We start from the raw sequence: 56877 nt of genomic DNA, 5'->3' as shown, positions 1-56877 counted from the left end.
ACCTTCACTGAAATCCCCTCCTGTGAATCCAGTGGCTGGGTGCCGCGAGCCAGGATGGACATCAGGCTGCTCGCGCCCCCACCCGAAAGGCTCCATGGGTAGGATGAAAAGTTCACGCGATGGGAATCGGTTGAGCTAATCCATTCGGATTCACTGCCGGGTGCGCCAACCTGTTTGACGATCGCGACCCATACAAATCCCTTCTCGGCAACTTTAGGTTGGGCCGGCTCCCCTCGGACCCCCAGCACTGCCCGAACAGGCTCCTCCGGCCGCGGTACATGGTTCCGCCCCACCAGAATCACCGTCGGCGTGCCGTGCCCCGGAATATATGCCCCCGACGTGTCGATGACATGCGTCAGATGGACCTTGAGCCGGAAGAACTCCTCGATCAGTTTCTTGCCGAACTCCCGCTTCATGAAGGAGTTCGCCGTGATTTGCCCGACATATCCCGCGTCACGCTCTGACCCCGACGTTCGCACCGCCAGCTGGAACAGTCGCTCCGCGAACGGCACCGACAGGGCGTACTTACCTGAACAGGACTCATACACCCGGTAGTTGTGGTTTTCCTGCTTGTCCTTGACCGTGATGTACGGCGGGTTCCCCACGACCACGTGATAAGAGTCGCGCGTCAACAGATCGCAGCGTTCCGCGTACTTGTCGATGTCCTCAGGTCGGTAGAGGAAGGTCCCCAGAGTCTCGCCCAAAATGGAGAACATGGTCTCCGACTCGCGCTTTGGCGCACCGCGGCCATGGATCAGGGAATCCCCCACCGTTACGTTGACCGGGAACCCAGGGGCTGCATCGAGCCGCTTCGTGTCCGCAGCCTTCAGCGCGGCGATCATCAGCCGGAATCGGGAGATCGATACCGCGAACGGGTTCTTGTCGCAGCCGTGCACTGAATCCAGCGCACGCCGAATCAACGTCCAGTCGTCCGCTGCTTTGTCCACGGCCCGCCACTTCGCCAGCAGCCGCTCGAACAACCCCAGCAGAAAGTGCCCCGACCCACACGCCGGGTCGATGGTCCGTAACCTTGCTGGGAGTTCGCGAACACCACCGTGCCCGTCGCGGATCTCGACAATCGGCTCCAACCCGAATTCAGCCACCGCCGGCTCCAGTGTCAGATCGAGGATGAACTCCTCCACGAACACCGGGGTCTGGAGCAGCGCGTAGGTCTTCCGGGCGTGTTCGCTCAGGTCCTGGTACAGGTCGCCCAGGAAGCGCGTGTTCAGGGTCGGGTCTACGAAGGAGTGCACGATCTCTCCGTCCGCTCCCACCCGCCGCCAGAACTTCAACAGCCCCGTCGCCGCCTCGTACGACGGCTCGATCTCCCACAGCGGGTTGTGCGTCTGGTCGAAGAGGTCCGCGACCGTCGGGTTGGTGCCGGCCAGGTGATCGAACGCCTCGATGATCCAGTCGCGGTCGTTCTTCGCCGGGTTCGCGGCGAAGAATGCCGCGTCGTGGTCCTCAGCGTCCTTGAGACGCTCGCCGACACCTGCTAACCACGGGCGCGCGATCAGCCCGTTGTCCTCGCAGAAACGTACGAAGACGCACCCCAGCACCCACGCCACCGCGACCTGCGTGACCCGCTCGTCCCGCCAAGCCTCGTACGTGGCCGCCGTACGCCTGGCCTCGTAGGCTCTCTCGTACTCGGCGCCCAGCCGCTCCCGGTACAACTCCACCGAGTCGCTGCGCGCCCGTAAGTCATCCTCCAGGAGTGAGACCTGCTTGCGGAGGTCCTTCAGTAGACCGTCCTTGCCACTGCCACGCGCGCCGCCTGCGGGGAGAGGGTCAGGTTCTCGGCCAGCAGGCCCCGGCGGAAGTCCAGCAGCGCCCGGCCCGGCGCCCCCGGCGGGACCAGCGCCGCCGCCCGGCCCAGCGCGGCCCGCGCCTCGTCCGCCCGGTCCCGGACCGTGTGCAGCGTGGCCGCGTAGGCAAGTTGCCCGCGTTCACAAGCGGCCGCGCCCCGCTCCTCGTCGGTGTGGGCCAGCGCCTCGGCCGTACGCAGCCCGTCCTCGGCCTCCTCCCAGCCCTGCTCGGTGTACAGACACCGTTCGACCAGCAGCGCGGCCCGCTGCAACGCGGACGCCGGGGTGTCGGGCCGGAGCAGGGCCGCCGCGTCCGCCCAGCACGCGCGGGAGCGCAGCCGCCATACCGCGGTCTGGAGGGGATCGTCACCAGGGGTCGTTCCGAAACCAGACATGGCGGTATGCGCCACATTGCCCTCCCCGAGCGCGCCGTCGAGCTATGAGTGGTGGCGGCATCTCAGCACGAATCGTCGCCCCTGGCCAAGAGGGAGTGTGAAAGTTTTCACTTGCGCTGACTCGCGCGGCCGGTCCGATCGCCTCAACTCATCCGCAACGCCAGGAAGAAATCGAGCTTGTCCTCCAGGCGTGACAGGTCACGGCTCGTCAATTGCTCGATTCTGCCGACGCGGTAGCGCAGCGTGTTGACGTGCAGGTGGAGGCGGTTGGCGCAGCGTGTCCAGGAGCCGTCGCAGTCGAGGAACGCCTCCAGGGTGGGGATCAGTTCGGCGCGGTGCCGGCGGTCGTAGTCCCGGAGGGGGTCGAGGAGCCGGGCCGTGAACGCGCGCCGGACGTCGTCCGGGACGAAGGGCAGCAGCAGGACGTGCGAGGCCAGCTCCTGGTGGCCGGCCGCGCACACCCGGCCGGGCCGGGCCGCCGCCACCCGCCGAGCGTGCCGCGCCTCCTCCAGCGCCCCGCGCAGCCCCTCCGCCGAGTGCACGGCCGCGCTGACGCCGAGCGTGACCCGCCCGTCCTCGTCAAGACCGGCCGTCAGGGGATCCCGTACGGACTCCAGGAGCGCTTCGGCGTGGATCCCCGACTCGGAGCCGTCGTGCTCGGTCGACACCGCCGGGAGGGGTACGAGGGCGATCGCCTCGTCGCCGGTGTGGGCGACGGCGATCCGGTCGGAGGGCTCCGGTCCCGTCGCCAGCGGGTCGACGAGGATCTCCTCAAGGAGCGACTGGGCGACCGGCCCGCCCTCGATGTCCCCGCCGTCCCACTCGACGCGGGCCACGACCACCTGCCAGTGCGGTGCCGCGCCGAGCCCGGGCAGCAGCACCGGGGCGGCCACCCGCAGCCGGGCGGCGATCTCGGCGGGCGCGGCACCGGTCTGCACCAGCTCCAGCACCTCCTGAGCGAGCCGCCTGCGCACCGTACGGGCGGCGTCCCGCCGGTCCCGCTCGACCGCGATCAGCTGGGTGACGCCCTGGAGCAGGTCGAGCCGTTCCTCGGGCCAGTCCCCGGCGTCCGCCGCGACGGCCAGCAGCCAGTCCGACAGCACCGTCTCCCGTACGTCCCGGGCGCCCTGCGGGGAGCGCCCGCTGCTGCGGATCGGGAAGAGGGCGTACGGCGCGGTGCCCAGCGTCACCCGGTGCGGGCCCCGCCGTCCGGTGCGGGCGGCCGCCAGATGCTCGGCTGCCAATCGCGCGCACAGGTCGGCGGGCAGCTCCGGCCCGCCCACCTTCGGGCCCGCGATGAGCCGCCCGGTCGGCGACAGCACCCAGGCGCTCAGATCGAGGTCGGAGCCGAGGAGGTCGAGGACCACGTCCGGACCGCCGCCCGCGGGGCCCGAGGTCATCATCCGCCGGTGCCGGTCGACCACCGCCGCGAGGTCCCCGGCGCGCTCGCCCGAGACCTGCCGTACGACATGCTCGGTGATCGTCGCGAACGCCACCGACTCGTGCACCGCGAACAGCGGCAGCCGGTGCTTGGCGCAGGCGACCACCAGATCGTCCGGGACGTCCCCGAGTTCGGCCTCACCGGCGGCGAGCGCGGCCACGCCGGCCGCCACCAGGATCCGTACGAACGGCTCGGAGTCCTCGGCGTCCCGGCGCCAGGCCAGGCCCGTGAGCACCAGCTCCCCGCCCGAGAGGTAGCGGCTGGGGTCCCTGAGGTCGGTGGTCATCACGCCGCGGACGGTGCGGTCCAGCTCGTCCTCGCCGCCGAGCAGCCTGAGGCCCAGCGCGTCGGTGTCCAGCAGTGCGCGCAGCCGCATTCTCGTCGCCGCCGTTCTTTGTCTCGAAATCTACGATGAATCTTGATGGGTCATGGTGGCCGCGGCCAGATCGGCGGGCCGGTGAGCGCCGCTGTACGCGGTGCTCGCCTGCTTCCGGAGGTGTCCCAGGTCACAAGGGCTGTGACTGACGTTTCCACGGAAAAACGAGGAGGTTACCGGTGACCTCCATTCATACGAATCTACAAGATGACCTCGCTGGCCAGCCAACTCCTTCATGGTTTCCGTGACTGACCGATGGGGCGCACCGCGCTGTGTACTGACGTCAATCCGCGTTAACAGAACATGAACGAGCCAGTCCCACCGCACCCGATCTGGCTTGATCAGTACGACCCACGAGACGAAGAAGAGAGCCGGTCATGGACTTCCTTCGCCCCGCCAGCTGGGAGGAGGCGCTCGCCGCGAAGGCCGAGCACCCCACCGCTGTGCCGATTGCGGGTGGCACCGATGTGATGGTCGAGATCAACTTCGACCACCGCCGGCCCGAGTACCTGCTCGACCTGAACCGCATCGGCGACCTCTCCGAGTGGGAGGCCGGCGAGGACACCGTGCGGCTCGGCGCCTCCGTCCCGTACGCCAAGATCATGGAGCACCTGCGTCCCGAGCTGCCGGGCCTGGCCCTCGCCTCGCACACGGTCGCCTCCCCGCAGATCCGCAACCGCGGCGGCGTCGGCGGCAACCTCGGCACCGCCTCCCCGGCCGGCGACGCCCACCCCGCCCTCCTCGCGGCCGGCGCCGAGGTCGAGGTCGAGTCGGTGCGCGGCTCCCGTCTCATCCCGATCGACGAGTTCTACACCGGCGTGAAGCGCAACGCGCTCGCCGCCGACGAGCTGATCAGGGCCGTACACATCAAGAAGGCCGACGGGCCGCAGCAGTACTCCAAGGTCGGCACCCGCAACGCCATGGTGATCGCGGTGTGCGCCTTCGGTCTCGCGCTGCACCCCGAGACGCGGACCGTCCGCACCGGCATCGGCTCGGCCGCCCCCACCCCGGTCCGCGCGAAGGCCGCGGAGGAGTTCCTGAACGCGGCGCTCGAAGAGGGCGGCTTCTGGGACAACGGCAAGATCATCACCCCGTCGGTCGCCAAGCAGTTCGCGGAGCTGTGCTCGGGCGCCTGCAACCCGATCGACGACGTCCGGGGCACCGCGAGCTACCGCCGGCACGCGGTCGGCGTCATGGCCCGCCGCACGCTGACCTGGACCTGGGAGTCGTACCGCGGCGCCCGCCGCATCACCGAGGGAGCTGCGTAATGCGTGTGAACTTCACTGTCAACGGCCGTCCCCAGGAAGCCGACGACGTGTGGGAGGGCGAGTCCCTGCTGTACGTGCTGCGTGAGCGGCTCGGTCTGCCGGGTTCGAAGAACGCCTGCGAACAGGGCGAGTGCGGTTCGTGCACGGTCCGCCTCGACGGCGTGCCGGTGTGCTCGTGCCTGGTCGCCGCCGGTCAGGTGGAGGGCCGCGAGGTCGTCACGGTCGAGGGCCTGGCGGACTACGCCAAGCAGCGCTCCTGCGGCGACACGTGTGGCACCTCGCTCGACGAGGCCAAGGGCTGGCAGGCCAAGGGCACCGACTCGCAGACCGGCGAGGGCACGGAACTCTCCCCGATCCAGCAGGCGTTCATCGACGCCGGCGCCGTCCAGTGCGGCTTCTGCACGCCGGGTCTGCTGGTCGCCGCCGACGAGATGCTGGAGAGCAACCCGAACCCGACCGACGCGGACATCCGCGAGGCGCTGTCGGGCAACCTGTGCCGCTGCACCGGGTACGAGAAGATCATGGACGCGGTCCGGCTGGCAGCCGCCCGGCAGGGAGAGGCGGTCTAGCACCATGCCCACCAACGGCGCCCCCATCGGCGCTCCCACCAAGGTCACCCAGGGCTCCCAGACCAAGGGCGGCATCGGCGAGTCCACCCTCCGCCCGGACGGCACCCTCAAGGTTACCGGCGAGTTCGCGTACTCGTCCGACATGTGGCACGAGGACATGCTCTGGGGCCAGATCCTGCGCTCCACGGTCGCGCACGCCGAGATCGTGTCCATCGACACGGGCGAGGCCCTCGCGACGCCGGGCGTGTACGCCGTCATGACGTACGACGACCTGCCGACCGACGTGAAGAACTACGGCCTGGAGATCCAGGACACCCCGGTCCTCGCCCACGGCAAGGTCCGCCACCACGGCGAGCCCGTCGCGATCGTCGCCGCCGACCACCCGGAGACCGCGCGCCGCGCCGCCGCCAAGATCAAGGTGGAGTACCGGGAGCTGCCGGTCATCACCGACGAGGCCTCCGCGACCGCGCCGGACGCGATCCTCGTCCACGAGGGCCGCGACGACCACCACTTCGGCCATGTCCCGCACTCGAACATCGTGCACCGCCAGCCGATCGTACGAGGGGACGTCTCCGCCGCTCGTGAGCGTGCCGACGTCGTCGTCGAGGGCGAGTACACCTTCGGCATGCAGGACCAGGCCTTCCTCGGCCCCGAGTCGGGCCTCGCGGTCCCGGACGAGGACGGCGGCGTCCACCTCTACATCGCCACCCAGTGGCTGCACAGCGACCTGCGGCAGATCGCCCCGGTCCTCGGCCTGCCCGAGAGCAAGGTCCGTATGACGCTGTCCGGCGTCGGCGGCGCGTTCGGTGGCCGTGAGGACCTGTCGATGCAGATCCACGCCTGTCTGCTCGCCCTGCGCACCGGCAAGCCCGTCAAGATCGTCTACAATCGCTTCGAGTCCTTCTTCGGACACGTCCACCGCCACCCCGCGAAGCTGTACTACGAGCACGGCGCCACCAAGGACGGCAAGCTCACCCACCTGAAGTGCCGGATCGTCCTGGACGGCGGCGCCTACGCGTCGGCCTCCCCGGCGGTCGTCGGCAACGCCGCGTCGCTGAGCGTCGGCCCGTACGTGGTCGACGACGTGGACATCGAGGCGATCGCCCTCTACACCAACAACCCGCCCTGCGGCGCCATGCGCGGCTTCGGCGCGGTCCAGGCGTGCTTCGCCTACGAGGCGCAGATGGACAAGCTGGCGGCGAAGCTCGGCATGGACCCGGTGGAGTTCCGCCGGCTCAACGCCATGGAGCAGGGCACGATCATGCCGACCGGCCAGCCGGTCGACTCCCCGGCCCCGGTCGCCGAACTCCTGCGCCGCGTCAAGGCCATGCCGATGCCGCCGGAGCGCCAGTGGGAGAGCAGCGAGGGCGCGGACGTACGGCAGCTGCCCGGCGGTCTGTCCAACACCACGCACGGTGAAGGCGTCGTACGCGGAGTCGGCTACGCCGTCGGCATCAAGAACGTCGGCTTCTCCGAAGGCTTCGACGACTACTCGACCGCTCGCGTGCGGATGGAGGTCGTCGGTGGAGAGCCGGTGGCCACCGTGCACACCGCGATGGCGGAGGTCGGCCAGGGCGGCGTCACCGTCCACGCGCAGATCGCCCGCACCGAGCTGGGCGTCACGCAGGTGACCATCCGTCCGGCGGACACGCAGGTCGGCTCGGCGGGTTCGACGTCGGCCTCGCGCCAGACGTATGTCACGGGCGGCGCGGTGAAGAACGCGTGCGAGCTGGTCCGGGAGACGGTGCTGGAGATCGGCCGCCGCAAGTTCGGTACGTACCACCCGGCTTGGGCGACGGCCGAGCTGCTCCTGGAGGGCGGCAAGGTCGTCACCGACGGCGGCGAGGTACTGGCCGACCTGGTGGACGTCCTCGAAGACGAGGCCGTCGAGATCGAGGAGGAGTGGCGGCACCGGCCCACCGAGGCCTTCGACCTGCGCACCGGCCAGGGCAACGGCCACGTCCAGTACAGCTTCGCCGCGCACCGCGCCGTCGTCGAGGTCGACACCGAGCTGGGCCTGGTCAAGGTCATCGAGCTGGCCTGCGCCCAGGACGTCGGCAAGGCACTCAACCCGCTGTCCGTCATCGGCCAGATCCAGGGCGGCACGGTACAGGGCCTGGGCGTCGCGGTGATGGAAGAGATCATCGTCGACCCCAAGACGGCCAAGGTCAGGAACCCCTCCTTCACGGACTACCTGATCCCCACCATCCTCGACACCCCGACCATCCCGGTCGACGTCCTCGAACTCGCCGACAACCACGCCCCCTACGGCCTCCGCGGCGTCGGCGAAGCCCCAACCCTGTCCTCAACTCCAGCCGTCCTCGCAGCAATCCGCAACGCGACGGGCCTGGAGCTGAACAGAACGCCGGTACGCCCGGAACACCTGACGGGCACGGCGTAAGCGGCGCGTCACAACGCCGCCGCCGCGCCTCACCGGGCGCGTGCGGCAACGGCAACGTCTCAACGTCCGCCGCCGCTGCGGGCATGCGTGCCGCCTGGGGCGGCACGGGTGGGCGCAGCGGCACCCCGACGCCGGGCAACAGCCAAACCCACGGCAACCCCGACGCCGGTCAAGTCCAGTACCACGCACACGCATCGTTCGTCTCGGGCCGTCCCCCGGGTCGTGCGGCCGCAGCACCTTCCCAAATCCCGTAGCCGCCACCCCGGCGGTTCCCCATACGGGTGTCCCTATGAACCTTGGGAGCAGGCCCACATGACCCAGCAGTCACTTGAGCCGAGGACCACAGCCGAAGACGCGGGCGAAGGCACCCGCATCCCGGCCGGCAGGTCCTGGCTCGACCGGTACTTCCACATATCCAAGCGAGGATCCACCGTCGCAACGGAGGTCCGCGGCGGCGTCACCACCTTCATGGCGATGGCGTACATCCTCCTCCTCAACCCCCTGATCCTGTCCGGCAAGGACGCCGCAGGGAACACGCTCGCCCAGCAGGCCCTCATCACCGCAACCGCGTTCGCCGCGGCCCTCACCACCCTGCTGATGGGCTTCTTCGGCAAGGTGCCGCTCGCCCTCGCCGCCGGCCTCTCCGTCTCCGGCGTCCTCGCCTCACAGGTCGCCCCGCAGATGACCTGGCCGCAGGCCATGGGCATGTGCGTGATGTACGGCGTGGTCATCATGCTGCTGGTCGTCACCGGCCTCCGCGAGATGATCATGAACGCGATCCCGCTGGCGCTGAAGCACGCGATCACCATGGGCATCGGCCTGTTCGTCGCCCTGATCGGCTTCTTCAAGGCCGGTTTCGTGCACCAGGGCGAGGGGACCCCGGTCACCCTCGGCCCGGCCGGCGAACTGGCGGGCTGGCCCGTCCTGCTCTTCGCGGTGACCCTCCTCGCGATCTTCATGCTCCAGGCGCGCGGCATCCCCGGCGCGATCCTGATCGGCATCGTCGGCGGCACCCTCATCGCGGTCGTCCTCAACGCCCTCGACGTCATCGACCCCAAGCAGTGGGCGAGCGGCGCACCCGAACTGCACGGCAGCGCGGTCTCCATGCCCGACTTCTCGATCTTCGGCAATGTCGAGTTCGGCGGGTGGGGGCAGGTCGGCGCGATGACGGTCGGCATGATCGTGTTCACGCTCGTGCTCGCCGGGTTCTTCGACGCGATGGCGACGATCATCGGCGTCGGCACCGAGGCCAAGCTGGCCGACGACAAGGGCCGGATGCCGGGCCTGTCCAAGGCGCTGTTCATCGACGGCGCGGGCGGCGCGATCGGCGGCGTGTCCGGCGCCTCGGGCCAGACCGTGTTCGTGGAGTCGGCGACGGGCGTCGGCGAGGGAGCCCGTACGGGCCTGTCCTCGGTCGTCACCGGCCTGTTCTTCGCGGCCTGCCTGTTCTTCACGCCGCTCACGGCGATCGTGCCGGGCGAGGTCGCGGCGGCGGCCCTGGTGGTCATCGGCGCCATGATGATGATGAACGCGCGGCATGTGGACTGGGCGGACCGGGCCACCGCGATCCCGGTCTTCCTGACCGTCGTCATCATGCCGTTCACGTACTCGATCACGGCCGGTGTCGCCGCCGGTGTCATCTCGTACGTCGCCATCAAGATCGCTCAGGGCAAGGCGAGGGAGATCGGGGCGTTCATGTGGGCGCTGACAGGCATCTTCCTGGTCTTCTTCGCCCTCAATCCCATAGAGAGCTGGATGGGCGTGCACTAGGCACGTCTCCACACAACCGCTGTAAGGAGACCGAGAGATGCTGGACATCGCCGAAGAGCTGCACCGGTGGGTCGAGCAGGGACGCGACTTCGCCGTGGCCACCGTGGTGGCCGTCGGCGGCAGCGCGCCCCGCCAGCCCGGCGCCGCCCTCGCGGTGGACGCCGACGGCACGGCGATCGGCTCGGTCTCCGGCGGCTGTGTGGAGGGCGCCGTGTACGAACTGTGCCAACAGGCCCTCCAGGACGGGGAGTCGGTCCTGGAACGCTTCGGCTACAGCGACGAGGACGCCTTCGCCGTAGGCCTGACCTGCGGCGGCATCATCGACATCCTCGTCACCCCGGTCCGGGTGGGCGACCCCGTCCGCCCGGTGCTCGCGTCCGCGCTCACCGCCGCCGCGCGCGGGGAGGCGGCGGCGGTGGCCCGGATCGTCTCCGGCCCGCCGGAGCTGATGGGCCGGGCCCTGCTGGTCCACCCCGAGGGCCCGTACGACGGTGGCTTCGGCGCCCACCCCGAACTGGACCGCACGGTCGCCGAGGAGGCCCGCGCCTTCCTGGACGCGGGCCGCACCGGCACCCTGGAGATCGGCGAGCGGGGTTCGCGCTGCGGGGCCCCGCTCACGGTCCTGGTGGAGTCCTCGGTTCCACCGCCCCGGATGATCGTCTTCGGCGCGATCGACTTCGCGTCGGCGCTGGTCCGCATCGGCAAGTTCCTGGGCTACCACGTGACGGTGTGCGACGCCCGCCCCGTCTTCGCCACGCGGACCCGCTTCCCCGAGGCCGACGAGATCGTCGTCGAGTGGCCGCACACGTACCTGGAGGGCACGCAGGTCGACGGCCGTACGGTCCTGTGCGTCCTGACCCACGACGCCAAGTTCGACGTACCCCTGTTGCAGCTCGCGCTCCGGCTCCCGGTCGCCTACGTCGGCGCGATGGGCTCCCGCCGCACCCACCTCGACCGCAACGAACGCCTCCGCGAAGTCGGCGTGACCGAGCTGGAGTTGGCCCGACTGCGCTCCCCGATCGGCCTCGACCTCGGCGCCCGCACCCCCGAGGAGACGGCCCTGTCGATCGCCTCCGAGATCGTCGCGGCCCGCCGCGGCGGCAGCGGCGTCTCCCTCACCGGCGCCCACACGCCCATCCACCACGACGTGACGTCGGCGTCGGAACCGACGGGGCGGATCGGGTCGGTAGCCTGACCGCATGCCCGTCATCGACGCATGGATGCAGCACCCCACGCTCCGGCACTCAAACCACGAGATGTTCGAGTCCCTGCGCCGCTGGACGGGCATGGAGCGGCTCGAGGAGCCACTGCCGGTCAAAGCGACGGTGGCCGCGATGGCCGCCGCCGATGTCGAGATCGGCCTGTCCGCGGCCTGGTACGGCCCTCAGGGACCGCTGATCAGCAATGACGAGGTGGCCGAGTTCGTCGACCGGTCGGACGGCAGACTGCGCGGCGTGGCCGGAGCCGACCTCACCCGCCCGGTCCCGGCGGTACGGGAACTGCGCCGCGCCGTGCAGGAACTCGGCTTCGTCGCCCTGCGGATCGTCCCCTGGCTCTGGCAACTCCCGCCCACCGACCGGCTGTACTACCCTACGCCGCCTGCGTCGACCTAGGCATCCCCTTCTGCACCCAGGTCGGCCACACCGGCCCGCTGCACCCCTCCGAGACGGGCCGCCCCATTCCGTACGTCGATCAGGTCGCCCTCGACTTCCCCGAACTGACCATCGTGTGCGGGCACATCGGCTACCCGTGGACCACGGAAATGATCGCGGTCGCCGACAAACACACCAACGTCTACATCGACACCAGCGCCTACACCGCCCACCGCTATCCGCCCGAACTGGTCGCCTACCTGCGCGGCCGGGGCCGCGGCAAGGTCCTGTTCGGCTCCAACTACCCGATGATCACGCCGAGTCGGGCGCTGGAGCACCTCCCCGACCTCGACCTGGACGACGAGACCACTGAGCTGTTCCTGTCCGGCAACGCGCGACGCGTCTTCAGTCTCTGAGCGACGATCCCCGTCACGGCCACCTGAGCAACCGATTCACCGCACGCCCGAACACATACCGCGCCGCCCGCTCCACCACCGGATCGAAGACGCCGGGCACCAGCCGCACCCCGAGTTCCTCGCGCCAGACGACCCGCGCCCGGCCACCCGGCCCCAGTCGCACCTCGAGCTCGGCCCAGCCGGTGATCACGCGGCCCCGCTTCTCCAGGCGGCACAGGCCCGGTGTCTCGTCGCCGGGTGGGTGCCACACGGTGACCTCCATGCGGTCGTCGAAGGCGAGCGGGCCGAGCCCGGAGCGGGCGACGAACACCGTGCCCTCCCCTGTGGGGGGTGGGGTGACGACGGTGACCCGGGTCAGCGGGACGACCTCGCTGTGGCGGGGCCACTCGGTGAGTCGGCGCCAGGCCTCGGGGAGGGGGAGGGGCGCGGTGCGTTCGAGGAGGAAGTTGACCACGCAATGATCGTAGGGAAGCTCGTTGTGAATTCCCGTCCCAACTTCCCGCACGGACCGGTGAAGCATGGTGGCGGGCCTCTAGCATGCCCCGCATAGGCGGGCAATCCGCCCGCCCTCAGGGGGAGTTGTTCGTCATGCCACTGAAGGCCTATGGCGTACTGATCACACGAGCGGTCGACACCCGGCGCGAGGGCGCCGACGACACGCCGCACTACCAGATCCATCTCACGGACGACGCGGGCACGCACTACCGCGCCGCCGTCAACGTCCTCTCGCAGGAGCGGCCCAGCGAGCTGCTGTACCTCGTCGACGAGGACTTCCGGCACCCCGTCACGGACCGGCTGGAAGGCCTCACCAGCGGCTGGAACACCCTGCCGGCCGGACCCGGCGGCCCGAACCTCGACTTCGTCCGCGGCAACCTCTTCGACCCGGCGCGGATGCGCCCGCTGCCGCCGGACGCGGACGGTCCCGACAACGACCTCGCCGACGTCCTCGACCACTATGTGCGGCGCGCGGTCGACGACCCGGAGGCCCGGCTGTACGTCTTCGGTGAGCGCTGGGGGCCCGAGAACGGCGCCCAGGACAAGGTGTTCGGCTTCCGGCCCGGCAACGGCGTCCACGACATCCATATGAACCAGGGCAACAGCCGCCGCTTCCGGGGCGACGACGGGGTGTGGCAGGACGGCGGGATTCTGATCCACTTCCCCGGGCAGTCGCGCTGGGTCGGGATCTTCCTCGCCTTCCAGAGCCAGTCCTGGCACACCGACGACATCACCGGCCACGCCCTGGAAGGCGCCGACGGTACGCGCCCCGAGCCCGGCGGCCAGCGGGTGCGGGTCGTCGCCGCGCTGGTCAACCCCAGGGGCCCAGCGCCCGAAGCGGAGACGGTGACGCTGCTCAACGCCTCGCCGGACCCCGTCGACCTCACCGGCTGGCGCCTCACCGACCGCCTTGGACACGGCTCCCCGGTACCGCCCGGCCCGCTGGCCCCCGGCGCCTTCCTGTCCGTCCCCCTATCGGCGGACGGCGCCCAACTCGGCAACAATGGCGGCGAGATCAACGTTCTCGACGCGGGCGGCCTGAAGGTGCACGGTGTTTCGTACACCAAGCAGCAGGCGGGACGTGAGGGCTGGACCGTGGTGTTCTGACGACCCGACGACGTGCCGCCACCGGAGGGCGCCTCATGGACCTTCACCCGCACGGCAGACTCGACGAGTTGCAGCGCGAGCCGTACCCGCACTACGCGCGCGCCCGGCACACCGACGGCCTCGTGCACCTCGCCGAGCTGGACGCCTGGCTGATCGCCCGGGACGCCGACGTACGAGAAGTCCTGCGCCGCCCCGAGGACTTCTCGTCGGCGAACGCGCTGCGGCCGGACGTGCTGCCGTCGCCCGCCGCGCTCGCCGTCCTCGGCGGCGGGTTCGGCGGGCGGCCCGTCGTCGTCACCGCGGACGGGGAGCCGCACCAGCGGCTGCGCGCCCCGATCGTCCGCGGCCTGTCACCGGCGCGCGTCGCCGCCGTGCTGCCGTACGCCGCCGAGCGCGCCGCCGCTCTCGTCGACACGTTCGCCGGGGACGGGGAGGCCGAGCTGATGTCGGCCTACGCGATGCGGCTCCCCGGGGAGGTCATCGGCAGGATCGTCGGCCTCGACCCGGCCGACGTGCCCGCCGTCGTGCACGGCGGGTACCGGGCCGAGGAACTGCTCTTCCGTCCACTGGAGGAGGACGAGCAGGTGGCCGCGGCCGAGGACGTCGTCGCCATGCAGCACATCCTCGACGGCTACGTGCGCGAGCGGCACGCGCACCCCCGCGAGGACCTCTGCACCGACCTCATCGCCTCCGTCACCACCCCGGGCAAGGGCGAACTCACCCTGGAGCAGCGGCATGAACTCGTCGCCCACCTCCAGAACCTGCTCCTCGCGGGCCACCTCACCACCACCGCACTGATCGGCACGACCGTGCTGCACCTCCTGCGCCACCGCGACCAGTGGGAGCTGCTGTGCGCCGAGCCTGACCGGATCCCGGCGGCGATCGAGGAGGCGGCTCGCTACGACACGGCCCTGCAGGGATTCCGCCGCGTCACCACCCGCCCGGTCACCCTCGCGGGCACCGAACTCCCCGCCGGTGCCGAGCTGTTCGTGGCCTTCGGCGCGGCGAACCGGGACGCGGTACGGCACCCGCGCCCCGACACCTTCGACATCACCCGCACACCCGACCGCCACCTGGCCTTCGGGCTGGGCGTGCACAGCTGCCCCGGCTCTCAGCTCGCCCGCGAGCAACTCCGCCTCACACTGCGGGAGTTGACCGGCCGCCTACCGGGCCTGCGCCTGGCCGAGGACCGCCCGGTCACCATGCGCCCGACGCTGATCCACCGCTCCCCGCAGACCCTGCACCTTCACTGGCCGTAGAAGGTGGCGTCCGCCCGGTCCGTCGCCGTGCTGGGCGTCTGGACGAACAGCACGTGCTCCCAGTGCCGGATGTAGCGGCCGGCGTAGTTGTACGACTCGTACGAGACCCCCGCCGCGTCGGACAGCCCCGCCCGCCGGTAGAAGGTCGCGTCGGACGCGAACCCTGCCGTCCCGTCGTTCTTCTCCAGCCACACCTCGAAGTTCTTGTGCCGCAGGAAGTAGCCGGGGAAGTTCGCCGACTCCAGCGAGACGGTCCCGCTCCCCGCGAGCCCCGTGACCACCCGGAACTGCGAGTCCGCCAGCGGTGCGACGTTCGCGTCCGTCCGGGCGCGGTACTCCCAGTGGCGCATGAACCGGTCCGGGAAGTTGTACGACGAGAAACGCTGCGGCGTGACCCCGTCGGCCACCGGGATCCCGAAGTCGGGGGTGCCGTCGGCCTTCCAGTACAGCTTCTGCACGCGGGTACGGCGGTTGGGGTCGTTCAGCGGGTCGCCGCTGATGTCCTTGTAGCTGCGGTCGTGGTAGACGACGATGTCGCTCTTTCCGTCCTCAGAGACGGTGAAGGAGTTGTGGCCCGGCCCGTACTGGCTGGTCGAGGCGTTGCTGGTGAAGACGGGGGCCGAACTCTTCGTCCACGACGCCGGGTTGAGCAGGTTCGCGCTCGCCGAGGCCGACAGCAGCCCCAGGCAGTAGTTGCTGTCCGTGGCGCTCGCCGAGTACGACATGAACACCTTGCCCCCACGCTGGATCACCGCCGGCCCCTCGTTGACCTTGAAGCCGACCGTCTCCCAGGAGTAGGTGGGCCGCGACAGCATCACCGGAGTGCCGGTGATGGTCCAGGGGGTGGCCATCCTCGCGAGGTAGATGTCCGTGTTGTTGTTCACGGACGGGTCGCGCTGCGCCCACGCCAGATAGCGCACCCCGTTCACGACGAAGGTCGTGGCGTCCAGCGAGAAGCTCTCCCACTGGGTCTTGATCTGCCCCTTCTCCGTCCAGCTCGCGGTGAGCGGGTTGGCGCCGGTGCCCTCCAGGACGTACATCCGGATCGCCCACACATCACTGGTGGATCCGGCGGCGAAGTAGACGTACCACTTGCCGTCGATGAAGTGGATCTCCGGCGCCCAGATGTGCGCGCCCATCGCACCGCTGGCGTGCTTGGTCCAGATGGTGACCTCCTGGGCCGTGGACAGGCCCTGGATGGTGGTCGCCCGGCGCAGCACGATGCGGTCGTACTCGGGGACGGTCGCGGTGAAGTAGTAGTAGCCGTCGGTGTGTCTGACGATGTGTGGGTCGGCCCGCTTCTCCGCGATCGGATTGGTGTACGTCACGGCGGGGGAGTCGGGCACGGCGGCCTGGGCGGGGGAACCCGGTGCGACGAGACAGGCCGCGAGAGCGACGAGCATCGCCGTGAGCAGACGAACGACGTGACGTGCCAAGGGAGGATCCTGTCCGTGATTTCGAACGCGGTTCGTGAATTCGATCAGAAGATAGATCCGAGGCATGCCCCCGTCAACGGTTGTGTCACACGGGCTTTACCGGGCCGCAATGGACGGCGGCCGCGGGGCTGCTGGTCCCGCTGGTGCGGGAGAGGGCCGCCGCCCCTCCCGCACCGGCGTCGTACGGCCTCAGCAGTCGCGGAACTCCGGGGACTGGTTCAGGATCTGGGAGCGCAGAGAGGTGAAGCGGGTGTACGTCGAACCGCCGCGCGCCTCCGGCGGGAACACGGCGACGCGGTGGCAGTTCTGGAAGGCGAGGGCGACGCCGAAGTGCCGCTCCAGGCTGCCGCGGATCGCGTCGCTGGACAGCGCCCGCAGCAGCTGACCGCGCTCCTTCTCGGAGGGCGGCGGGGTCTGGTTGTCGGCGAACTCGGCCTGACCGGCGCCCAGTTCGCCGACCAGACGGGCGATCAGATCGTAGGCGTACGGCAGGGACGTACGGACCGTATCCACGAAGTCCTCTTCCCGCACCTGGCCGTTCTCGGCTTCGGCGAGCAGCTGCGGGGAGACGTCGAGCGACATGAAGGGGGTGTCCTGTCTGTTGTGCTGGTGGTGGAACACAGAGGTGCGGTGAGGTCAGGCGAAGGCCGCAAGGGCTGCGGGGCCGTGCTCGAATTCGGGGTCGACCTGGTCGGCGAGGTCCCGGCCGGTGGCCGCGTTGGCCCAGGCCGTGGCGTTGCGGAGGTGGAACTCGACGGCGTGCCGCTGGAAGGCCGCCCAGTCCTTCGTACGGGCGTCGACGGCGGCCTGCAGCCGCTGCAGGGCCTCGGCGTTGGCGGGCTCCAGGTCGCCCTGGTCGCGGCCCTGTTCCTGGGCGCGGACGAAGGCGGACTGCTCGCAGTGGGCGAGGAGGTCGTCGCCGACGTGCCGGCGCAGGAAGTCGAGGTCGTCCGCGCCGGTGACCTTGTTGCCGACCACGGCGACCGGGATGCCGAACTCGGCCGCGTGGTCGCGGTACTGGCGGTAGACCGAGACGCTCTTCCGGGTCGGCTCGACGACCAGGAACGTCATGTCGAACCGGGTGAACAGCCCGGAGGCGAAGGCGTCCGCGCCGGCCGTCATGTCGACGACGACGTACTCGCCGGGGCCGTCGACCAGATGGTTGAGGTACAGCTCGACCGCGCCCAGCTTGGAGTGGTAGCAGGCCACCCCGAGATCGCTCTCGTCGAAGGCGCCGGTGACCATCAGGGACACCTCGCCGACCCGCTGGACGTGCTGCGAGTGGATCTCGTCGTCTCCGAGCAGCCGGAGCAGCCGCGAGCCGCGCCCGGGCGGCGTGGTCTTCACCATCGCCTCGCGGGACGGGATCCGCGGGTTCGTGCCCCGCAGATAGTCCTTGATCTCACCGGTCCGCGCACTGAGCGGCGGCGCGGCGAAGACCTCGTCCTCGTCGAGCCCGAGGGCGTAGGCCAGGTGCTGGTTGATGTCGCCGTCCATGGCGACGACGGGCGCGCCCGAGCGCGCGAGATGACGGGCGAAGAGTGCGGACAGGGTCGTCTTGCCGCTGCCGCCCTTGCCCACGAAGGCCACGCGCATGCCTAACCGCCCCTATTGGAAATGAATGTCATGAACGTAGATTGGTGATCGCAGGGGGCCGGTGTCAAATCCGTGGACGCTCAACTGGGCGGCGGGCGACGCGAGTTGAAAATTGGGTAGTAATGCGGGACGCCCGTCAGGGGAGTCGCACGAGATTGAGCCGGTAGTCCTCGACTGTCGGCAGCTTCATCGCGGCAAGGCCGGTGAGCATCTCCTGGTAGCCGCCCGGCAGTTCGTCGTACATCGCGGACGGCAGGGTGACCAGCGTGTGCGAGGCGAGGACCTGGACCCCGGGGCGCCAGTCCGCGAGCCGGGCCGGGTCCGTGCAGTTCCACCGCAGCCGTGCGTCGACCTTGCTGAGCGCGTCGTGCTCGTCCTGGGTGTCGACCATGCCGGGGCCTGTCGTATCGAGGGCCAGCAGCGAGCCCGGGAATCGGTCGGCGAGGAGGTCGACGACACGCTGGACGTCCTTCTCCTCGAAGTACGGCAGGACGGCCTCGGCGGCGAGGAAATACGGGCCGTCCGTGGGCAGCGATTCGGTCCATGACGCGTCCGTCACCGATGCCGGGATCATCGTCCGGCGCCGGGTGTCCTCGAAGAAGGTCCGGCGCAGGTCGACCACGTCGGGCAGATCGAGGTCGAACCACCGGACCCGGCCGTTGTCGACGCGCTCGTACCGCGTGTTGAGGCCGGTGCCGATCTCGACGACCGTGCCCTCGGGGTGTTCGGTGAGGAAGTCCCGCACCCAGCGGTCGAACAGGCTCGTGCGCAGCACCGAGCCGAGCAGGCTCGGTCCGTCGTCGAAGCGGGCGAAGTCGTAGTCGATCGAGGCGACGATCTCCTCGGCCCGTGCGTCGCGCAGGGCGGGTTCCGGCTTGCGGTTCTCCACCGCGCGGCCATAGAGCGGGATGAGCAGGGTCTCCTGGACCGTGCCCAGACGTACGGTGTGCTGAGTCATGGCAGCCTCCCGGTTCGGTGTCCGTACCGGGCCGGGCGGTGCCGTGGCTGCGTCCACCGCCCGGCCCGGAGTCAGTGGGCCCCCGCGACCAGTTCGGGGTGCTCTTCGTGCTCGCAGGCCTCGTCGATGCCGTACGTCTCCCAGGCCGGGAAGGGGTCGGTGGCGGGCGGCGTTTCACCGGCCCGCATCAGACAGGCGGACAGCGCGGCCCGCAGCGGCTCAGCCTGCAACTCGGTGCCGATGAAGACGAGTTCCTGCGCGTACGGCGCCTCCTCGTCCCGCGCCGTGGACGGCTCGAAGCGGGCCACCGCGCCGGCCTGCGACCACAGCCCCGTCACCTGCGGGCGGCTGGCCAGGGTGAAGAAGCCCTTGGAGCGCAGCACCTCCCCGAAGACTCCGCTGTCCAGCTGCTCGCTCACGAAGGTCCACAACCGGTCCGGGTGGAAGGGCAGTTCGGCGCGGAAGACGGTGGAGGAGATGCCGTACTCCTCGGTCTCCGGGACATGGTCGCCGTTCAGCTCCCGGACCCAGCCCGGCGCCTGCTGGGCGCGCTCCAGGTCGAACAGTCCGGTGCCCAGCACCTCGCGGACGTCGACCCGGCCGTGCTCGGCGGGAACGATCCGGGCGGCGGGATTGAGACGGGCGAGCGTCGCGCGCAGCCGGTCGGCGGTCGCGGTGTCGACGAGGTCGAGCTTGTTGACGACGATCACGTCGGCGAACTCGACCTGGTCCATCAGCAGATCGCTGACGGTGCGCTCGTCGTCCTCGTACTGGTCGAGCCCTCGCTCCACCAGCTCGTCGCCGCCCGCCAGTTCGGGCAGGAAGTTCGCGGCGTCCACGACCGTGACCATGGTGTCCAGTCGCGCCAGGTCGCCGAGGGTGGCGCCGTCGTCGCGGGCGAAGGCGAAGGTGGCCGCGACCGGCATCGGCTCCGAGATGCCGGACGACTCGATGAGGAGGTAGTCGAAGCGGCCCTCGCGGGCCAGCCGGTCGACCTCCTCCAGCAGATCGTCGCGCAGGGTGCAGCAGATGCACCCGTTGGTCATCTCGACCAGGCGCTCCTCGGTGCGCGACAGAGCGGCCTCGCCGCCGCGGACCAGCGCGGCGTCGATGTTGATCTCGCTCATGTCATTGACGATGACCGCGACCCGCAGGCCCTCACGGTTGCCGAGGACATGGTTGAGCAGCGTGGTCTTGCCCGCTCCCAGAAATCCGGACAGCACGGTGACGGGCAGACGGTCGGACAGGCCGAGGGAAGGCATGGCGGTTCTCCTGGGTGGGCGAGCACCGTCACGCTACATGAAAATGGGTCCCATTAACACCGGCCGGGGCGTGCGGGGCGGCCCCGGCCGGTGGGGAGGCAGGTGGTTAGGACGTGGGCAGTTCGCCGCGGACCGTGCGGGCCGCGGCGACTAGGTTCTCCAGCGAGGAACGGGTCTCCGGCCAGGCGCGGGTCTTCAGGCCGCAGTCGGGGTTGACCCACAGCCGGTCGGCGGGGATCGCCTTCAGGGCGGTGCGCAGGAGTTCGGCCGCCTCCTCGGCGCTCGGCACGCGCGGGGAGTGGATGTCGTACACGCCGGGTCCGGCCTCGCGCGGATAGCCATGGCCGGCGAGTTCACGGGCGACCTGCATATGGGAGCGGGCCGCCTCCAGGCTGATGACGTCCGCATCGAGATCGTCGATGGCCTGGATGATGTCGCCGAACTCGGCGTAGCACATATGGGTGTGGATCTGCGTGTCCGGGCGCACGCCGCCGGTCGTCAGACGGAACGCCTCCGTCGCCCAGGCCAGGTAGGCGGGGTGGTCGGCGGCGCGCAGCGGCAGCGTCTCGCGCAGGGCCGGTTCGTCGACTTGGATCACCGAAGTCCCGGCCGCCTCGAGGTCGTTCACCTCGTCGCGCAGCGCCAGCGCGACCTGCCGGGCCGTCTCGCCGAGCGGCTGGTCGTCGCGGACGAAGGACCAGGCGAGCATGGTGACCGGTCCCGTGAGCATGCCCTTGACGGGGCGCGAGGTGAGGGACTGGGCATACGTCGTCCAGCGCACCGTCATCGGCTCGGGCCGGGAGATGTCGCCGGCCAGGATCGGCGGGCGGACGTAGCGGGTGCCGTAGGACTGGACCCAGCCGTGCTGGGTGGCGAGGTAGCCGGTGAGCTGCTCGGCGAAGTACTGGACCATGTCGTTGCGTTCGGGCTCACCGTGCACCAGGACGTCCAGGCCGGTCTTCTCCTGGAAGGAGATCACCTCCTGGATCTCCGCCCTGATCCGGTGCTCGTAGCCGGCCGTGTCGATCCGGCCCGCCTTCAAGTCCGCGCGCGCCGCACGCAGTTCGCCGGTCTGCGGGAACGAGCCGATGGTGGTGGTCGGCAGCGGCGGCAGGCCGAGGTGGGCGCGCTGGGCGGCGGCCCGCTCGGCGTACGGCTGGGAGCGTCGGGCGTCGGCGGCGGTGACGGCCGTGGCGCGGGCCCGTACGGCCGGGTCGCGGGTGATGGGGGAGTTGGCGCGGGAGGCCAGGTCGGCGCGGTTGGCGGCGAGTTCGGCGGTGATCGCGTCGGTGCCGCGGGCGAGGCCCTTGGTGAGGGTGACGATCTCGGTGGTCTTCTGCCGGGCGAAGGCGAGCCAGCGCAGGATCTGCGGCTCGATGTCCCGCTCGGCCGCCGTGTCGAGGGGGACGTGCAGCAGGGAGCAGGAGGCCGCGACGTCGACCCTGTCGGCCAGGCCCAGCAGGGTGCCGAGCGTGGTGAGCGATGCCGACAGGTCGTTGACCCAGATGTTGCGGCCGTCGACGACACCGGCGACCAGCCGCTTGCCGGGCAGCCCGCCGACCGCGGCGAGGGCGTCCAGATTGGCGGCGGCGGCCTCGGTGAAGTCCAGCGCGAGCCCGTCGACCGGGGCCTTGGCCAGCACCGGCAGCGCGTCGCCGAGCCGGTCGAAGTACGAGGCGACCAGCAGCCTCGGCCGGTCGGTGAGGGCGCCGAGCTCCCGGTACGCCCGCTCGGCGGCGTTCAGTTCGGCCGGGGTGCGGTCCTGGACGAGGGCGGGCTCGTCCAGCTGCACCCACTCGGCGCCGGCGGCGCGCAGGTCGGCGAGGACCTCGGCGTACACCGGGAGCAGCCGGTCGAGGAGGGTGATGGGGTCGAAGTCGGCGGCCACGCCGGGGGCGGGCTTGGCGAGCAGGAGGTAGGTGACGGGGCCGACCAGGACCGGACGCGCCGTCAGACCCAGGGCGAGGGCTTCCTTCAGCTCGGCGACCTGCTTGGCGGAGTCGGCGGTGAACACCGTGTCCGGGCCCAACTCCGGGACCAGATAGTGGTAGTTGGTGTCGAACCACTTCGTCATCTCCAGCGGCGCCACGTCCTGGGTGCCGCGCGCCATGGCGAAGTAGCCGTCCAGGGCGTCCGCTTCGACGGCGGCCCGGTGCCGCTCGGGGATCGCGCCGACCATGACGGTGGTGTCGAGGACGTGGTCGTAGTACGAGAAGTCACCGGTCGGCACCTCGTGGATGCCGGCCCCGGCCAGCTGCCGCCAGTTGCCGCGCCGCAGTTCGGCCGCGGTGGCGCGGAGGGCGTCGGCGGTGACGCGGCCCTTCCAGTAGCCCTCGATCGCCTTCTTCAGTTCCCGGTGCGGGCCCTGGCGGGGGTAGCCGTACACGGTGGCCCGTGCTGCCGCGGCTGCGGGCTTGCTTGTCACGGAGATCTCCTTCGCGAGATGAATCCCTGAGATCCCGGAGACGGGACGAGAACGCGAAGGGTGACCAACCGGACGGCAACGGCCACTGGCCGTCCGCTCGGTGGTACGCCGACCCGCCCTCGAGGTCACCGGGATGTCCGCGCACGAGTGGTTCGCACACGGGCAGTTGGCAGGTCTTCGGACTCACGGGCACGTCTCCTCGTCGTACGAGGAGACATCTACTGGCCGTCGCTTCCCAGGTCCGCTTCATGGACCCAGTGCGTATGACGGCGGTCGTTCCCGTTCACCGCTGCGGGGCAGTCCCGGATTCCCACCGGGTTCCCTCTTGCGACGCATCCCGCCTGGCGGACGGGGGCGAACCAGCTGCGTCGGCCAGCTTAACCCGCAGGGGGCAACGGCTGCTCGAACCACACAACCTTGCCCGTGCTCACCCGAGTTGCCCCCCAGCGCTCGGACAGCTGGTCGACCAGGAACAGCCCGCGTCCGCCCTCGTCGCTCAGCCGGGCGTGGCGCATCCTCGGCACCACGGGCGAGTCGTCGCCGACCTCGCAGCGCAGCACGTCCGTGCAGAGTAGCCGCAGGGTGATCGGGCGGGAGGCGAAGCGCACGGCGTTGGCCACCACCTCGCTGACCATCAGCTCGGTGGATTCGAGCAGGTCGTCGAGGCCCCAGCCGTGCAGGGTCCTGCGAGTCAGCCGGCGGGCCTGGCGCGCGGTCTGCGGGCGCGGCGCCATGTACCAGTAGGCGACGGTCTCCGGCAGGATGCCCTCGAACCGGGCCGCTAGCAGCGCGATGTCGTCGTCGCGGTCACCGGCGCCCAGGGTGCCGAGGGCCTGGTCGCACAGGTCTTCCAGGGTCGGCGGCGCGGATCCTGAACCGGTCGCGCGCAGCCGGGCGCAGAGCCGCTCCACGCCGGTCATGACGTCCGAGTCGCGGGACTCGACCAGGCCGTCGGTGTACAGCAGCAGGGTCGCCCCGCCCGGCGCGTGTGTCTCGACCGACTCGAATCCACCGCTGCCGACACCGATCGGCGCTCCGGGCGGGACGTCCAGCACCTCGACGCCGCCGTCGGGACGCAGCAGCACCGGCGGCAGGTGGCTGGCGCTGGACGCGATCAGCCGGTGCAGGACGGGGTCGTACAAGGCGTACAGGCAGGTCGCGGTGTGCTCGCTGCCCAGGCGTGCCGCCTGCTCGTCGAGGTGGTGCAGCACCTCGTCCGGGGGCAGGTCGAGCCCGGCCAGGGTCTGCACGCTGGTCCGCAGCTGGCCCATGATCGCGGCCGAGGTCATGGAGTGGCCCATCACATCGCCGATCACCAGGGCCACGCGATTGCCGGGCAGCGGGATCGCGTCGTACCAGTCCCCGCCGACCTGCGCGGTCCGCGAGGCCGGCAGATAGCGGCTGGCCAGCCGGACCCCGGGCGGCTCCGGCAGCGACGGCGGGAGCATCGTGCGCTGCAACGTGTCGGCGACGGATGCCTCACGCTCGTACAGCATCGCCTTGTCCAGCCCGAGGGCGGTGTGGGTGGCGAGCTGGGAGGCCACCAGCAGATCGTCGCCGGTGAAGTCGGGCCGGTCGAGTCCGCGGATCAGGACGACGCTGCCCAGGGCGTGGTTGCGGCCGTGCAGCGGGGCGATGATCAGCCGTCGCCCGGGCGGTGCCGACCAGGGCATGTGCACCCTCCCGAGCAGCTCGGCCGCCGCCGGGGCGACGCCCGGGTCGTTGCCGAACACCGGCCGTCCGTCCTGCAGCAGCTTGGCGAGCAGTCCGGTGGCGGCCGGGTGTACGACCTCGGCCGCCTGGAGGGTGTGCGCGCTCGGCGCGGGCGGTCCGGAGCCCTGCTCGGCGGGGGTCCGGAGGGACGCGTGGTCCATGGTGTGCAGCCGCAGGATCTCCGGGGCGGCGCCGATCTCGTCGCCTATCGGCAGGGGAGCGTACAGGTGGACGAACGCGGTGTCGGCGAAGGCCGGGACGGCCGCGCGGCACAGTTCGTACAGCGTCTCGTCGAGGTTCATGCCGCGGGCGATCTGCCGGGTCGCGGCGTCGAGATAGCGGAGCCTGTCGGTCTGCGGCGGGGTGGCGTCTGGTCCGGCGGGAGCCTCGGCGGCCGGCAGGCGCACGGTCACCCCGCGGTTGTCGGAGCCGGACGGCTGCGGCCGATGCATGAGAGCGGCGGGTTCCTGCGCGCCGGGCGCCGGACCCCCGGTGTCGTCACCGGTTCCGAGCTGCTTCGTCATGCGTGTCCTTCCGGGCGTGCGGCCCGCGCCCCGGCGAGCGGATCAGGAGCCGTCGGGCGTGCGCCGGCAGTGCAGGAAGATCTGCACCTCGGGCTGGATGTCGGCGACCGCCGGCGCGTAGGTGTACGAGGACTCGTCGCCGATCTCGAAGCCCGCCGCCTCGACGACCTCGCGCAGCTCGTCCCTCAGATAGCCGGAGACGCGGATGCTCCTTCCGATGAAGGGGATCGAGAAGTCGTCCACATCGGCCTCCACCATCGACAGGGCGAGCAGGCCGCCCGGACGCAGCAGATGACGGACGGTGCGCAGGGCGAGAGGGATCTCCGCGCGCGGAAGCATGAGCAGGGAGAAGAACGCGGCCACGCCGTCGAAGCGGCCCAGGTCCAAGAGGCCGCCGGGCCGCAGATCCGCGATGTCCGCCTGATGGAACTCCCCGGTGGGCACATGGTCGCGGGCCAGCGCGACCATCCCGTCCGACAGGTCCACCCCGACGACGTCGAAGCCCGCCTCCGCCAGCTGGCGCGCGGTCGGGAGCCCGGTGCCGCACCCCAGATCCAGCACCCGGGACCCGGCCGGCAGAGAGCCGATGAGCCACGCGGCCGCCGCGACCTGCCCTTCCTTGTGCGGGAAGGCCTCGTCGTAGCGATTGCCGATGGCATCGAACGCCTCGGCCTGACCGGTGCGGTCCCGCCGTAGCGTTTCGTAGTCGAGCCTGTCGCCAGGGTTGCTCACCACGTCTCCTCCGGTGCCTTATGCGTCAGTTTTTCACATTCACTCGTTTATGTGCATGTTTCGCTGTGATCCAGATCACCGGCTGTGAATGCAGCGTGAAGGGGCTGTCAGTGCCTTCTCCCTTGTGTAGGCGAGCCGGCGAGAACTGGGGACAGCGCGGATGGAACAAGATCGGGCCGGTGAGTTCGACGAGTTCGTGGCCGCCCGCTGGTCGGGGCTGTTCCATCTGGCGCGTCTGCTCACCGGAGGCGATCGGCACCGGGCCGAGGACCTGTTGCAGGAGTCCCTGGTCAAGCTGTGGTTCGTCTGGCCGAAGATCGCCGACGAGGCGCCGGAGGCCTACGTGCGCAAGGTGCTGTCGCGAGCGGCGGCCCGCTCGGCCCGGCGGCGCTGGTGGGGCGAGCGCCCCGTGGACCAGTTGCCCGAGGTGGCGGTGACGGGCGACGTGTCCGCGACCGTGGCGGAGCGGTCCCGGCTGGAGGCCGCGCTGGCCCAACTGCCGTCCCGGCAGCGGGCCGCGGTGGTGCTGCGCTACTACCAGGACCTGCCCGAGGCACACGTCGCCCAGGTGCTGGGCTGTCCGGTCGGCACGGCCCGGTCGCACGCCTCGCGTGGGGTGGCGCGGCTGCGCCGGCTTCTGGCCGATGTCATCGAGCCGGTGGGGTGAGGGAGAAGTCATGGATCACTTCGAGCGGCAGTTGGCGCAGCTGATGCGCGACACCCAGGAGCACACCCCCTACGAGCCGAAGCATCAGGACCGTCTGCAGGCGGGAGTACGAGCACGCCGCCGGGCCCGCGCGGCACAGGCGGCCGTCGGCTCCGTACTGGCGGTCGCCGGACTCGGCATCGGGCTGTTCCTGCTGCCCGACGGCCAGGTCAGCGACCAGCCCAGCGCTCCCCACCCGCGGCCCGTCGTCAGTCCGTCGTCCCCGGCGAGCTCGACCTCGCCGCCGGGCCCGTCGCCGAGCGCGTCCCCGTCCCCGTCCTCGTCCTCGTCCTCGTCCTCGACCAGCTCGGCGGACTCGCACGCGCCCACCACAGCACCCCCCACGTCGACGGGGAGCGCGACCTCGGACTCCGGGGATCCGTCCGTGGGCGCCACCGATCACGGCGCCACGAGCGCGACCAGTCCGCCACCCACATCGACACAGGGCGTGCCGGAGACAGGGGAGCCGTCGGCCCCCGAGTCGTCCGTCCTCGGTTCGGCCGACTAGAACCCCACTCGACCACCCCAGCGATCAACCAGCGCGCCGCGTGTGCCTTCCGCACGCCCTGCGTCGGAGCACAGACAAGGACGAACCATGACAAACGCAGGGACCGTCGCCTTCATGGGAAGGGACCGGCTGCCCCGCCCCGCCCCGCTCCCCGCGCACCATCCGGAGCCCGTCCTGGACGTCGTCGTGCCGGTGTTCAACGAGGAGGCCGATCTGGAGCGGAGTGTACGGCGGCTGCACGCGCACCTGCGGGAGACGTTCCCGTACCCGTTCCGGATCACCGTCGCAGACAACGCCAGCACCGACGCCACTCCACGCATCGCCGCCCGCCTGGCCGGCGAGCTGCCCGAGGCGGACTGGATACGGCTGGAGGAGAAGGGACGGGGCCGTGCGCTGCGGGCGGCCTGGTCACGGTTGCGGGCCCCCGTGCTCGCGTACGTGGACGTGGACCTGTCGACCGGACTGGCCGCGCTGCTCCCGCTCGTGGCCCCGCTGATCTCCGGGCACTCCGACATCGCCATCGGCACCCGGCTGGCCCATGGTTCCCGGGTGGTGCGCGGCCCCAAGCGGGAGATCATCTCCCGCTGCTACAACGTGCTCCTGCGCTCCACGCTCGCCGTGGGCTTCTCCGACGCGCAGTGCGGCTTCAAGGCGGTGCGGCGCGAGGTCGCCGAGCGGCTGCTGCCCCTGGTCGAGGACTCCGCGTGGTTCTTCGACACCGAGTTACTGGTGATCGCCGAGCGGGCCGGGCTGCGGATCCACGAGGTGCCGGTGGACTGGGTGGACGACCCCGACAGCCGGGTCGACATCCTCGCCACCGCGCTGGCCGACCTGCGGGGCATCGCCCGGATCGGCCGCGCACTGGCCCGCGGGACCCTGCCGTCGGCGGAACCGTCCCAGGGAGCCGAGGCCCCGTCGCCCGGACTGTTCACGCAACTGGTGCGCTTCGCGGCCGTAGGAGCGGTGAGCACCCTCTGCTATCTGATCCTGTACGCGGCGCTGCGTCCGCCGCTGGGACCCCAGGCCGCCAACGCAGTGGCGCTGCTGGCCTGCGCCGTCGCCAACACGGCCGCGAACCGGCGGCTCACCTTCGGGCTGCGCGGCCGGGGCGGCGCCCTGCGTCACCAGGCCCGCGGTCTCGTCACCTTCTGCGTCGGCCTGGCGCTCACCAGCGGATCGCTCGCGGCCCTGCACCACATCGCGCCCACCGCCGATCACCGCATCGAACTCGCCGTCCTGGTGGCCGCCAACCTCGCCGCGACCCTGCTGCGGTTCCTGCTCTTCCGTGCCTGGGTCTTCAGCACCCGTGCCACCCGCGCCACCCATTCCGCTCGTTCCCTGGGACGGACCGCCCGATGAACACGACGCTCACGGTCAGCCCCGACCACACCGCATCCCCGCACCCCGTCGTGCCCGACCGACGGCAGCGGCTGCACCGCCTGGCCGTGCGCTACGGTCCGCCGCTGGCGGTGTACGGCGTACTGAAGCTCATCGGCTTCTCCGTCTTCATGTACCTGCTGGACTCCGCCGGTGACTTCCGGGAGAAGAACCCCCGCTTCGGCGGCGGCGCCCACACGTGGGACGTCCTGGGCACCTGGGACGGCTGGTGGTACCAGCAGATCGCCGCGCACGGCTACCACCCCGAACTCCGCCCGATCCCCGGCGCCACCGGACTGATCACCCTGGAAGGGAACTCGGCGGCGTTCTTCCCGCTCTACCCGGCCCTGATGCGGCTCGTCTCCGAGGTGACCGGCCTGGGCACCTTCGGCGCCGGACTGCTCGTCTCGGTCGTCGCCTCCTTCGCCGCCGTCCTGGGGATCTACGCCGTCACCGCGCACCTCGGCGGCCCGCGCGCCGGGCTGACCGCGGCCGGACTGTTTGCCGTCTGGCCCGGCTCCGGCGTGGAGTGGGCGGTCTACTCCGACTCCCTCTACGTCGCCCTGGCCGCCTGGGCCTGCTACGCGGTCATGCGCCGGAACTGGCTCACCGCCGGCCTCCTCACCTGCGCGGCCGGCCTCAACCGCCCCACCGCCGTCGCCCTGATCGCCGCCCTCGCCGTCGCCGCACTCCTCGCCATCCACCGGCACCGGCGCCACGAAGGCGTCCTGCGCCCACTGGTGGCGGTGGCCGTCGCCCCACTCGGCCTCCTCGGTTACCTGCTGTGGGTGGGCCATCGCATGGGCGACTACGGCGGCTACTTCAAGCTCCAGTCGGGCGCCTGGGCCCACGAGTTCGACTACGGCAAGTACACCCTCGATGTCCTCACCAACGTCCCGGTGGGCCACAACGACTACCTCTTCGCGTGGCCCTACGCGGACATCATCGGCGTCTGCGTGGTGCTGCTGGCGGCCGTGCTCGTCCCGTTGCTGATCCGGCTGCGCCCGCCTGCCGTCCTGGTCGTCTACCCGGCCGTCACCCTCGCCCTCGTCCTGGGCAGCCAGCAGATCTTCGGCAACGTCTCCCGCTATCTGCTCCCGGCGTTCCCGCTGTTCATCCCGCTCGCCCTGGCGCTGCGCCGGCTCAGCCTGCGCCTGCAGCTCACGGTGCTCTCCATCGCCGCGGTGGCCTCCGGTTCCTACGCGGGCTACGTCCTCTTCGAACTCGGCGTCCCGTAACCCGGCGGACCCAGGAATGGATGCACGATGACCGCGACCCTGCCCGAACGGAACGTCGCAAGTCCCGTAAGGAAAAAGCCTCGTGCCGCCCCGCCGCGGCGGCGACTGCTCGACCGGCTGACCCCTGCGGACCGCCGGGTGCTGCGGCTCTACGCCCTCACCCGCCTGGGACTGTGGCTCGTCACCTACTGCACCGCGTGGCTGTTCCCCGCCGACGGGAACGCCAAGTCACCGGCCCCGTGGCTGTCCCACTGGGAGCGGTGGGACTGGGCCCACTACCAACACATAGGCGAATACGGGTACTTCGGCGCCTTCCCGGGGATGGACCCCGCCTCCGACAACCGGGTGGCCTTCTTCCCGGGCTTCCCGTTCACCCTCCGCGCCGTACACACCGTCATCGCCGACTGGACCGTGGCCGGGCTGCTGATCTCCCTGGTCAGCGGTGCCGTGGCGGTGGTGGCGCTGGCCCGGATCGCCGGGCTCGGCCACCCGGACGGTGCCCGGGCCGGCCAACGGGCCGTCACCTTCCTGCTGTTGTCGCCCGCCGCGGTGTTCCTGGCCGCCGGATACACCGAAGCGCTCTTCCTCGCGTTCGCGCTGCCGGCCTGGCTCGCGGCGAAGAACCGCAACTGGCCGCTCGCCGGCCTGCTCGGTGCCGCGGCCACCACCACCCGGGTCAGCGGCCTGTTCCTGGCCACCGCGATCGCCGTCGAGTTCCTGCTCGCCCGGGACGACCGCCGCGGCAAGCGCCGGATGCGCGCGCTGCCCTGGTGCGCGGTACCCGTCCTGCCCGCCGCGGCCTACACGGTCTACCTACACGCGCGGACCGGCGACTGGATGGCCTGGAAGCACGCCCAGGAACGCGGCTGGTACCGGGACTTCCACACCCCCGCCGAAGCGTTCCGGCACACCTGGGACAACGCCTTCGACCACCTCCTGACCACCGGCTACGCCTGGGAGTTCCAGCTGGAGCTGGCCGCGATGGCGACCGGGCTCGTGCTGCTGGCCCTGCTGCTGTACCGCCGCCGCTGGCCGGAGGCCGTCTTCATCGCGCTCAACCTCTGGGCCCTCGGAACGTCGTACTGGTACCTGTCCGTCCCCCGCGCCACCCTGCTCTGGTGGCCCCTGTGGACCGGCCTGGCCCACTGGAGCCTGCGGCGCGGCTGGGTGAAGGAGGCGTACGTCGCCGTGGTCGCGCCGCTGATGGTGGTCCTCGCGGTGACGTTCACGTCGGGCCGCTGGGCGGGCTGAACCCGGCCTCCCCGCGACCGGGCGCACGCGCGGGGCTCAGCGCCAGTCCGGTGCCCCGGGGACGGGCGGCAGATGGGCCTCGATCTTCGCCCGGATCTCCCGCATCACGGCGACGATACGGACCTCGTGGTCCGGGGTGAGCCGGGCCACCGGGACCGAGCAGCTGATGGCGTCGGTCGCCGGGGTGTCGTACCGCAGGGCGAAGCCGAAGCCTGCGATGCCGGGCACCGTCTCCTGGCGGTCGACGGAGTAGCCGCGCTCGCGTACCCGGGCCAGGTCGGCCAGCAGCGCGGCGCGCGTCGTGTGGGTGTTCTCCGTGAGGGCGGTCAACGGGTCGTCGGGGAGCGGGAGTTCACCGTCCGGGCGTTCGGCTAGCAGGGCCTTGCCGAGGGCGCCGGCATGGGCCGGGACGCGGCGGCCGACCCGGCTGATGGTGCGCAGATACTCGTGGGACTCGCGGGTGGCGAGATAGACGACGTCGCCGCCGTCGAGCCGCGCGAGGTGGATCGTCTCGCCGAGCGCGTCCGACGCCTCGTCCAGGTACGGCCGGACCGCACGGATGCGCCGGTCGCCGTCGAGATAGCTGGTGCCGGTGAGGAGCGCGCGGATCCCGATGCCGTACAGGCTGCCGGTGGCGTCGGTGCGGACCCAGCCGCAGTCGACGAGGGTCCGCAACAGCTGGTACATGCTGCTGCGCGGCACGCCCAGTTCCTCGGCGAGCTGATCCAGGCGCGAGGGCTCCTCGCCCCGGGCGGCGAGCAGTTCCAGCAGCGCGACGGTCCGGGACGCCGACTTCACGCCGCGGACACCTCTCCCGTCCGACATGGGGACATCGTAAATCTGCGGCCGTCCGTGCCCGGCCACCCATTGACCCAGCCCGTTCACCCACCTAGCCTCCATCTGCATACGTAGACACCATCTGCATATAGGGATGAGATTCGTGGCAGAGATCAGTGCGGAAGCCGGACGGGTCGTCCAACAGCTCCGGGACGGCATGGCGAGCGGGGTGCTGTCCTTCCCGCTCACGAGCTTCCGGGACGACGGCCGACTCGACCTCGACGCCTACCGGGCGTACCTGGCCGGCCGGCTGGCCACGGCACCGGGGGCGGTGTTCCCGGCCTGTGGGACCGGCGAGTTCTTCTCACTGGACGAGGACGAGTACCGCGCGGTCGTCGAGGCCACGGTCGAGGTCGCCGACGGCCGGCTTCCGGTGGTCGCGGGCACCGGCTACGGCTGGGCGCAGGCGCTGCGGTTCGCCCGTATCGCCGAGGAGGCAGGCGCCGACGCCCTGCTGGTCCTGCCCCACTACCTGGTCGGGGCGCCGCAGGATGGCCTGGTGGCCCAGCTGCGCCGGATCGCCGCCGGCACCCGGCTGCCGCTCATCGCCTACCAGCGGGGTCAAGTGGCGTTCGGGGCGGATGCGTTGAGGCGGATCGCGCAGATCCCCGGCGTCATCGGTCTCAAGGACGGCCACAGCGACCTCGACCGCCTCCAGCGCCTCACCCTCGCCGCCCCCGAGGGTTTCCTCTTCTTCAACGGCGCCGCCACCGCCGAGATCCAGGCCCGCGCCTACGCCACCGTCGGCGTCCCCGCCTACTCCTCCGCCGTCCACGCCTTCGCACCCGAGATCGCGAACGCCTTCTTCGCCGCCCTGCAGAGGGGCGACGACGCCTCCACGACCAGGCTCCTGCGCGAGTTCTACGTCCCCCTGGTCGAGCTGCGCGACCGGGTGCCCGGGTACGCCGTCTCCCTGGCCAAGGCCGCCGCCCGGCTGCGCGGCCTCCCGGTCGGCCCGGTCCGCGCCCCGCTCACCGACCCCGGCGCGGACGATCTCGCCGACCTGGAGAAGGTGCTCGACCACGGCCTGAGCCTCGTCGACGCCGTACGGCGACCCGCCTGACGCATCCGGCGCCGCCCGCGTCACCACCACCCGCCGCCCCGCGCCGGCGGCCCAGTGAACAGTTCAAAGGGGAACTGCTTTGCCTCTGCTCGTAGTCGGGATCAGTGTCGTGATCCTGCTCCTCCTCATGACCAGGCTCAGGCTCAACGGCTTCGCCGCGCTGCTGCTCGTGGCGGTCGGCGTCGCTTTGGTCCAGGGCATACCGGTGGCGACCATCCCGGACGTCCTCTCCGACGGCATCGGGGACCAGATCGGCGACACCATGCTCACCATCGGGCTCGGCGCCATGGTCGGCCGGGTGATGGGGGACTCCGGCGCCGCGCAGCGCATCGCCGGCAAGATCCTCGACGCGTTCGGGCCGCGCTGGGTCCAGGTGGCCATGGTGGTCACGTCCATGCTGATCGGCGTGACCATGTTCTACGAGGTCGCGTTCATCATCATCGTGCCCATCGCCTTCACCCTGGTCAGGGTGACCGGAGCGAGGCTGCTGTGGGTCGGGCTGCCGATGTCCATCGCGCTGTCCACGATGCACAGCTTCCTGCCGCCGCACCCCGGCCCCACCGCCGTCGCCGCGACCTTCCACGCCTCCGTCGGACTGACCCTGTTCTACGGCCTGTTCATCGCCGTCCCGGCCGGGGCGCTCATCGCGCTGGTGTGGCCGCGCCTGCCGTTCGTCAGGGCGATGAACCCCGCCATCCCCAAGGGCCTGGTCAGCGACCGGGAGTTCACCGACGAGGAGATGCCGGGGCTGGGCTGGTCGCTGTTCGTGGCGCTCTTCCCCGTGGTGCTGATCGTGGCCGCCGCGATCACCGACATGGCCACCTCCGGCGAGAGCCCGCTGCTGAACACCGTCGCCTTCCTCGGCTCGGCGCCGATCGCGCTGCTGCTGACCCTGTGCCTGGCGATCTGGGCGTTCGGGCCGCGGATCGGCCGCACCCTGGCCGAGGTCGGCGCCTCCTGCAGCTCGGCGGCCCAGGCGATGGCGATGATCCTCCTGGTGATCGGCGCCGGCGGGGCCTTCAAGAACGTCCTCGTCGAAGGCGGGATCTCCGACTACATCAAGGACGCCACGGACGACTGGGCCATCTCGGCGATCGTCCTCGCCTGGCTCGTCGCCGTCATCCTCCGCGTCGCGCTCGGCTCGGCGACCGTCGCCGTCGTCACCGCCTCCGGCGTGGTCCTGCCGCTGCTCGCGGGCAGCGGGGTCCACCCCGAGATGATGGTGCTCGCGGTCGCCTGCGGCTCGATCGCCTGCTCCCACGTCAACGATCCCGGATTCTGGCTGTTCAAGGAGTACTTCAACCTCTCCGTCATCGAGGCGATCAAGGTGCGTACCTCTTATACGACGGTGCTCGCCGTCCTCGGCCTGGGCGGCGTTCTGCTGGGCGAGTGGGTCCTGGACGTCCTCAGCCTCTGAAGAGCCTCTCAAGCCTCTGCCCACGGCCCCTTCACCCCGTACCCAAGGATCTTGATGACCATGAGCCAGCCGACCGTCACCGCCTTCTCCGTCTATCCCGTCGCCGGCCGGGACTGCATGGAGCTGAACCTCTCCGGCGCCCACGGCCCCTACTTCACCCGCAATGTCGTCGTCCTCACCGATTCCGAGGGCCGCACCGGGCTGGGGGAGGTGCCCGGCGGGGAGAAGATCACGCAAACGCTGCGGGACGCCGAGTCACTGGTCGTGGGGGCGAAGGTGGGCGATTACAAGCGTGTCCTGCGGGAGATCGGCGACCGCTTCTCCGACCGCGACGCCGGCGGTCGCGGCGCCCAGACCTTCGACCTGCGCACCACCGTCCACGCCGTCACCGCCGTCGAGTCGGCGCTGCTCGACCTCCTCGGCCAGCACCTCGAGGTTCCCGTCGCCGCCCTCCTCGGCGACGGCCAACAGCGGGATTCTGTACGGGTGCTGGGCTACCTCTTCTACGTCGGCGACCCCGACCGCACGGACCTGGAGTACGTCCGCGAACCGGACGAGACGGTCGACTGGTACCGGATCCGCCACGAGGAGGCCCTGACACCGCAGGCGATCGTCCGCCAGGCGGAGGCGGCCTACGACCTGTACGGCTTCCGGGACTTCAAGCTCAAGGGCGGTGTCCTGGAGGGCGCGGAGGAGGTCAGGGCCGTACGGGCCCTGAAGGACCGATTCCCCGATGCGCGCATCACCCTCGACCCGAACGGCGCATGGTCCCTGCGTGAGGCCGTCGAACTATGCGCTCCCCTCGTCGGCACGCTCGCCTACGCGGAGGACCCCTGCGGAGCCGAGGACGGCTACTCCGGGCGGGAGATACTCGCCGAGTTCCGCCGCGCCACCGGTCTCCCCACCGCCACCAACATGATCGCCACCGACTGGCGTCAACTCACCCACGCCCTCGCCCTCCAGTCGGTCTCCATCCCCCTGGCCGACCCGCACTTCTGGACCATGCAGGGCTCGGTCCGCGTCGCCCAGCTGTGCAACGCGATGGGCCTGACCTGGGGTTGCCACTCCAACAACCACTTCGACATCTCCCTGGCCATGGTCACCCACTGCGGCGCGGCGGCCCCCGGCGAGTACAACGCCCTCGACACCCACTGGATCTGGCAGGAAGGCCTGGAACGACTCACCACCGCCCCGCCCCGCATCATCGACGGCGAGATCGCCGTCCCCGCCACCCCTGGCCTGGGCATCCACCTAGACATGGACCGCCTCCTCGCCGCGCACGACCTCTACCAGACAAAGGCCCTGGGCGCCCGCGACGACGCCCTCGCCATGCAATACCTCATCCCTGGCTGGGAGTTCAACGGCAAACGTCCGTGCCTGGTGCGGTAGCCGGCGTGTAGTGCAGCCGCGTCGGCTGCCCGGCGTCGGCGACGTCGAAGCCTGCGCGTCAGCGCCGGCCAGTCGGTTGTTCCCGCGTTGCCTGCGGGTCGCCGATGGGTCAACTTCCTTGGTGGAAACGGATCTTCTGGTTGTTCCCCCGGTGGTACGTTCACCTCGTCCTGCAAGTCAGTTCGAATATGGGTGGGGTTCACTTTCATGGGCAGTGTCCGAAGAAATCTCCTGACGATGGCCGGCGTGGTCGCGGCAAGCGGCGCAGTTGTCGCGATGGTGGCGACCCCGGCGTCCGCCCTGCTGTACAGCGCGGGGAACAATGGCCTGGACTCGTTCACGTACTTCGAGAGCGACGGCGAGATCCTCACCTCCGAGGACAACCATGCCGACGGCCACGGCGCCACGGCCCAGTGGCGTTACCAGGGCTCGTCCACCATCAACTCGTACTACAACCCCAACGGCGCGCACAACACGAAGACCTGGAACCTCTCCCTGCCCGAGAACAGGCTCATCGATATCCGCGCCTGCCTCCAGGACGGCGCCGGAGGCAGGCCGTGGGACTGCGGCCCGTGGTCGGATGCCTCCACCGGCTGACCCAGCCTCCCGATCACCGCACCACCGCCAACCGTGTCGGCGTTGAGCAAGCTCTAACGGTTGGCGGTGAGCGAGTCATGCCCTCCTCGCCGGCCTCGCCGTCAGATGGAGTTGAACTCATCGGTCATGCCCTGCGCTGTTGATCCCACAACGCGGCGACGGTATCGAGTTCCGCACGGAACCGGTCGGCACTGGTGAAGCCACGTTCGTCGAGGAACAGCAGGGTCTTGCGTCGGCGCCGCTGACCGACGACGACGCTCACCACGTAGCGCGACGTGACCTGGAAGCCGTACGCCACGTGGACGACCTGCCGGTCGAACACCTCGAGCTCGTGGATGTCCGATCAGGGGTGGTGCCGGCAGGCCACGCTGTAGCCGCCGACGTCAATGCGCGGCTCGCTTCCTTGCAGGTCAGGGCAGACCTGAAGCCCCGTCGGAGCACGTGGGTGCAGACGCCGGGGCCGCCACGCGCCGCACATCGCAAGGCGATCGGCACGTTCGTCGCCTCGCTGCCGGGGACTCACCCTCGATCCGCCCCTCGCCTGAGGATCTGAACCTCGAACCCCGGAACGCTCCGCGAAGAGCCGCCGCTGCTCGGCTTCTGCCGTCGAACTCTCAGTCGGTGCCACCAGGGCGGCGGGTCATCCGGCTCCACAGGTGCGTCCGGCAGCGCCGAAAAGACGTCGGCCTTTGCGTGCCAGCCGCGGAACACGCCACGGAACATCGGGTGGGGCTCGTGCGGTAGAGGGCCCCTCAATGAAGCCACTGTGCTCTCCTTCGCTTGCTCCGTTACCGTTAACGTGACCGCTAACGAGATTCTTGCCCAGGGGAGCGGATTCCGTCAACGCCCGCCGCCGGACGGCTCTGGTTGCAGTGCCGGGCCGGCGATGACGCGGCAGGCCGGTGGACCTGATTGACTTGGAGACAGGGCGGCACAGGAACAGAAGTGAGTGGGCAGCGTGGCCGGACAGCGGGAAACGGAAGACAAGCGGGCGCGGAGTGTGAGAACCGCCAAGCGCGTCACGCTCCGCGACGTCGCTCTGGCGGCAGGCGTGTCCCATCAGACCGTCTCCCGGGCGATCAACGGCAAGGGGGAGATCGACCCGGGGACTCAAAAACGTGTGCTCGAGGTCGCACGGCAGTTGCGGTACCGGCCCAGCCGGTTCGGCCGGGGGCTGGTCCGCCCGGATGTCGTATCCGTCGGGCTCATCGTCCCCGACGTGGTCAACCCTTTCTTCCCCGAGTTCGTGGCAGGAGTGATCGCGGCCGCGGACGAACGCGACTGGCAGGTGCTAGTGGCCAGCACCGAGAACGATCGGTCCCGGGAGCTGGCCTTGGTCCGCTCACTCGGCCAACAGGTTGACGCTCTTGTCGGCTACATCAGCCATCCCGATGCGGTGCTCGAGCCGTACGTGGGTTCCGTGCCGCTGGTTCTGGTCGATCGCGGGCTGGACTCGTTGAACCACGCGCTGGTCCACATCGACACCGCGGCCGGAATCCGGGCCGGGTTGGAGCACCTCATCGACCGGGGTCACCGCCGGATCGGCATGATCGACTGCGAGTGCGTGACCGCCCCGATGGTCCGGCACCGCACCTTCCTCGAAGTCGTCGGAGAACATGCGCTGCCCGTCGACGAGGGCTGGATTGTCATGGGTGAGCAGTCCCCGGCCGGGGGCGCCGCCGCGTTCGAGGCGCTGTACGCCGCGCGCCCAGACCTCACCGCCGTGGTCGCCTTCAACGACCTGGTCGCGATCGGCGCGCTCCGGGCCGCCCGCCGGCTCGGCGTCCAAGTACCGGACGACTGCGCACTGGTCGGCTACGACGGACTGAGCGTCGTCGATCTCGTCGACCCGCCACTGACCACCCTCCACCTCGACAAGCGACGCCTGGGCGAACTGGCCATCCACCAGGTCGACCAACTCCTCGCAGGCGAACTGCCACCCCCTATCGTCCTGACACCAAGCCTGAATGTCCGCGGCACGACGTGACCCTGGCCCGCTCCGGGTTCGGCATCGCTGCCCGGCAACCTTGTCTGGCGCTACCCTGAATGAGTTGACGTAGCGGCAATGGTCATACACGGGGGCGAAGGTGACTGCCGATCAGGACGGCAATCCTGGACAGAATCAGGGCGAGCACATCGATGGTGGGTGCGACGCAGAGGCTCAAGGGGCCGGCCCAGTGGTTGGACCCGAGGCTCCGGGCCCGAGCATCGGTTCTGTCGCTGGTGGGTCTATCGCGGTTGGATCAGGTGGCAACGTCTACATCGGCCAGTACGGATACCCTCCGCAACAGCAAACCTCACCTTCCTCTGCGTGGTCACCCCCACAGGGAACCCTGGCCGAACAGCGGCAAGGCTTCTATTTCGACTTCTTGAAGCATTCACTCAAGCAGGCCGAGTGGACCTTCCGCCTCAGCGTGTGGTTCATGTCAGGTGGGGCTGCTGTGATCCTCGCCGGAGGAATCCTCGCGTTGGTGCACGCGGGGAATCCGGACCTGAGTTACTTGCCGCTCGTCACGAGCCTGACGGGTGCTCTGATCACCGTCGGCGGTGGGGCACTTGCGATCCATGCGCGGCGTGCACGGGCCCACGTCACAGAGCAGGCCGATCGCATTGACGAAAAGATCGACCTTGATCACAAGCTCGAAACGGCCACCACCCTGATTGACCGGATCGATGATCCGACGGCCCGTGATCGCCTCAACGCAGCCGCAGCGATGAAGGCGTTGGACATGCAGTCGAGCCCAGAGACCATGGTCAACCGCCTACTGCCCGAGCAGAAAGAGCGCCCGGCCGGCGAAATCGAACCGGGCGACGCAGCCCCTGACGGACCCCGTCATTCGTAGAGGAAGATCTCTTCGATCTTCAGGTCGAAGAGCTTGGCGAGGCGGAAGGCGAGGGGAAGGCTTGGGTCGAACTTCCCTGTCTCGATGGAGTTGATCGTCTGCCTGGACACGCCCGTACGCTGAGCCAGTTCGGCCTGCGTCCAGCCCCGCTCAGCGCGAAGGTCCGTGATGCGGTTCTTCATCGGTAACGGATCTTGCCGACGACGAAGGCGACCACAAAGACGACTCCCATGAGCGCGGGGAGTACGGCGATATCGACGTCGCGGGCGACGAGGCTGGCGGCGTCCGTAACGACATAGGCGAATCCGAGGATCCACCCCACGCCGAGGGTGATCGCCAGCGCATCCTGCATGATCTTCCGTTGCAGCTCATCGAGCGCGCGGAGAAAGCACGTGAAGGCGACGATCCAGCCGATGCCGACGGCGAGATTGACGGCAACGGCGGCCCAACTCGCCACCCGCTGCGGCAGATCCCACAGGAGCTGCGGGCCGAACTTGGCCAGGGCAACGGTCGCCACCCAGGCGAGTGTCCAGAGCGCGAGCCGAGCGCTCGCCTTGATCTCGTTATGCGCTTGCGAGGGTGCCATCCTCCGACCTCCGATGCGATGTCAAGGACACTTGACACGCTACGAGGCGCCGCACCTCATGTCAAGTGTGCTTGACATGAGGTGCGGTCGGGAGACAGGTGCAGGGCCGGTCCAGTAGCAGCTCCTGGTAAATGGCCGGGACACTGCTCAGCCGGGCCGCGCTGCGAAGCGCGAACGCGATCGACGGCGACATCAACACCAGGCGGAGTCTCGGGCACGGGACGAAGAGCGGCGACTAGTTCCAGACCGGCGTGAACAATTCGTTCGACTACGTCACCAAGTACCAACCCGGACGGCGCAGTACATTCGCATCGTCAGTACCGCGGCGTCCGGTTTCTGGTGGGCCATCGGTGACATCGTGGTGTACGGGTCTGCGCGTGGAACAGGTTCGATCGCCCCTCCGGCGGCGGTATCAAACGGCCTCCAGCTGAAGAACTGGACAAGCAAGGAAGGGGAGCAGGTCACCGTAGTATTCAACGGGACCACTGACAGCAAGAGTTTCAAGATATCCACCGATGGCTCGTATACCTACAGGCATGCCGCGCTCGGTACGGTGTATTTCGGATCCAGCTATGCCGAAATAGACACCTGGTCGGACACGAGCATCAGCGCCTACGTTCCGAAGGGACTTCCGTCGGGGAAGGTCACGGTCTCCGTGAAGGGACCAAGCGGGGCAGACGCAGGCCGATCGTCGTTCGACGTCATAGACCTAGGTCCTGCCCTGCCTCGGACGGGCTGGACCGCAAAGGCTTCGGACGCAAGTCAGGGGGATGCACCCGGAAACATGCTGGATGGAAATTCTGACACTCGGTACAGCTCCGGAACAGGGCAGTACGACGGCCTCTGGATCCAAGTGGACATGGGACAGACGCAGACCTTCAACAAGATTGTGTTGGATGTCGGCGGCAGTGTCAGCGACTATGCGCGGAGCGCAGACGTATACGTATCTGCGGATGGAGCCGACTGGTCCAAGGGTTCTTCCGTAGCGGACGGCCAACGAGTCCACCTCATTTCCTTCCCTACGCAGACAGCTCGCTACATCAAGGTCGTCAACACCGGCAATCTTGCACGTAGTTGGTGGTCAGTCGCAGAATTCAACGTCTACCACTGACCTCGGGCAGCGAGCAGCGATGCCGCGAAGCCTGGTGTGGCTCCTGTTCGAAGCGCGTCAGCCACGCCCCGCATGGGGTGCTCGTGAAACCAACGCGATCTCAAGCAGCGAACCGAAGGGGTACATGCACATGCGACCTGTGAAGCTCATCCTTCCCGCTCTGGCGGCAACCGCCGCTGTGGCCGCGGCGGTTGCCGCCGCCCCCCAGGGCGGGGCCTCGGCCTCGGCCACAGAGCGGACTCTGCCCGCCGCCGAGCAAACGGGAGACAAGACCCGCACGAAGCCCCAGCCGGATGCCAAGGACGTCGTGCTCGCCGTGCACGGCGGCGCCGGAACGGCACTGGACCGCGCCACGACCTCGCCGGAGCGTGAGAAGGCGTACCGGGACGGAATCGCTGAGGCCCTGCAAGCGGGGCAGAAGGTACTCGACCGGGGCGGCAACAGCACCGACGCCGTGCAGGCGGCAGTGGAGAAGCTGGAGGACAACCCGCTGTTCAACGCCGGAAAGGGCGCGGTGTTCAACGCCGACGCCGGACACGAGCTCGACGCCTCCATCATGCGTGGCTCCGACCTGAAGGCAGGCGCCGTCGCCGGGGTGCGCAACGTGCGCAACCCCATCCAGGCGGCCCGCCTCGTGATGGACGAGTCGAAACACGTCATGCTGGCCGGGGAGGGAGCGGACGACTTCGCCGCGCAGCACGGGCTGAAGACGGTGACCCAGGACTACTACTTCACCCAGGCCCGGTGGGATGCCCTGATGAAGGCCAAGGCCGAGGAGGCGGGTGACAAGAGCGCCGCCACGTCCAAGGAGGCTCTGGCCGACGAGCAGGCCAAGGGCACGGTCGGCGCGGTGGCGGTCGACCGGGACAAGGACCTCGCGGCGGCGACGTCGACCGGCGGACTGACCAACAAGCTGCCCGGCCGGGTGGGCGACTCGCCGATCATCGGGGCCGGCACCTACGCGAAGAACGGGACGGCGGCGGCGAGCGCCACCGGCGCGGGTGAGATATTCATCCGGGGCGCGGCGACGTCGACGATCTCCAACCTGATCGAGTTCGGGAAGATGAACGTGCCCCAGGCGGCGTACCAGGTCATCGTCAAGCGGCTGCCGAAGCTCGGTGGGACCGGCGGAGTAATCGCGCTCGGACCCGACGGCACCTTCGACGCACCGCACAGCAGCCCCGGCATGCTCTACGGCTATCTCACCAAGGACGGCACGATCACGACCAAGATCTTCCCGGACGAATCGCCCGCCAACTCCTGACCGGGCGCTCGGTAGCGGCCCCGGGCCGGGTCTCGGACAGGAGCGCCTGGCTCGGGGCTGATCGGAGTAGCCACAGCCGTCCGTCGATCGCACGCGGGGCGACGACCTATGTCGTCGGCAGCGATCTGCCCGACGAGGCCATCAGCCTCGCCAACTCCCTGGTCACCGCCCGATTCTGCCGAGAGCGGCAGCTGTCATGGTTTGGGACGATCGTCTCGATTGATCCGGGCGCCCGGCCTGGGTGGCGTGTCGCTGAGGCTGTCCTTGTGGGACCGGCCAACCGCCGCCAGGACGAAGGTGATGCTGATCAGCAGGGCCCAGGCCCCGAACTTGTCCACTGCGACCGGCTGCCAGCCATCAAGCTGGTACGGGTAGCGCCAGGCGCCCACGTAGGTGGCCAGGTTCTCCGCCACCCACAGGAAGAAACCGATCAGCACGAACGACAACGCCAGCGGCATCCGTCGGCGTACACGGCGCACTGTGTACCGCACCGAGGTGCCTGCCGTGACCGCCAGGAGCAGTCCGGCCAGCAGCCAGCGCACATCGGGCAGCCAGTGGTGGCTGAAGAAGTTGACGTAAATCGCCGCGGCCACGACTGCTGTCGCCCGCGGGCGATAGCGGACCAGCTCCAGGTCGAACAGGTGCCAGGCCCGGCACACGTAGCTGCCGACAGCCGCGTAGAGGAAGCCTCCATACAGCGGGACGCCCGCGAACTTCAGCACGGCAGGCTCCGGATAGCTCCAGGAACCGAGGGACACCTTCACCAGCTCGAAAGCCAGGCCTATGACGTGGCAGACGGCGATGACAGCGATATCCCGGCCGTTTTCCCAGCCACGCAGCCAGAAAAGCAGGGTGAGCAGGGCGCCGTAGGCAACGAGCAGGTCATAACGCGCCACAGGCAGATGCGGCAGCACGGTGGACGCTGCGACCCCGGACAGCAGCGCGATGGCGAAAGAGCAGGCCCGGATGTGTATCCAGGCGAAATCACGCAGCTCACGAACCGATACAGCCAGGGGGCCGTTGATGCTATTGGTGAACATGGTGCCCTGTAGGACGAACTCTTGCCCGTCCAGGTTGCTGCATCGAGAACCGGACCGGCGGGGCGGGCTCTAACGCGTCTTCACGAACCGGGCCCGCTGGCCCGGTGCCAGGCGCTCGGTCGCGTACCGCACAGTGAGCCGCGGCAGCCCGGCGAGATTTCGGTCGAGGAAGTCCACCATCACCTGCTCGTCCCGGCGGCCGACCTCCCTCAACATCCACCCCAACGCCTTATGGATCAGCGGCTCCGGATCCCGGCGCAGTCTCAGAACGAGGTGGAAGGTCGGCTCGAAACGGCCGGCTCGGATCAATGCCAACGTGGCCAGCACGGCGATCCTGCGGTCCCACAGCCGCGCCGACCCCGCCAGCACGTCCAGTACGTCCAACGGTCCGTCCAGGAGCCAGGGCCCCAGCACGACATGCGCGGAACCATCCACCAGATCCCAGTTGTCCACGCAGTCGGTGCGTGCGAGATAGAAATCGACCAGCGTCTTCCGGTCGGCACCCCGCGCACTCCGCATCTGCTCGGCCAGGACCAGCAGACCGGCGAACCGCTCCTCATGAACCCGGCTGTGCAGCAGAGCGTCCACGTCCCCCAGTGGCAACTCCCTGTAGTGCTGGGCCAGTTTGCGCATCACCGGAACGCGTACGCCGAGCAGCTCGTCGTCGTCCGCGGGGCTGAGCACCCGCACCTGCTGCGCCCGGACATTGGGCTCCGCATGATCCCTCAGCTCGGACCGTAATTTCTTCAAGGTGCCAGTCGTCATGCTGACGGACGCTAGCGCCCGAAGCTCGTAGTAAGGGTCGCCTGACCAAGCCGCTGAATGCTTCGGCCCCCGGCGAAGTGGCCAAGCTGTGCAGGTCGTTCAGCCGCCGGAGCCCGGGCCATAGAGCGCAGCGATGTCTTTGGACGTCGCCCACCGGCTGTAGGTGGGCGATTGGGGCCAGCCCTCGGGTGAGTCCTGCCACTCCTCCTGCCGGCCGTACGGCAGGAGGTCGATCAGCGGGAAGGTGTGGCTGAGCTGTTCGGTGCCCCGGCCGTCGGTGTGCCAGGTGCGATAGACGGTGTCGCCGTCGCGCAGGAACACGTTGACCGCGAATCCTGCGTCGGGTGGTGCTCCGACGTCGGCCCCGAAGGGGCTGTTGGCAGTCGAGTACCACGTCATCTGGTTGCCGACGCGCTGCTTGTAGGCGAGTGCTTCTTTGATCGGGCCCTGGGTGACGATGACGAATCGCGCATCGTAGTTGTCCAGGAACTCCAGGCGGGTGTACTGCGAGGTGAACCCCGTGCAGCCCGGGCACTGCCATTCCTTGCCGGCGAACCACATGTGGTTGTAGACGATCAGTTGGCTCTTGCCTTCGAAGACGTCCGCCAGCCGAACGGGGCCGTCCTCGCCCTCCAGGGTGTAGTCGGGCATCTCGACCATCGGCAGGCGACGACGCTCGGCGGCGATGGCGTCAAGCTCCCGCGTCGCGGCCTTCTCCCGGGCACGCAGCGCCTCGAGTTGGCGCTCCCAGGTTGCGGCGTCGACGGCGGGTGGTAGTGCGTGGGTGGTCATGGTCCCCTCACAGAACTCGTGCGCGGCTTTCGCTCGTGCAGGGGTAGACCCCACCGGGCCCCGGAACTCATCGGCCGCCACAAGGAATGCGGCTGACCAGCGCCCTCAGAGGCGTTCGAGACACCCATGGTCGGGGTCTCTGAGCCCCGGAGCGGCAGCTCAGCCGGTGACTACTCAGAGCCGATCGCGCCGCTTGACCGTCCCGACCAGCGTCGGAGCGAAGAGCATCGCGGCCCACGCCGAGATTTTCCGAACCAGAGCGCGCTGGGCGAGGAGCTCCAAATGGGCCGGGGGTACAGCCGCGTACCGGTCCAGCACGAGACGCCCACGCGCCACGAGCTCGTGCTCGGCATCCGTCGCCAACTCCGCGGCGTCCGACCGGCGCAGCAGCCCACGCACCGTCCCCAGGGCCGAACCCACCGTGCTCACCGCCAGATCGGCCAGCCCGGCAGCCAGCAGCAGCGCCTGGCTGTCCAAGCCGCCGCGTCGTCCCGCTTCTTGCGTCACGCCATCCCCCTCATCCGTCGTACCGCCGGGCGCTCACCGTCCTTGCGAGCATCGCGTCCCACCGGGTGCGAGAGGGGAAGAACTCGCGATCGAGTGATCCCACCGCTCGCTTGTACGGGACGCGGTTTGACCTGGCTATGACGCATCAGGAGTGCCGCCGCACAGGCGATGGTCGTCGCCACCTGCGACATGGGTCGATGCCGCCACGAGTACTGAGGAGCTCGCGGCAGCGCAGGGCACTGCACGAGCCGCACGCGACCGCTTCATCGACGCTGCCGCCGCGTACTTCAGCGCCAACACCTGACAGTTCCCTTGCCCGAGCGGGACGTGAGCGGACCGGGGTGCCGGTACGGTCGCGAAGTTCGGTGCCCCGTCAGAGTTCATGACTCCGTCGTCGGATGCGTGGCACGGGACCGTGGCCGTGACTTGGCAAGGCCGGTTTCCATGGCGCCGAGCAGGGTGAGGGCGGCGTCGAGGTGTGTGGAGTCGTGGTTGGCCGCTGCTGAGACGGCTGCGGCCCATTCCCGGCGGACGAGGGCGTAGTTGGCGCGTCCGTGTTCGGTGACGTGGACGGTGACGCCGCGGCGGTCGCCCGGGTCGGCGCGTCGCTCGATGAGGCCCTTCTGCTCCAGTCCACGCAGGACGGTGGAGAGGTTGGTGCGCTGCAGTCCGGTCGCGATGGCGATGCGGCTGGGCGGGGCTGCGGGCGCGTGCTGCAGGTAGCGCATCACCATGCCCTCGGACGGGGACAGGGGGACGGCCCGCTCGTCCGTGTAGCCGCGGAACTGGATCTCCCGGCTGACGATCAGGACGAGGTCGGCCAGCTCGGCCCACCGCTGCTCATCGTCCGGCGTGGTCATCGAGCCCGTTGGGTGTGTCTGCTCCTCCGTCACGGCTCCAGGGTACGGGGTTGCCCGGAAGTGGTTATGACCTCATACTCATTTCGAGGCATGTAGTTATGGCCTCATAATTTCTCTCTGTCTTCTGGAGACTGTCATGACGACGATCACTTCCTCCCGGCATGCCAGGGCGGACAGGCTCTCGCCCCATGCCACGGCCCGTGCAGGCGGGCTGCATCCGACCGGGGTGTTCATCCTGCTGGCTGGCGCGTTCCTGCCGATCATGGACTTCTTCATCACCAACGTCGCCCTGCCCAGCATCGACGCCTCGCTGCACGCCTCCGCGTCGTCGCTGGAGCTGGTGATCGCCGGGTACGGCGTCGCGTACGCCACGTTGCTGGTTCTCGGGGGCCGGCTGGGCGACCGCTACGGCCGCCGTCGCGTCTTCCTCGGCGCGTTGGTGGGCTTCGTCCTGGCCTCACTGGCCTGCGGAGTCGCCTCCGGCGTGGGGGTGCTGATCGGGGCCCGCATCGTCCAGGGTGCCACCGCCGCCCTGCTCATTCCGCAGGTGCTGGCGACCTTCCATCACGTCCTGGAAGGGGAGCGCAGGGCCCGTGCCGTGGCCCTGTACGGCGCCACCTCCGGAATCGCCGCCGTGGTCGGGCAGTTGGTGGGCGGGCTGTTGGTCAGCGCCGACATCGCCGGCACCTCCTGGAGGCCGATCTTCCTGGTCAACGTGCCCATAGGTGTGCTGGTGCTGGTCGTCGCGGCCCGGGTCGTGCCCGACACACGCTCGCACCGCCCGGTCGGCATCGACCTGCCCGGCACCGTGCTGTTCGCCGCCACGCTGACCGCCCTGCTGGTGCCGCTGACCGAGGGGCACTCGCTGGGCTGGCCGTGGTGGACCTGGCTGTCGCTCACCCTCGCGGTCGTCCTCGGCGCCGCCACCTACGGCGTGGAGAAGCGCGCCGAGCTGCGTGGCGAGGTGCCACTGCTGCCGCCGTCCGTGCTGCGCCTGCCGTCGATGTCCCGTGGCCTGGTGATGGTGTTCGCCTTCAGCGTCGGTTTCGGCGCGTTCATGTTCGTCTTCGCCCTCACTGTCCAGGACGGCCTGCACGCCGATGCACTGCACGGCGGCCTTGCCATTCTGCCCATGGCCCTGCTGTTTTTCGCCGGTTCCCTTCTCGCGCCTCGCGTCATCGGCCGATACGGCAGGGCTGCGCTGTCCGCCGGGGCCGTCGCCCAACTCGTCGGTCTGGCCTTGCTGGTGACGGTTCTGGTTGCGAACTGGCCGCATGTCGGTCTCTGGACCATGGCCGGGCCGCTCGCCCTGGTGGGCGCCGGGCAGTCGATGCTGTTCGCCGGTCTGTTCCGCAGCGTGCTCGCCGATGTTCCCGCCCACCTCGGCGGGATGAGCAGCGGCGTACTGATCACCCTGCAGCAGAGCGGACTCGCCCTCGGCGTGGCCACGCTCGGGACCCTCTACCTGACCCTGGCTCCGCACGATGTCGCTCACGCCTTCGCCGACGTCGAGTACGTGCAGATGGGCATTGTGGCCCTGCTCGCGGTCGGCGCCGCCGCCCTGCCGCGATTCGCCGAGGGCGCCTCGGCGGCCACTCCGGTCGTCGACGCTTGATCCCGCCGCCCCGCGAGGAGGGAACCCAGGCCGCCATGCAGGAGGCACCATGAGCACAGCCGTGGACGGTGCAGATCTGGGGTGGCAGGACAGGAATGAGTCCGACGCGCAGCGTCATGCGCGGTTCGAACCGGCCCTGGCGTTCCTCGACCGGCTCTACTCGGCCGCCTTGCGCATGACCTGCCATCCGGCCGACGCCGAGGATCTGGTGCAGGAGACGTATGTCAGGGAGCCCTCGCGCGGGACGAACCGGAACCACACCTTGATCTTCTCGACCGCGTTCTCCATGGCGGCAATCATGCGCGGAACGCCCAGGGCACCTCGCACCAGGTCTGAGCTGGGCGGTCAACCTTCACTGTCACGAAACGGCCAGTGATCAACCTTCAGCGGCACTGATCAAGGTTCGACATAGTGTTCTTGCTCGCTCCCGACGACGAGATTGCTGCTGCGACACACCTGCGAGGACCTGGTCCGGCCTTTGAGTCTGTAACCTGCCGTTTCATTGAGCCGGACAGCGCCATCGCCGAGTGGGACATGTACTTCGAGGAGCCCTCGGCCGAGGTCCCGCCAGGTGTCGAGGTGTTCGCTCTGCCGCACAGGTTGACCCGGGCGTTGGCCAATGCCAGCTCCACCGAGCTGGAGGCACTGGCCACTCGCTGAACCGACGATGATCTACTGGCGGTCCTGCGAGGAGTTGCCCGGCTCGCGGCGCATGCGGTGAGCACGGGCGGCGGCATCTACAGCTGGAGTTAGAGTCGGAGCAGGTGCCGAAGTTCCGGTAAACCTGCACACCGTTCACTGACGGGTCGTATGAAACCTGAACAGTAGTCACGACTATGCCTGCCTACGGCGGCTTCGGGGCGGGGATGTCCACCTTGGGAATCGGAGGCAACCGTAGTGCGTGCAGCGAAGCGGCAGACCGCGTGAAGGAGTCGGTGTGTTCGGTCACCGCGCTGTCACACCGGTGAAGCCGCCTTGCGCGGTGCGTCCCGTTTGAGCCTGGGGCGGCTGGTCGCCCCTTTGTCGGCGTGCTTTGATCCTGCGCGTGGCGCAAGTCGCCGGGAAGGGTTCCCAGTTTCGGGGATCGGGCGAACTCTGCCATTCCGAAGTACCTATTCGAAGGGAACCGCGCATTATGAACTTTGCCTCCCAGGTTGAAGCAGCCGAGATCTCCGACATCGACCTGGACAATGTCTCCGGCGGCCTCGCGGCCGGCGGCTCCGGTGGCCTCTTCCTGGAGACGCCGATCGGAGACGTCCTTGCCGGTCTCACGGCTGTCGCTTCGACGGAGGGTCTCGCGGCGGGAGCGGGCGTCCATACTGCCGCTCTGTGACGACGCGCGTATCCACATGATGGGCCCCGGATCAGATGATCCGGGGCCCATCATGTGGATACGCAGATACCCCGCGTTGAAACGGTGTTGACCAGCCAATCCGTCCGCCGAATGCTAGGAACGACAGAGCCGCTGCGGCGACAGAGTCGACGAAGAGATGCCGGTGTCACGCAGCGTCATCTGGAATGCGCTCGCCGGAGCCGTGGCCATCGTCCTCCGCCTCGTCCTCGCGTTCCGCTCTGCGCCACGGCCCGGCATCTGGCGTAGTTCGCCGACGTCGACGCGGGCGAAGGGAACCCGCGTCGACGTCGTCCCGGATTAGGCCAGTTCGTGTGCCCGGTCCTGTGCGGACGGCGAGGCGCTGCCCGCAGCGTGGTTGGCCGGCCGGCGGAAGAGCCCGCCCGGCCACCAGAACCAGCGGCCCAGGTCGAGGGCGAGGGCGGGGACCAGGACCGTGCGGACGAGGAAGGTGTCCAGCAGGACGCCGATGCCCACAAGGACGCCCATCTGCGCCATGGTCACCAGCGGCATCCCCGCGAAGACCGCGAACGTCGCGGCGAGGACGATGCCTGCGGAGGTGATGACGCCTCCGGTGCTGGTCAGGCCCTCCAGGACGCCGCGTGTGTGGCCGAGGCGGGCTGTCTCCTCCTTCACGCGGTGCATGAGGAAGATGTTGTAGTCGATGCCGAGCGCGACCAGGAAGACGAAGCCGAGCAGCGGGATCGACCAGTCGACGCCGGCGAAGCCGAGGACGTGCTCGAAGAGAAGGTTCGAGGCGCCCAGGGCCGCGAAGTACGACAGCACGACGGTGGCCAGGAGCAGGAGCGGGGCGACGAGGGCCCGTAGCAGCCAGATCAGGACGCCGAGGACGACCAGGAGCACGATCGGGATGACCGTGGTCAGGTCACGGTCGGCGGCCCGTTGGGTGTCGAGGGTCTGCGCGGTGGTGCCGCCGACCAGGGCGTCGGCGTCCTCGACCTGGTGTACGGCGTCGCGGAGGTCGTCGATCGTGTCCTTGGCGGCCTGGCTGTCCGGGGCGTCCTCCAACACCACGGAGAGAGTGGTGAGTTGGCCGTCCGGGGTGCGGTCGGCGCCGTCCTCGACACGTGCCACGCCCTCGACCGCGGCGGCGGCCGTACGGACCTCGGCGGCCTGCTCGGTGCTGGTGATGATCTCCGCGGGGTCCGAAGCGCCCGACGGATAGTGCGCCGAGATCCTCTCCTGGGCGACGACCGACTCGGGCTTGTCCTGGAACATCTCGGCCTGCGTCAGCCCCATGGAGATGCCTGCCGCGCTGAGGGCGAGGACGCCGGTGACGGCGACGGACATCATCCATGACCAGCGCGGGCGCCGGGCGACGGCCGTTCCGATGCGGGACCAGATCGTGCGCGGCTTGCGGGCAGGCGTGCCGTCGTGCGGTACGAACGGCCAGAACACCCAGCGGCCCGTGATGACCAGCAGCGCCGGAAGCACCGTAACCATCGCGAGGAAGCCGCACACGACGCCGACCGCGCCGACCAGTCCCAGCGAGCGCGAGGAGTCGATGTCGGCGAAGGCCAGGCAGGCCAGGCCGACGGCGATGGTGCCGGCCGAGGCGAGGATCGCCGGGCCGGAGCGGGCGAGCGCGATGCGCATCGCCTCGTGACGGTCGGCGTGGCGGTGCAGCTCTTCGCGGTAGCGGGCGATGAGCAGTAGCGCGTAGTCGGTGCCGACGCCGAAGACGAGCACCATCAGCACGCCGGCGCTCTGCGGATTGACCGGCAGTCCGGCGTGCTTGGCCAGCAGGTAGGTGGCGACCTGGGTGAGGACGGCCGCGAAGCCGACGGAGAGCAGGGGGAGGAGCCAGAGGATCGGGCTGCGGTAGGTGATCAGCAGCAGGACGGCCACGACCAGGGCGGTGGCGATGAGCAGCGTCGAGTCGAGGCCGTCGAAGACCGCGACCTGGTCGGTGAGGGAGCCGGCCGGCCCGCCGACCTCGACCTCCACACCGGGCGGGGCGTTCGCTCCGGCGATCTCGCGCAGCTTGTCGATCGTGTCGGTGATCTCGTCCTCGCTGTCCAGCGGGACGACGGTCATCAGAGCCTCGCCGTCCTCGGACGGGATCGGCTGCGAGACCTCCTCGCCCGCCGGGACGAACGGCGTGAAGGCGGTCCGGTCGGAGGCGGCCTTCGCGTCCGCGCCGTCGCCGGTGTAGATGACGACGGCGGGCATGACCGTGTCCGTACGGAACTTCTCCAGCTCGGTGTTGACCCGGGCGGACTCGGCGCCGCGCGGCAGGAAGGCATTGGCGCTGGAGTCCTCGACGTCGCCGAGCTTTCCGGCGAGCGGGCCGAGCGCGACGGCCACGATCAGCCAGGCCGCCAGGACGAGCCATTTCCCGCGCCGCCCGCCGGGCGCGCGGGCGACGCGCTTGAGCAGCGCACGCATGAGTAGTCTCCTTCGTGGGAGCGCGCCGCCGGCAGCCGAGTAGGGCGACCGGCACAGGGCGCACGGGACCGGCACCACGGCGTATGAGGTGTGACGACCTGCCGTGGCGTACGGGATGGGTGTGTCCGGGGTGTGTGTGCTTCTCGGTACGGCCGGGAGTTGGCGCTCCCGGCCGTACACCTGCGCGGCCGCTACTCGATCTCGCGCATCATCTTCTCCATCGAGCCGACCGCCATCCGGGTCTGTGTCAGCTCATCGAGGGTCTGCCGCTGCTCCTCGACGGTGCGCCGCTGCAACTCCACGGTGTCTTCCAGCAGTTGGGCGTACTTCGCCGCGAGCTCCTTGTACTGCTCCTCGCGCGCCGCCAGCATCCGGGCCCGCCAGGTGGCGGCGGCCTGCCAGACGATCACGATGAGCAGGGTGAAGAGCCCGGCCGCGCCGACGGCGCCGACCAGAATCCCCCACTCGTCCTCTCCGGCGGCGAGCGTCACCAGTTCCTCATTCACTTCGCTTCCTCTTTCGCGGTCCGGTCGGTCCGGTCAGCGGTCTCGGTGATCGTCGCGGCCGCCTGGGCAATGACGTGGGGCGTCAACTCGTAGAAGAACGGGGCGACTTCGAAGTACTTCATCGCCTTGCCGTCCTCCGCGAGTTCGAGCGTGCCGACGACCAGTCCGGCGGCCTCGAGCCGCTGCAGGTGCATGTGCAGCAGCGGGCGGCCCATACCGATCTGGCGGGCCAGCGCGCTGACGTAGTTCCGGCTCTCCATGAGCGCCGCGACGATCCGCATGCGGTGCGGATTGCCGAGCGCGGAGAGCACCTTCAGCAGCTCGTCGCCCGTCGGTGCCGGAGGCGGTACGCCGTTGTCGTCGGCGACCTCGGGCATCGCGGCCCCTTTCCGTCGTACCTGTCAGAAAAGGCTGACAGCTGCTTGGGGCACCTGTCAAAGTTTCCTGACACATCTCGGGGAGAGATAGGGGATGTCTCAGGGTCGGTTCGGGGACGGGCCCCGGGTACTCCCGCTGTCGTATGCGCGCGGGCGGTCGCGCTCATACGGTGTGGAGGTGACGACCTTCGACCGTCTGCCCGCGCGGCTGCGGGCGCTGCCGCCGGGTGCCGTGGACGTGCTGGTGGTGGGCGTGGTCGGGATGTTCACCGGCCCGGACGCGGCGGTGAACGAGCCGGAGTACAGGCAGGCGGACTGGTTGACCTGGCTGCTGCTGGCCGTCTCGCTGCTGGCGCTGCTGTGGCGGCGGCGGTGGCCGGTGCCGGTCGCGGTGGTCACCGGGGTGGCGTGTGCCGGATGGGCGCTGCATGGGCACATCGGGGAGTTGCTGAATCTGCCCACGATCGTGGCGCTGTACACGGTCGCCGTGCAGGGCGACCGGCGGCGCACCCTGTGGACGGGCCTGGTCGCCGCGCTCACGTCGGGCGTCGTCGCGCTGTGGGTCGGCAAGGACGTGGTGAACCCGCAGGGGCTGCCGGTGCTGGAGATGTTGTGGCCGCTGGTGCCGCTGCTGCTCGGCGAAGTCGTGCGCATGCGGCGGCAGTTGCTCGACGAGTACGCCGCCCGCGCCGCCCGCGCCGAAGCGGACCGCGAGCGGGAGGCGGCCCGCCGGGTCCGGGAGGAACGGGTGCGGATCGCCCGCGAGCTGCACGACATCGTCGCGCACACGGTCACCGCGATGACCGTCCAGGCGGGCGTGGCCCTGGAGACCTTCGACGTGCAGCCGGACATGGCCCGGCAGGCGATGCGGCAGGTCCGGGACTCGGGCAAAGGGGCAGTACGGGAGCTGCGGGCCACCGTCACCGTGCTGCGGGAACCGGAGGGCGAGGACGAGCGGGTGGAGCCGGCGCCCGGAATCGAGCGACTCGGCGAGCTGGTCGACCGGTTCGCGGGCGGCGGCATCGAGCTCACGCTCCGCGAGGAAGGGGCGTCGGACGGTGTGTCGTCGGTGGTGGGGCTGGCCGCGTACCGCATCGTCCAGGAGGCGCTGACGAACGTCGTCAAGCACTCCCGTGCCCGGCACGCGGCGGTCTCCGTCGTCCAGCAGGACGGCACGCTTGCGGTGGAAGTCATCGACGACGGCCCGCCGTCACCGCCACCGCACGAGGGCGGCTTCGGACTGGTCGGCATGCGGGAGCGCGCGGCAGCGGCCGGAGGCACGATCGACTACGGACCCGTGCCCGGCGGGGGCTTCCGGGTACGGGCGGTCCTCCCGACTGGGCTTCCGGCCGGCGAGAACGGAGAATGACGATGACCGTACGCGTGGTGCTCGCCGATGATCAGACCGTCGTCCGCGCCGGCTTCCGCGCCCTGCTGGATCTCACCGCCGACCTCGTCGTGGTCGCGGAGGCGGCCGACGGTGCGCAGGCCGTCGAAGCGGTACGGCTGACCCGGCCGGACGTCGTCCTGATGGACATCCGCATGCCGGGCGTCGACGGCCTCGAGGCCACCCGCCGTATCGCGGCCGACGCCGCGCTGGACGGCGTACGGGTGGTCATGCTCACCACGTACCAGGTCGACGCGTACGTCTTCGAGGCACTGCGGTACGGCGCGGCCGGTTTCCTGCTGAAGGACATCGAGCCGGACGAACTCCGGGAGGCGATCCGCACGGTCGCCGCCGGGCAGAGCCTCCTCGCGCCCGCCGTCACGCGCGCGGTGGTGGAGGAGTTCGCCCGGCTGAAGGGCCCGGAGGCGGCCGGCGCCGAACGCCTCGCCGTGCTCACCGAGCGGGAGCGAGAGGTCATGGCGCTGGTCGCGGCCGGGCTGAGCAACGAGGAGATCGGCAAGCAGCTGCTGATGAGCCCGCTCACCGCCAAGACCCACGTGAGCCGCGCGATGACCAAACTCAGGGCACGGGACCGCGCCCAACTGGTGGTGCTGGCCTACGAGACAGGGCTGGTCAGGGCCGGGGAGCGGTGACTCTACTCCGCCGGGAGTAGCGGCCGACTCCCGGCGGCGGATGTCGGGAACGCCCCGGCTTCCTACCGTCGTCGGCATGATCGAAGCACGCGACCTCACCAAACGCTACGGCGACAGAACCGCCGTCGACCACCTGACGTTCACCGTCCACCCCGGCCGGGTGACCGGCTTCCTGGGTCCCAACGGCGCCGGGAAATCCACCACCATGCGGCTCGTCCTCGGCCTGGATACGCTCACGTCCGGCACGGTCACGGTGACGGGCCGACCGTACGCCGAACTGCCCGCGCCCCTGCGCACGGTGGGCTCACTCCTGGACGCCAAGGGCGTGCACGGCGGCCGTACCGCCCACCACCACCTGGCCGGTCTCGCGGCGAGCAACAACCTCCCGCGCCGCCGGGTGGCGGAGGTCCTGGACCTGACCGGCCTGAGCGATGTGGCAGGACAACGAGTCAAGGGCTTCTCGCTCGGCATGGCCCAACGGCTCGGCATCGCGGCCGCGTTGCTCGGCGACCCCGAGGTGCTGCTGCTGGACGAACCGGTCAACGGCCTGGACACCGAGGGCATCCGCTGGATCCGCACTCTGCTCAAGTCCCTTGCCGCACAAGGCCGTACGGTCTTCCTCTCCAGCCACCTCATGAGCGAGATGGAGCTCACCGCCGACCACCTGGTGGTGATCGGTCGCGGCAGGCTGCTGGCCGACACCACGGTCCGCGACTTCATCGAGACCAACTCCCGCGCCCATACGCTCGTCCGCTCCCCCGAGCCGGAGAAACTGCGCGACCTGCTGCAGGCCAAGGGCGCGACCGTACGACTGGAAGCCCGGGGCGGCTGGCGCGTGGACGGCCTGGACGCGGCCACCATCGGCGACCTCGCACGCGATCACGGCATCGCCCTGCACGAACTCACCTCCATCCACTCCTCGTTGGAGGAGGTTTACACGGCCCTGTCCCAGGACTCGGCCGAGTACCGGACACGGCAGGAGGCGGCCCGGTGACGACCCTCGTCGATGCCCGGGCCGGGTTCCCCCAGTCCCTCGCCTACGAATGGATCAAGTTCCGCAGCGTGCGCTCCCTGATGTGGACGACCGTCGCGACGGCCGCCGTACCCGTCCTGGGCGCGGTCTTCGTCGCCGTAACCGGGAGCCTGCAACCGGACGACACAGTCCTCGGCGGCAGCCTCTCCCTCACCGTCGTCGCGCAGATCCTGGCCGCCGTGACCGGTGCGCTGCTGATCACCGGCGAGTACGGCAGCGGCACCATCCGCACCACCTTCGCCGCCAACCCGCGCCGCGCGACCGTGCTGTCCGCGAAGGCGGCGCTGGTCGTGGGGCTGACGTACGCCCTGGCGCTGCTCTCCTGCACGCTCGCCTACATGGTCGGAGACTCGCTCCTCGAAGACGGCAAGTACGCCCAGGGAGAGCCGTGGCCGGCGCTGTTCGGCATCGCCGGCTCCTTCGCCCTGGCCGCGCTCCTGGGTCTCGCGGCCGGCACTCTCATCCGCCACTCCGCGGGCGCCGTCACCGCGGTCATCGGAGTCCTGCTCCTGCCCTCTCTCCTCGGCCCGCTCTTCGGTGACGCCCAGCGCTGGGTCGCCGGGATCTCGCCGACGGCCGCCCTGCAGAAGCTCATCCAGACCTCGGACGCCACCGCGGAGACGGTCGGCAGGCTGGGCCCCTGGCCGTCCCTGGTCCTCGTCTCCGCCTACACGGGGGCACTGCTCCTGCTCGCAGCCGGAACGCTGCGCAAGCGAGACGCATGACGACGGCGCACGTACACACCCTTGTACGAAAGGAGACTTCGCCATGCTGTGGAGCCCCGCACGCTTACGCCTGCTCCTCGCCCTGGTGATCGCGGACCTGGTGCTGCTGGCAGTGGTGTCCGCCGATGCCAAGGCGGCCGCACCACACGGCGCCCGAGTCGTCGCCGAGGAGAAGGCGGGTGACCGCCTGGTCGACCTCACGATCGTCTCGCCCGCACTTGGCCGCACCGCCAAGGTCCGTTTGCTGACACCGGACGGCTGGGAAGAGCGCCGCCACGGTGAGAGCTGGCCGACGCTGTATCTCCTGGTCGGCGGCGACGGCAACTACAAAGCCTGGACCGAGGACTACGACTCCGAAATCCAGGACCTGCCCGAACTGCGCGATGTCCTTGTCGTCATGCCCGAGATGCCGCTGTTCGGCTTCTACAGCGACTGGTTCAACGCCGGTGCGGGCGGCCCGCCCGCCGTGGAGACCTTCCGTCTCCGGGAGGTACGTCCCCTCCTGGAACGCCATTACGGCGCGGGTGCCCGTCGTGCGGCCGCAGGGGAGTCGCAGGGCGGGTTCGGCGCGCTCTCGTACGCCGCCCGGCACCCCGGGCTGTTCCGGGCGGCGGCAAGCTACAGCGGCTTCGTCCACCCCCTCCAGCACCCGCACGCCATCCGAGCCGCCATGACATACCTGGGCCTGGACTGGAAGGCCCTCTGGGGCGACCCGGTCGCACAGCGCGCCAACTGGCAGGCGCACGACCCCTATTACCTGGCCCACCGACTGCGCACCACACCCGTCCACCTCGCCAGCGGCGACGGCACGGCAGGCGCACTCGACCCGCCGGGCACGGAACCCGACCCGGAGATCCCCGGACTGGAGGACCCGGCCGACCCGTTCCCCGAGGACGCGATCTCGCCGACGGAGACGCTCATGCAGCGCGAGAACAGGGCCCTGGCCGACCGCCTGGCCGCCCTCGGCGCCCCGGTGGCGACGCACTTCTACGCGGGCACACACTCCCCGCCGTACTGGGCGCGGGAGTTCCGCCGCTCGCTGCCGCTGCTGCTGGGCGCCCTGCGTGAATGCTCAGGCGAATCTCATCCGCTCCCCATGGTGAAACCAGGGACCGGCCACAGTATGGTCA

Annotated in this window: 51 protein-coding genes, 3 pseudogenes and 1 riboswitch (1 of these 55 only partly in view); of the genes and pseudogenes, 30 read left to right on the top strand and 24 right to left on the bottom strand. The window is 69.8% G+C overall.

Annotated features, from left to right (window positions below; all coding sequences use genetic code 11):
• The 3 genes and pseudogenes from pglX to AB0I98_RS04245 all read right to left on the bottom strand — a co-directional run.
• On the bottom strand, positions 1-1742 hold the 5' portion of the coding sequence (gene pglX / locus AB0I98_RS04255) for a BREX-2 system adenine-specific DNA-methyltransferase PglX (RefSeq protein ID WP_362935719.1). It extends 1957 nt beyond the left edge of the window; the window shows 1742 of its 3699 coding nt (coding positions 1-1742); the start codon lies at positions 1740-1742; its stop codon lies off the left edge, out of view.
• Between the two features lie 23 nt (positions 1743-1765).
• Positions 1766-2215: pseudogene (locus tag AB0I98_RS04250) on the bottom strand (hypothetical protein); the annotation flags it as partial.
• Between the two features lie 128 nt (positions 2216-2343).
• Entirely contained in the window at positions 2344-4017 is a 1674-nt protein-coding gene (locus tag AB0I98_RS04245) for a PucR family transcriptional regulator ligand-binding domain-containing protein (protein WP_362935020.1), read from the bottom strand.
• Between the two features lie 377 nt (positions 4018-4394).
• On the opposite strand from AB0I98_RS04245, the gene AB0I98_RS04240 reads away from it, so the two are divergent.
• The 6 genes and pseudogenes from AB0I98_RS04240 (at position 4395) to AB0I98_RS04215 (ending at position 12033) form a co-directional block, all read left to right on the top strand.
• Positions 4395-5285, top strand: coding sequence for a xanthine dehydrogenase family protein subunit M (locus AB0I98_RS04240; RefSeq protein ID WP_362935017.1), 891 nt, complete (start codon positions 4395-4397; stop codon positions 5283-5285).
• On the top strand, positions 5285-5854 hold the full coding sequence (locus AB0I98_RS04235) for a (2Fe-2S)-binding protein (RefSeq protein ID WP_210571532.1): 570 nt from the start codon (positions 5285-5287) through the stop codon (positions 5852-5854). The genes AB0I98_RS04240 and AB0I98_RS04235 overlap by 1 nt, the downstream gene beginning before the upstream one ends.
• A gap of 4 nt (positions 5855-5858) precedes the next feature.
• On the top strand, positions 5859-8255 hold the full coding sequence (locus AB0I98_RS04230) for a molybdopterin cofactor-binding domain-containing protein (RefSeq protein WP_362935014.1): 2397 nt from the start codon (positions 5859-5861) through the stop codon (positions 8253-8255).
• A 312-nt stretch (positions 8256-8567) separates the two neighbouring features.
• The gene (locus AB0I98_RS04225; RefSeq protein WP_362935011.1) at positions 8568-10025 is read left to right on the top strand and encodes an NCS2 family permease; all 1458 of its coding nucleotides are present in this window, start codon (positions 8568-8570) and stop codon (positions 10023-10025) included.
• A 37-nt stretch (positions 10026-10062) separates the two neighbouring features.
• Positions 10063-11220, top strand: a complete 1158-nt coding sequence (locus AB0I98_RS04220) for an XdhC/CoxI family protein (RefSeq protein ID WP_362935008.1) — start codon at positions 10063-10065, stop codon at positions 11218-11220.
• 4 nt (positions 11221-11224) lie between these two features.
• A pseudogene (locus AB0I98_RS04215) lies at positions 11225-12033 on the top strand (amidohydrolase family protein).
• 13 nt (positions 12034-12046) lie between these two features.
• On the opposite strand, the gene AB0I98_RS04210 reads toward AB0I98_RS04215, so the two are convergent.
• Positions 12047-12487, bottom strand: coding sequence for an SRPBCC family protein (locus AB0I98_RS04210; RefSeq protein ID WP_362935005.1), 441 nt, complete (start codon positions 12485-12487; stop codon positions 12047-12049).
• 134 nt (positions 12488-12621) lie between these two features.
• On the opposite strand from AB0I98_RS04210, the gene AB0I98_RS04205 reads away from it, so the two are divergent.
• Positions 12622-13635, top strand: coding sequence for a DUF2278 family protein (locus AB0I98_RS04205; RefSeq protein WP_362935002.1), 1014 nt, complete (start codon positions 12622-12624; stop codon positions 13633-13635).
• 35 nt (positions 13636-13670) lie between these two features.
• Entirely contained in the window at positions 13671-14894 is a 1224-nt protein-coding gene (locus AB0I98_RS04200; protein WP_362934999.1) for a cytochrome P450, read from the top strand.
• Here the strand turns inward: AB0I98_RS04200 and AB0I98_RS04195 are convergent.
• From AB0I98_RS04195 to AB0I98_RS04160, 8 genes are all read right to left on the bottom strand, one after another.
• On the bottom strand, positions 14882-16330 hold the full coding sequence (locus AB0I98_RS04195) for a family 43 glycosylhydrolase (RefSeq protein ID WP_362934996.1): 1449 nt from the start codon (positions 16328-16330) through the stop codon (positions 14882-14884). The genes AB0I98_RS04200 and AB0I98_RS04195 overlap by 13 nt on opposite strands.
• A 189-nt stretch (positions 16331-16519) precedes the next feature.
• The gene (locus tag AB0I98_RS04190) at positions 16520-16912 is read right to left on the bottom strand and encodes an SCO5389 family protein (RefSeq protein WP_362934993.1); all 393 of its coding nucleotides are present in this window, start codon (positions 16910-16912) and stop codon (positions 16520-16522) included.
• Between the two features lie 54 nt (positions 16913-16966).
• Entirely contained in the window at positions 16967-17926 is a 960-nt protein-coding gene (locus AB0I98_RS04185) for an ATP-binding protein (protein WP_362934990.1), read from the bottom strand.
• Positions 17927-18062: 136 nt separating this feature from the next.
• Positions 18063-18884, bottom strand: coding sequence for a class I SAM-dependent methyltransferase (locus AB0I98_RS04180; protein ID WP_362934987.1), 822 nt, complete (start codon positions 18882-18884; stop codon positions 18063-18065).
• Positions 18885-18955: 71 nt separating this feature from the next.
• Positions 18956-20146: a GTP-binding protein gene (locus AB0I98_RS04175; RefSeq protein WP_362934984.1), complete on the bottom strand. Its 1191-nt coding sequence runs from the start codon at positions 20144-20146 to the stop codon at positions 18956-18958.
• 106 nt (positions 20147-20252) lie between these two features.
• Complete coding sequence (gene metE / locus AB0I98_RS04170) at positions 20253-22571, bottom strand: 5-methyltetrahydropteroyltriglutamate--homocysteine S-methyltransferase (protein ID WP_362934981.1); 2319 nt, start codon at positions 22569-22571, stop codon at positions 20253-20255.
• 150 nt (positions 22572-22721) lie between these two features.
• Positions 22722-22950: riboswitch (cobalamin riboswitch) on the bottom strand.
• The gene (locus AB0I98_RS04165) at positions 22949-24808 is read right to left on the bottom strand and encodes a SpoIIE family protein phosphatase (protein ID WP_362934978.1); all 1860 of its coding nucleotides are present in this window, start codon (positions 24806-24808) and stop codon (positions 22949-22951) included. (Overlaps the previous riboswitch by 2 nt.)
• Positions 24809-24850: 42 nt before the next feature.
• Complete coding sequence (locus tag AB0I98_RS04160; RefSeq protein WP_362934975.1) at positions 24851-25540, bottom strand: methyltransferase domain-containing protein; 690 nt, start codon at positions 25538-25540, stop codon at positions 24851-24853.
• Positions 25541-25700: 160 nt separating this feature from the next.
• On the opposite strand from AB0I98_RS04160, the gene AB0I98_RS04155 reads away from it, so the two are divergent.
• The 5 genes from AB0I98_RS04155 to AB0I98_RS04135 all read left to right on the top strand — a co-directional run bounded on the left by AB0I98_RS04155 (position 25701) and on the right by AB0I98_RS04135 (position 30620).
• Positions 25701-26207, top strand: coding sequence for a SigE family RNA polymerase sigma factor (locus AB0I98_RS04155; RefSeq protein WP_362934972.1), 507 nt, complete (start codon positions 25701-25703; stop codon positions 26205-26207).
• A gap of 10 nt (positions 26208-26217) precedes the next feature.
• On the top strand, positions 26218-26754 hold the full coding sequence (locus tag AB0I98_RS04150; protein WP_362934969.1) for a hypothetical protein: 537 nt from the start codon (positions 26218-26220) through the stop codon (positions 26752-26754).
• A gap of 114 nt (positions 26755-26868) precedes the next feature.
• Entirely contained in the window at positions 26869-28113 is a 1245-nt protein-coding gene (locus tag AB0I98_RS04145; protein ID WP_362935716.1) for a bifunctional glycosyltransferase family 2/GtrA family protein, read from the top strand.
• Positions 28110-29369, top strand: coding sequence for a hypothetical protein (locus AB0I98_RS04140; protein ID WP_362934966.1), 1260 nt, complete (start codon positions 28110-28112; stop codon positions 29367-29369). The genes AB0I98_RS04145 and AB0I98_RS04140 overlap by 4 nt, the downstream gene beginning before the upstream one ends.
• A 27-nt stretch (positions 29370-29396) precedes the next feature.
• Positions 29397-30620, top strand: coding sequence for a mannosyltransferase family protein (locus tag AB0I98_RS04135; RefSeq protein ID WP_362934963.1), 1224 nt, complete (start codon positions 29397-29399; stop codon positions 30618-30620).
• A 36-nt stretch (positions 30621-30656) separates the two neighbouring features.
• Here the strand turns inward: AB0I98_RS04135 and AB0I98_RS04130 are convergent, their stop codons facing one another.
• Positions 30657-31445 carry an IclR family transcriptional regulator gene (locus AB0I98_RS04130; protein WP_362934960.1) on the bottom strand — a complete coding sequence of 263 codons (789 nt, stop codon included), beginning with the start codon at positions 31443-31445 and terminating at the stop codon, positions 30657-30659.
• Between the two features lie 169 nt (positions 31446-31614).
• Between AB0I98_RS04130 and AB0I98_RS04125 the strand changes: the two genes are divergently transcribed.
• The 4 genes from AB0I98_RS04125 (at position 31615) to AB0I98_RS04110 (ending at position 35923) form a co-directional block, all read left to right on the top strand.
• The gene (locus AB0I98_RS04125; RefSeq protein ID WP_362935713.1) at positions 31615-32520 is read left to right on the top strand and encodes a 5-dehydro-4-deoxyglucarate dehydratase; all 906 of its coding nucleotides are present in this window, start codon (positions 31615-31617) and stop codon (positions 32518-32520) included.
• A 79-nt stretch (positions 32521-32599) separates the two neighbouring features.
• Positions 32600-33937, top strand: coding sequence for a gluconate:H+ symporter (locus tag AB0I98_RS04120; RefSeq protein WP_362934957.1), 1338 nt, complete (start codon positions 32600-32602; stop codon positions 33935-33937).
• 60 nt (positions 33938-33997) lie between these two features.
• A complete protein-coding gene (locus tag AB0I98_RS04115; RefSeq protein ID WP_362934953.1) occupies positions 33998-35326 on the top strand; it encodes an enolase C-terminal domain-like protein in 1329 nt (442 codons plus the stop codon).
• A 237-nt stretch (positions 35327-35563) separates the two neighbouring features.
• Positions 35564-35923, top strand: a complete 360-nt coding sequence (locus AB0I98_RS04110; RefSeq protein WP_362934950.1) for a hypothetical protein — start codon at positions 35564-35566, stop codon at positions 35921-35923.
• A 124-nt stretch (positions 35924-36047) separates the two neighbouring features.
• Here AB0I98_RS04110 and AB0I98_RS04105 read toward each other — a convergent pair whose 3' ends face one another.
• On the bottom strand, positions 36048-36245 hold the full coding sequence (locus tag AB0I98_RS04105; protein WP_362934947.1) for a hypothetical protein: 198 nt from the start codon (positions 36243-36245) through the stop codon (positions 36048-36050).
• Between the two features lie 678 nt (positions 36246-36923).
• Between AB0I98_RS04105 and AB0I98_RS04100 the strand changes: the two genes are divergently transcribed.
• Both AB0I98_RS04100 and AB0I98_RS04095 read left to right on the top strand, forming a co-directional pair.
• Positions 36924-37910: a LacI family DNA-binding transcriptional regulator gene (locus AB0I98_RS04100; RefSeq protein ID WP_362934944.1), complete on the top strand. Its 987-nt coding sequence runs from the start codon at positions 36924-36926 to the stop codon at positions 37908-37910.
• A gap of 100 nt (positions 37911-38010) precedes the next feature.
• On the top strand, positions 38011-38766 hold the full coding sequence (locus AB0I98_RS04095) for a hypothetical protein (protein ID WP_362934941.1): 756 nt from the start codon (positions 38011-38013) through the stop codon (positions 38764-38766).
• On the opposite strand, the gene AB0I98_RS04090 is transcribed toward AB0I98_RS04095, so the two are convergent.
• Both AB0I98_RS04090 and AB0I98_RS04085 read right to left on the bottom strand, forming a co-directional pair.
• The gene (locus tag AB0I98_RS04090; protein WP_362934938.1) at positions 38757-38948 is read right to left on the bottom strand and encodes a helix-turn-helix transcriptional regulator; all 192 of its coding nucleotides are present in this window, start codon (positions 38946-38948) and stop codon (positions 38757-38759) included. The two genes, AB0I98_RS04095 and AB0I98_RS04090, sit on opposite strands and share 10 nt — an antisense overlap.
• Entirely contained in the window at positions 38945-39352 is a 408-nt protein-coding gene (locus AB0I98_RS04085) for a hypothetical protein (protein ID WP_362934935.1), read from the bottom strand. Before AB0I98_RS04085 ends, AB0I98_RS04090 begins: the two co-directional genes overlap by 4 nt.
• A 358-nt stretch (positions 39353-39710) precedes the next feature.
• Here AB0I98_RS04085 and AB0I98_RS04080 point away from each other — a divergent pair, with 358 nt between their 5' ends.
• The gene (locus AB0I98_RS04080) at positions 39711-40463 is read left to right on the top strand and encodes a discoidin domain-containing protein (RefSeq protein ID WP_362934932.1); all 753 of its coding nucleotides are present in this window, start codon (positions 39711-39713) and stop codon (positions 40461-40463) included.
• A 130-nt stretch (positions 40464-40593) separates the two neighbouring features.
• Positions 40594-41727 carry an isoaspartyl peptidase/L-asparaginase gene (locus tag AB0I98_RS04075; RefSeq protein WP_362934929.1) on the top strand — a complete coding sequence of 378 codons (1134 nt, stop codon included), beginning with the start codon at positions 40594-40596 and terminating at the stop codon, positions 41725-41727.
• Positions 41728-41921: 194 nt separating this feature from the next.
• Here the strand turns inward: AB0I98_RS04075 and AB0I98_RS04070 are convergent, their stop codons facing one another.
• From AB0I98_RS04070 to AB0I98_RS04050, 5 genes are all read right to left on the bottom strand, one after another.
• Complete coding sequence (locus tag AB0I98_RS04070) at positions 41922-42767, bottom strand: DUF817 domain-containing protein (RefSeq protein ID WP_362934927.1); 846 nt, start codon at positions 42765-42767, stop codon at positions 41922-41924.
• Positions 42768-42836: 69 nt separating this feature from the next.
• Complete coding sequence (locus AB0I98_RS04065; protein ID WP_362934924.1) at positions 42837-43532, bottom strand: DNA alkylation repair protein; 696 nt, start codon at positions 43530-43532, stop codon at positions 42837-42839.
• Between the two features lie 99 nt (positions 43533-43631).
• Positions 43632-44324, bottom strand: a complete 693-nt coding sequence (locus tag AB0I98_RS04060) for a DUF899 family protein (RefSeq protein WP_362934921.1) — start codon at positions 44322-44324, stop codon at positions 43632-43634.
• Positions 44325-44498: 174 nt separating this feature from the next.
• Positions 44499-44831, bottom strand: coding sequence for a polyprenyl synthetase (locus AB0I98_RS04055; protein WP_362934918.1), 333 nt, complete (start codon positions 44829-44831; stop codon positions 44499-44501).
• 380 nt (positions 44832-45211) lie between these two features.
• Positions 45212-45724, bottom strand: coding sequence for a MarR family transcriptional regulator (locus AB0I98_RS04050; RefSeq protein ID WP_362934915.1), 513 nt, complete (start codon positions 45722-45724; stop codon positions 45212-45214).
• 103 nt (positions 45725-45827) lie between these two features.
• Here AB0I98_RS04050 and AB0I98_RS04045 point away from each other — a divergent pair, with 103 nt between their 5' ends.
• From AB0I98_RS04045 to AB0I98_RS04030, 4 genes and pseudogenes are all read left to right on the top strand, one after another.
• On the top strand, positions 45828-47306 hold the full coding sequence (locus AB0I98_RS04045) for an MFS transporter (RefSeq protein ID WP_362934912.1): 1479 nt from the start codon (positions 45828-45830) through the stop codon (positions 47304-47306).
• A gap of 49 nt (positions 47307-47355) precedes the next feature.
• Positions 47356-47535, top strand: a pseudogene (locus AB0I98_RS04040) (sigma factor); the annotation flags it as partial.
• A gap of 906 nt (positions 47536-48441) precedes the next feature.
• Complete coding sequence (locus tag AB0I98_RS04035) at positions 48442-48639, top strand: hypothetical protein (protein WP_362934909.1); 198 nt, start codon at positions 48442-48444, stop codon at positions 48637-48639.
• Positions 48640-48802: 163 nt separating this feature from the next.
• The gene (locus AB0I98_RS04030) at positions 48803-48961 is read left to right on the top strand and encodes a hypothetical protein (RefSeq protein ID WP_362934906.1); all 159 of its coding nucleotides are present in this window, start codon (positions 48803-48805) and stop codon (positions 48959-48961) included.
• On the opposite strand, the gene AB0I98_RS04025 is transcribed toward AB0I98_RS04030, so the two are convergent.
• The 3 genes from AB0I98_RS04025 to AB0I98_RS04015 form a co-directional block, all read right to left on the bottom strand.
• On the bottom strand, positions 48958-51066 hold the full coding sequence (locus tag AB0I98_RS04025) for an MMPL family transporter (protein WP_362934903.1): 2109 nt from the start codon (positions 51064-51066) through the stop codon (positions 48958-48960). The genes AB0I98_RS04030 and AB0I98_RS04025 overlap by 4 nt on opposite strands.
• Before the next feature lie 191 nt (positions 51067-51257).
• Positions 51258-51572 (bottom strand): hypothetical protein, encoded by a 315-nt coding sequence (locus AB0I98_RS04020; RefSeq protein WP_362934900.1) that lies wholly within the window; start codon positions 51570-51572, stop codon positions 51258-51260.
• The gene (locus AB0I98_RS04015) at positions 51569-51949 is read right to left on the bottom strand and encodes a winged helix-turn-helix domain-containing protein (RefSeq protein WP_362934897.1); all 381 of its coding nucleotides are present in this window, start codon (positions 51947-51949) and stop codon (positions 51569-51571) included. Before AB0I98_RS04015 ends, AB0I98_RS04020 begins: the two co-directional genes overlap by 4 nt.
• 178 nt (positions 51950-52127) lie before the next feature.
• Between AB0I98_RS04015 and AB0I98_RS04010 the strand changes: the two genes are divergently transcribed.
• The 5 genes from AB0I98_RS04010 to AB0I98_RS03990 all read left to right on the top strand — a co-directional run.
• Positions 52128-53318 carry a sensor histidine kinase gene (locus AB0I98_RS04010; RefSeq protein ID WP_362934894.1) on the top strand — a complete coding sequence of 397 codons (1191 nt, stop codon included), beginning with the start codon at positions 52128-52130 and terminating at the stop codon, positions 53316-53318.
• Between the two features lie 2 nt (positions 53319-53320).
• Positions 53321-53989 (top strand): response regulator transcription factor, encoded by a 669-nt coding sequence (locus tag AB0I98_RS04005; RefSeq protein WP_362934891.1) that lies wholly within the window; start codon positions 53321-53323, stop codon positions 53987-53989.
• A gap of 76 nt (positions 53990-54065) precedes the next feature.
• Positions 54066-54983 (top strand): ATP-binding cassette domain-containing protein, encoded by a 918-nt coding sequence (locus AB0I98_RS04000; RefSeq protein WP_362934888.1) that lies wholly within the window; start codon positions 54066-54068, stop codon positions 54981-54983.
• Entirely contained in the window at positions 54980-55747 is a 768-nt protein-coding gene (locus AB0I98_RS03995; RefSeq protein WP_362934885.1) for an ABC transporter permease, read from the top strand. Before AB0I98_RS04000 ends, AB0I98_RS03995 begins: the two co-directional genes overlap by 4 nt.
• 43 nt (positions 55748-55790) lie before the next feature.
• The coding region (locus tag AB0I98_RS03990) for an alpha/beta hydrolase family protein (RefSeq protein ID WP_362934882.1) at positions 55791-56877 on the top strand (1087 nt) is incomplete at its 3' end.

The sequence above is a fragment of the Streptomyces sp. NPDC050211 genome (assembly GCF_040656035.1).
Classification (GTDB): domain Bacteria; phylum Actinomycetota; class Actinomycetes; order Streptomycetales; family Streptomycetaceae; genus Streptomyces.
The sequence above is the reverse complement of the archived record's forward strand: the minus strand, read 5'-3'. Positions and strand labels throughout refer to the sequence as shown.

Excerpts from the sequence above, each read along its gene's own strand:
- AB0I98_RS04065 (WP_362934924.1), bottom strand. The coding sequence starts at position 43,532 with ATGACGACTGGCACCTTGAAGAAATTACGGTCCGAGCTGAGGGATCAT.
- AB0I98_RS04130 (WP_362934960.1), bottom strand. The coding sequence starts at position 31,445 with ATGTCGGACGGGAGAGGTGTCCGCGGCGTGAAGTCGGCGTCCCGGACC.
- AB0I98_RS04045 (WP_362934912.1), top strand. The coding sequence starts at position 45,828 with ATGACGACGATCACTTCCTCCCGGCATGCCAGGGCGGACAGGCTCTCG.
- AB0I98_RS04225 (WP_362935011.1), top strand. The coding sequence starts at position 8,568 with ATGACCCAGCAGTCACTTGAGCCGAGGACCACAGCCGAAGACGCGGGC.
- AB0I98_RS04035 (WP_362934909.1), top strand. The coding sequence starts at position 48,442 with ATGAACTTTGCCTCCCAGGTTGAAGCAGCCGAGATCTCCGACATCGAC.
- AB0I98_RS04015 (WP_362934897.1), bottom strand. The coding sequence starts at position 51,949 with ATGCCCGAGGTCGCCGACGACAACGGCGTACCGCCTCCGGCACCGACG.
- AB0I98_RS04140 (WP_362934966.1), top strand. The coding sequence starts at position 28,110 with ATGAACACGACGCTCACGGTCAGCCCCGACCACACCGCATCCCCGCAC.
- AB0I98_RS04155 (WP_362934972.1), top strand. The coding sequence starts at position 25,701 with ATGGAACAAGATCGGGCCGGTGAGTTCGACGAGTTCGTGGCCGCCCGC.
- AB0I98_RS04025 (WP_362934903.1), bottom strand. The coding sequence starts at position 51,066 with ATGCGTGCGCTGCTCAAGCGCGTCGCCCGCGCGCCCGGCGGGCGGCGC.
- AB0I98_RS04165 (WP_362934978.1), bottom strand. The coding sequence starts at position 24,808 with ATGACGAAGCAGCTCGGAACCGGTGACGACACCGGGGGTCCGGCGCCC.
- AB0I98_RS04145 (WP_362935716.1), top strand. The coding sequence starts at position 26,869 with ATGGGAAGGGACCGGCTGCCCCGCCCCGCCCCGCTCCCCGCGCACCAT.
- AB0I98_RS04200 (WP_362934999.1), top strand. The coding sequence starts at position 13,671 with ATGGACCTTCACCCGCACGGCAGACTCGACGAGTTGCAGCGCGAGCCG.
- AB0I98_RS04060 (WP_362934921.1), bottom strand. The coding sequence starts at position 44,324 with ATGACCACCCACGCACTACCACCCGCCGTCGACGCCGCAACCTGGGAG.
- AB0I98_RS04240 (WP_362935017.1), top strand. The coding sequence starts at position 4,395 with ATGGACTTCCTTCGCCCCGCCAGCTGGGAGGAGGCGCTCGCCGCGAAG.
- AB0I98_RS04180 (WP_362934987.1), bottom strand. The coding sequence starts at position 18,884 with ATGACTCAGCACACCGTACGTCTGGGCACGGTCCAGGAGACCCTGCTC.
- AB0I98_RS04115 (WP_362934953.1), top strand. The coding sequence starts at position 33,998 with ATGAGCCAGCCGACCGTCACCGCCTTCTCCGTCTATCCCGTCGCCGGC.
- AB0I98_RS04110 (WP_362934950.1), top strand. The coding sequence starts at position 35,564 with ATGGCCGGCGTGGTCGCGGCAAGCGGCGCAGTTGTCGCGATGGTGGCG.
- AB0I98_RS04135 (WP_362934963.1), top strand. The coding sequence starts at position 29,397 with ATGACCGCGACCCTGCCCGAACGGAACGTCGCAAGTCCCGTAAGGAAA.
- AB0I98_RS04205 (WP_362935002.1), top strand. The coding sequence starts at position 12,622 with ATGCCACTGAAGGCCTATGGCGTACTGATCACACGAGCGGTCGACACC.
- AB0I98_RS04000 (WP_362934888.1), top strand. The coding sequence starts at position 54,066 with ATGATCGAAGCACGCGACCTCACCAAACGCTACGGCGACAGAACCGCC.
- AB0I98_RS04220 (WP_362935008.1), top strand. The coding sequence starts at position 10,063 with ATGCTGGACATCGCCGAAGAGCTGCACCGGTGGGTCGAGCAGGGACGC.
- AB0I98_RS04245 (WP_362935020.1), bottom strand. The coding sequence starts at position 4,017 with ATGCGGCTGCGCGCACTGCTGGACACCGACGCGCTGGGCCTCAGGCTG.
- AB0I98_RS04125 (WP_362935713.1), top strand. The coding sequence starts at position 31,615 with ATGGCGAGCGGGGTGCTGTCCTTCCCGCTCACGAGCTTCCGGGACGAC.
- AB0I98_RS04150 (WP_362934969.1), top strand. The coding sequence starts at position 26,218 with ATGGATCACTTCGAGCGGCAGTTGGCGCAGCTGATGCGCGACACCCAG.
- AB0I98_RS04005 (WP_362934891.1), top strand. The coding sequence starts at position 53,321 with ATGACCGTACGCGTGGTGCTCGCCGATGATCAGACCGTCGTCCGCGCC.
- AB0I98_RS04175 (WP_362934984.1), bottom strand. The coding sequence starts at position 20,146 with ATGCCTTCCCTCGGCCTGTCCGACCGTCTGCCCGTCACCGTGCTGTCC.
- AB0I98_RS04230 (WP_362935014.1), top strand. The coding sequence starts at position 5,859 with ATGCCCACCAACGGCGCCCCCATCGGCGCTCCCACCAAGGTCACCCAG.
- AB0I98_RS04090 (WP_362934938.1), bottom strand. The coding sequence starts at position 38,948 with ATGAAGAACCGCATCACGGACCTTCGCGCTGAGCGGGGCTGGACGCAG.
- AB0I98_RS04070 (WP_362934927.1), bottom strand. The coding sequence starts at position 42,767 with ATGTTCACCAATAGCATCAACGGCCCCCTGGCTGTATCGGTTCGTGAG.
- AB0I98_RS04185 (WP_362934990.1), bottom strand. The coding sequence starts at position 17,926 with ATGCGCGTGGCCTTCGTGGGCAAGGGCGGCAGCGGCAAGACGACCCTG.
- AB0I98_RS04085 (WP_362934935.1), bottom strand. The coding sequence starts at position 39,352 with ATGGCACCCTCGCAAGCGCATAACGAGATCAAGGCGAGCGCTCGGCTC.
- AB0I98_RS04075 (WP_362934929.1), top strand. The coding sequence starts at position 40,594 with ATGCGACCTGTGAAGCTCATCCTTCCCGCTCTGGCGGCAACCGCCGCT.
- AB0I98_RS04235 (WP_210571532.1), top strand. The coding sequence starts at position 5,285 with ATGCGTGTGAACTTCACTGTCAACGGCCGTCCCCAGGAAGCCGACGAC.
- AB0I98_RS04190 (WP_362934993.1), bottom strand. The coding sequence starts at position 16,912 with ATGTCGCTCGACGTCTCCCCGCAGCTGCTCGCCGAAGCCGAGAACGGC.